Genomic DNA, 57471 nt, shown 5'->3' with positions numbered 1-57471 from the left:
TCGCGCGCGGCCCGCGCGCACTCCAGCACCGCCGAGAACTGGGGGCGGCCCACCGCGGTCATCATCCGCGTGGTGCACATCGCACCCGGCCCCACACCGACCTTGACGATGTCGGCGCCCGCCTCGATGAGGTCGCGGGTGCCCTGGGCGGTGACGATGTTGCCCGCCACGATCGGCACCGACGGGGACAGCCCCCGCACCTTGCCGATCGCGGTGACCATCTTCTCCTGGTGGCCGTGCGCGGTGTCGATGACCAGGGTGTCCACCCCGGCGGCCAGCAGCTCGGCGGCCCGGCCCGCGACGTCGCCGTTGATGCCCACGGCCGCGGCCACCCGCAGGCGGCCCGCCGTGTCCACGGCCGGCCGGTACAGGGTGGAGCGCAGCGCCCCGGTCCGGGTGAGCACGCCCACCAGGGAGCCCCGACCGTCCACCACCGGGGCCAGCCGGTGCCGGGAGTCGTGCAGCACCGCGAACGCCGCCTCCGGGTCGGTGTCGGCCGGGATGGTCACCAGCTCTGTGGACATGACGTCGCGCAGCTGGGAGAACCGGTCGACCCCCGCGCAGTCGGCGTCGGTGACCACGCCGACCGGGCGGCGCTCCTCGTCGACGACGATCACGGCGTTGTGGGCCCGCTTGGGCAGCAGGTTGAGGGCGTCGCCCACGGTGCTGCCCGGGTTCAGGGTGATGGCGGTGTCGTGCACCAGGTGGCGCCGCTTGGTCCAGGAGACGACGTCGGCGACCACGTCCAGCGGGATGTCCTGCGGGATGACCGCGACACCTCCGCGCCGGGCCACGGTCTCGGCCATCCTGCGGCCGGCCACCGCCGTCATGTTGGCCACCACGAGCGGAACGGTCGTCCCGGTGCCGTCCTGGGAGGACAGGTCCACGCTGAGCCGCGAGCCCACGGCGCTGCGGTTCGGGACCATGAAGACGTCGCTGTACGTCAGGTCCTGCTGGGGTGCCTGGTCATGGAGAAAACGCAATGCCCCTACCTCGGTCGAGACCGAAGGGGGTGGACCATCCGGTGCCAGCGCACACGGCCGCCTGTTGATCCCCCTCTTACCGGTCAAGTATGCCGTCACCGATTGGCTCGGACGACCCCCGATCTGCCATGATGACTCGATTCCCGCTGACACGGCCCCTCCCCCCGGCCCCGGCAGACCGATGTCGCAGGGCGCGGGCGCAGGCTGTCGCTTCCCTGGAGACACACGCATGCCGCGTTTCACGTTCGCACAGGTGAAGGAAGAGACCTACAAGGCGAAAGACGCCTGGTGGACCGTCTTCCTGGTCGATCCGCTCGCCGGACGACTGGTGGTGTGGACCGCCAACCGCACCGACATCACCCCCAACCAGCTGACCCTGGGCGCGGGGGTCCTCGGCCTGCTGTCGGCCGTGTCCTTCCTCATGCCGGCGACGGGGACCGGCGCGGACTGGGCCTGGCTGGTGGCCGGCGCCCTGCTGTTCCACCTCAGCTTCGTGCTGGACTGCATGGACGGCAAGATCGCCCGGCTCAAGGGCACCGGGACCGTCTTCGGCAGCTGGGTCGACTTCGTGTTCGACCGCATCCGGTTCTTCGGCTGTGTCATGGCGCTGCTGGTCGGCCAGTGGATGGTGACCGGCCACGCCGTCTACCTGCTCGCCGCCCCGGTCATCGTCTTCTTCGACCTGCTGCGCTACCTCAACGGCTCCCAGATCGCCAAGACCCGCCGCGGGATGCGCCGGACCCTGGCCGAGCTGGCCGGCGACACCGACCGACTGCGCGCCGACGCCGCCTCCGCGGTCCTGGACGACGCCAGCCCCGAGGACGACTCGGTGGCCGAGCCCCGGGCCGACGCGCCCGCGCCGAGCGGCGTCTACGGCCGGGTCCGCGACTTCCTGCTGACCCACCGCGTGCGGCCGCACCTGTTCAGCGGCATCGAGTACGAGATGTTCCTGTGCGTGGTCGCCCCGGTCACGGTGCTGGTCTCCCTCTTCACCCCGCTGAACAGCCTCATCATCCCGATCGCCGTGTTCTCCGTACTGGCCCTGGGCTTCTTCGAGGTCGTCCTCGTGGGCAGGCTGTGGAAGGACACCCGCCGCTTCGAGGTGCGCCGCCGCGAGCTGATCGCCGCCGGTGCCGTCGCGCAGGGGGCCCCGGCCGGCGGCAGCTGAGCCGCCGGGGGAGCGGAAGGGGCGGTGCGCCGAACGCGCACCGCCCCTTCGCCTTCGTGTCGTGACCGGGGGTCAGACCCCCGCTGCCGTCTTCTCCCTGGTGCCGCCCCCGTCGGGGCCGCCCTCGGCCGCCGGGGGCTCCTCGCGCTTGAGGAACCAGGACATCTGCGGCTCCACCGCCCAGCGCATCGCCGCCCGCACCCACGGGGAGCACAGCAGCAGCGTGGTCGCCAGGGCCACCGCGACGGTGGCGACGGCGCCGAGCGGGGTGTCCATGACGTCGTACCAGGGCGACGCCTTGAAGAGGATGAACACCACCGAGTGCCCCAGGTACACGTACAGCGTGTAGAGCCCCAGGGACGTGAACCAGGTCCGCCGCTTGGGGGTCAGGGCCAGGAAGGCGAAGGTCATCGCCAGGGCCAGGCCCATGAACGCCAGGCGGATGCCCAGGCTGGGGATCAGCGGGTCGATGTCCCGGTCGGTCAGGCTGTCCCGCCAGAACAGCCAGTCGCGGCTGAGGCGGTCGGAGATGGGCACCGCCAGCACAGCGGTGGTGCCCAGCACGGCCAGCGAGACCAGGCGCACCCACAGCTTGTCCAGCCACGCGAAGTGCTCGCGGCGCAGGCTCAGGCCCAGCACGAAGAAGGGCAGGAAGCTGACCACGCGGCCCAGCGACAGCGTGTCGCTGAGGCTGGTGGTGGCGGCGAACAGCGAGATGGCGAAGGCGATGAGGACCGGCGCGCGCAGCCGCTTCCACACCGGGACGCTCAGCCTCCACAGGAACAGCGCGACGAGGAACCACAGGGTCCAGGTCGGCTTGAGGAGCGACAGGGAGTCGCCCAGCCCGCCGCGCTCGACGGTGTAGATGGACTGGTGGATCGTCCAGAAGATCAGGTACGGGACCGCGACGGTCAGGACCAGCTTCTCCACCCGGTTGGACGACCCGTCGAAGGACCTCGACAGATACCCGCTGATCATGATGAACGCGGGCATGTGGAAGAAGTAGATCCAGTAGTACAGGGCGCTGACGGCCGTGATGTCGCGCAGCGGCTCGATCGCGTGGCCGACGACGACGAGGACGATCAGGAGGAACTTGGCGTTGTCCAGGCGGGCGTCGCGGTACGGGGCCTTGGCGGCCGCCCCGGCCGCCGCGCCGTGCTCCGCCGGTGCGGGGGAGCCGGGCCCGGGCTGCGCACGGTCGGTTTCCGGTCTGGTCATGGATGAGGCCACGAGTGGACTCCGGGATCGGTGGACGTCTCAGGACTGTGGGTGTTCCCCCCATGGCTCCGGGTAATCGAAAGAATCCGGTCGCCGTGGTTTTTCTGGGGGTCGGTGCCGCGTGGCGCGCGAGGGGGAGGCACCGGGAGGTCGGATGAATCTCTTGTGCTGCGTTACCTTACTGTGATGTAAGGGAGTGTGCCAGCGGTTCACGGCATTAGGCGGAAACTTCTCCCGAATCTTCCCGGCACCGCGGTGCGGTGGGGGAGTGGGGGGACCCGTGTGGCGTGTGAGCACGTTTCGGGTGTGGGGACGCCGTTCCGTGTGCAGACCTTAACCCATCCGCGTCGCCGCGCCGCACCCCGGGAGCACGGCGGTGGTGCGGACCGGCGCGAACATGTCAGTGTGGGGGCGTGGCGGTCGCGCCGATAGGCTGTGCCGTCAGGTGGCGCCCGCCGGGCGCGACAAGCCCGGTCGAGCAACAAGAAGGCGGTGGAATGCCGTGCCGCACGCGGTGGACCCGAACCGTGCAGCCCAGCACGGGGGCGTGGTCATGCGACTCCTCGACGAGCTCTTCCCTCTCGTGGAGGGGTTCTACGTCGATCTCCACAAGAACCCGGAACTCTCCCACGCGGAGTACCGCACCGCCAGCGGCGTCGCCGAGTGGCTGACCCGCACCGGCTACGAGGTCCACAAGGGCGTCGGCGGCACCGGGGTCGTGGGCGTCTTGCGCAACGGCCCCGGCCCCACGGTCATGCTCCGCGCCGACATGGACGCGCTCCCCGTGGAGGAGAAGACCGGGCTGCCCTACGCCAGCACCTCCCGCACCACCGACGGCGACGGGGCGGACGTGCCCGTCATGCACGCCTGCGGCCACGACGCCCACACGGCCTGCCTGGTCGGCGCCGCCGACCTCCTGTCGGAGACCCGCGAGGAGTGGTCCGGCACCGTGATGATCGTCGCCCAACCGGGTGAGGAGACCCTCGACGGCGCGCAGAAGATGCTCGCCGACGGGCTCTTCGAGCGTTTCGGCCGCCCCGACGTCGTACTGGGCCAGCACCTGGGCCCCCAGCCCGCCGGGCTCATCTCCCACCGCGCCGGGGTCATCCTCGGCTCCTCCGCCTCCTACCGGGTCCGGGTCCACGGCGAGGGCGGGCACGCCTCCCAGCCCCACACCGCGGTCGACCCGGTGCTCATCGCGGCCAACATCGTCACGCGCCTCCAGGGCGTGGTCTCCCGCGAGGTCAGCCCCAGCGAGATGGCCGTCCTCACCGTCGGCCGCATCCACGCCGGGACCAAGGCCAACATCATCCCCGACGAGGCCTACCTGGAGATCAACACCCGCTCCCTCAACGACGCCGTCGCCACCCGGCTCGAAGAGTCCATCGAGCGCATCGTGCGCGCCGAGGCCGCGGCCTCCGGCGCCGTCCGCGAGCCCGAGATCGAGCGGTTCCAGGGCGCCGGCGTCACCCGCAACGACCCCGACACCGTCTCCGCGGTCGCCTCCGCCCACCGCGCCTACTTCGGCGACCAGTACGTCATCCACCTGCCCGACCCGTCCCCGTCCACCGAGGACTTCGGGTACTTCGGGCTGCCCGACGACCCGCGGCCCATCCCGTACGTGTTCTGGTTCGTCGGGGCCACCCCGCACGACGTGTGGGACGCCGCCCCCGGCGACACGCCCTACGAGAAGCTCGGGAACGTCCCCAGCAACCACTCCCCGTTCTTCGCGCCCGCCCGCGAGCCCGCCCTGCGGGCCGGGCTGGCCGCCCTCACCGTCGCGGCCCTGTCCTACCTGGGCAGCGACCGGGAGGGTGCGCCCGCGCCGTCCGGCTCGGTCTTCCCCGGGCCCGCCCCGGAGGACGTCCCGGCGCCCGCGGACGCGGGCGGCGCCCACGACGCGCCCGCCGCCGACCCGCCCTCCGGGCCCCAGGACGCCGGCGACTACAACGACGCCTACGACAGCGCCTTCCTGGCGTCGGGCTGGGACGCGCCCAAGGCGGCCGACTCCACCCACGACGCCGACATGGGCGCCGTGTTCAACTCCCAGGACGAGGAGCTGCGCGAGGAGTGGCGCAGCGAGAAGGTCGAGGAGTCGACCCTCTCGGCGGACATGGCCGCGTTCCTGGACGAGGAGGACGAGCCCCGGCGGCCCCCGGCCGGACCCGCGTTCGGAGGTCCGCCGCCGCAGGGCAGCGCCCACCACGCGCCGCCCCCCGGGCCCGACGAGGACCGGCCCGGCTCCGAGTACCGCTGATCTCCGGTGGGGGTGCTCCCCCGCCGCTGGGGGGACCCCGGGACCGTCCGCTCGCTGCGGCACCCCCGGGAGGTCCCGCTGCTGGCGATGTGCGTCGGGGTGACCCTGTTCGCGGTGGTGGGCGCGGTCAGCCGCGCCTACTCCGGCGATCCCAACGAACCGCTGCTGCTCCTGAGCATCCCCGCCCTGGTGTACTTCGTCCGCGGCCAGCTGTACGCGCGCCAGCGTGTCAACGGGGTGCGCATCACCGAGGCGCAGTTCCCCGAGGTGCACCGGATGGTGGCCGACGCGGCGCGGGCGTTCGGGATGCGGCGGGTCCCCGAGGCCTACGTCGTGCTCGGCAACGGGGTGATCAACGCCTTCGCGTCCGGGCACGGGTCGCGTCGCTACGTCGCCCTCAACAGCGACCTGTTCGAGGTGGGGGTGCGGTCGGGGGACCACGACGCGCTGCGGTTCTTCATCGGCCACGAGGTCGGGCACATCGCCGCCGGGCACACGTCGTTCTGGCGGCAGTTCGGGATCTCCGTCGCCAACGTCATCCCCGGGGTGGGCAGCACCCTGGGGCGGGCCCAGGAGTACACCGCCGACAACCACGCGTACGCGTTCTGCCCCGAGGGGATGCAGGGCTTCCGGGTCATGGCGGCGGGCAAGTACCTGTACCCCGCCGTCGACTTCCAGGACATCGCCGACCGGGCCCGCACCGACACCGGGTTCTTCGTGCTCCTGGTCAACCTCCTGTCCAGCCACCCCGTGAACACGTTCCGCTTCGCCGCCCTGGCCGACCGGGGGCGGCCCGGGCGGATCCTGTGAGCCTCAGGCCCCGCCGCGCTGCCGGGGCAGTCCGGCCGCCATCCTCGGCGGCAGCGGCTCGTGGCGCAGGTAGCGGCGGGTGAACGCGCCCGTTCCGTGCGACAGCGAGCGCAGCTCCACGGCGTAGCGGGTGATCTCCAGCTCCGGGACCTCCGCCCGGATCACGGCCCGCCCGCCGGGGGAGGGCTCGGAGCCCACCACCCGGCCGCGCCGCGCCGACAGGTCGCTCATGACCGTTCCCAGCAGCTCGCCGTCGACCTCGACCTCCACCGCGTCCACCGGCTCCAGCACCGCCAGCTCCGCGGTGGCGGCCGCGTCCCGCAGCGCGAGCCGGGCCGCCTTCTGGAACGCCATGTCGGAGGAGTCCACCGAGTGCGCCTTGCCGTCGTAGAGCGTCACCCGGATGTCCACCAGGGGATGGCCGGTGTCGACGCCGTCGGCCATCTGGGCGCGCACGCCCTTCTCCACGGACGGGATGAACTGACGCGGTACCGCCCCGCCCACGATCCCGTCCACGAACTCCAGGCCGGCCCCCGACTCCAGGGGCTCCACCCTGATGCGGCAGATGCCGAACTCGCCGTGCCCGCCGCTCTGCTTGACGTTGCGGCCCAGCCCCTCGGCCGGGCAGGAGAAGGTGGCGCGCAGCGGGACCCGCACCTCGGAGGTCTCCACCCGCACGCCGAACCGGTGCTCCAGCCGGTCCAGGGCCGCGTCCAGGTGCGCCTCGCCCAGCGTCCACAGCACCATCTGGCGGGTCTCCGCGTTGACCTCGACCCGCAGCGACGGGTCCTCGGCCACGAGCCCGGCCACCGCGTGGGACAGCTTGTCCTCGTCGGAGGAGGTCGCGGCGGCGATGGCCACGGGCAGCAGCGGTTCGGGGAAGCGCCACGGCGCCACCCGCAGCGGGCGCTCCGGCGAGGAGACCGTGTCGCCGGTACGGGCGTCCGGCAGCCTGGCCACCAGGCAGACGTCGCCGGCGCCCACCGCGCCCACGGGGCGGCCGCCCCGGCCCACCGGCACCGACAGGGCGCCCGCGCGGCCGTCGCGCCCGGAGGTGTCCGGCTCGTCCGATCCGGTCGGCCCCGACGGGACGCCGTGGCCGTGCAGGTGGACCACCGAGTCCGGGGACAGCGTCCCCGAGAACACCCGGACCAGGCCGGTGCGGCCCACGTACGGGTCGCCGGCCGTCGCCAGCACCTCGGCCACCAGCGGGCCGTCCGGGTCGCAGGACAGGCCGCGCACCGGCCGGGTCTGCGGGTCCACCACCTCGGGGAAGGGGCGGCGGGTGGGGTCGGGGCAGGACACCGGGAGCTCGCGCAGCAGTTCGCGCACCCCCACCCCCGTGGTGGTGCCGATCGCCAGCACCGGGTGGAAGCCGCCCGCGGCCACGGCCTTCTGGAGGTCGGCGATGAGCAGGTCCGGGTCGAGCACCCCGCCCTCCGTGTAGCGCTCCATGAGGACCTCGTCCTCGCTCTCGGTGATGACCTCCTCCACGAGGATCTCGCGCAGGGCCGCGGCCCGGTCGCTCAGGTTCTCCGGCGGGGTGTGCCCCTCGCGCGAGTCGTAGTCGTGGTAGCGCTCGGAGACCAGGCCCCACAGCCCGGTCACCCGCCGGTCCTCGCCCGACCCCTCGAAGGCCGGGAGGTAGGCGGCGTGGACGCCGTCGCCGAAGGCCGCGCGGCACTGGGCGACCACGTCCTCGAAGTCGGCGCGGGGGTGGTCGACCTTGGTGACCGCCACCGCCCGCGGCATGCCCACCGCCGCGCACTCCTCCCACAGCGCGCGGGTGCGCCCGTCCACGCCCTCCAGAGCGGAGACGACGAACAGGGCGGCGTCGGCGCCGCGGAGCCCGGCCCGCAGGGCGCCGATGAAGTCCGCGTAGCCCGGGGTGTCCAGCAGGTTCACCTTCACGTCGCCGACCATGACCGGGTTGAGGGTCAGGTGCACCGAGCGCTTCTGGCGGATCTCGACCTCGTCGCGGTCGCTGACGGTGGTGCCCTCCTCCACGCTGCCGGTGCGGTGGAGCGCGCCGGCGGCGTGGAGGAGGGCCTCGACCAGGCTTGTCTTCCCGGCCCCCGCCGGGCCCACCAGCGCGATGTTGCGGATGTGCGCGGGCCCTGCGGCCCTCGGTACGGCTACGGTTCGATCGACCATCCCCACTGCCCTGCCCTTCGGGATCCGTTCGGGGCCACGTCGGGGCGGCGGTCACCGACCTCGGTGTGACCTGTGACACTCACTACGGTCGCTCGTGATCGGGACGACCACAAGGGGTCGGGGGATTCCGGTATCCGGCATGTGCTCTATGACTGGTTTCGGGCCCCTACTATTGCCCCGTGCCATGGTCCGAGACACTTCCTCAGTTCAGCCTCGCGGGGACCCTGCTGACGGTCCTGCTGCTCTTCTTCGCGGCGTTCGGCGAGCCACTCCTCGGCAGGCGGACCTTCGCCTGGCTGTCCCGGCGTCGCGACACCGACGCGAACGCGCTGGTCAGGGTGCACGCCGTGACCATGGGCGTGCACGTGCTGTGGGGCGTGCTGGTGGCGGTCGTGCTGCTCGCCTCCCCGGACCTGGGGGCCTCCGACCTCGGGCTCCGGCTGCCGGACGCCCTGGGGCCGGTGCTGGGCGGAGCGCTGGGCGGGCTGATCGCCCTGGCCGTGCTGTGGGTGCTGGTCAACGGGATGCCGTCGTGGCTCACGTCCCGGCTGCCCCGGCGCGCGCCCCGCAAGCGGGGACGCGGCGGGCGCCGCGCGGCCGCGGACCGGCCTGCGTCCCTGCCCGAGCCCGAACGGGACCGGTGGCTGCTGATCCCCTACACGCGCAACGAGCGCCTGGCCGCGGTGGGGGTCGCCGTCACCGGCGGGCTGTGCGCGGAACTGCTCTACCGGGGACTGTTCATCGGCCTGGTGGCGGGCATGGGCGTCCCGCTGTGGGCGGGTGCGGTCCTGTCGGTGCTGCTCTTCGCGGTGGCCTACCTGTACCAGGGCTGGTGGGGGCTGGTCAGCGCCGGGGCGTCGGGCACGCTGTTCGTGGTGCTGTACCTGGGGACGGGCAGCCTGTGGGTCCCGGTCCTGGTGCACGTGGCGCTGAACCTGCGGTCGCTGGCGTTCCCGCCGGCACGGCTGCGCGAGGAGTCGTACGCCTACGACGACCACGACGCCTACGACGACCATGACGACCACGACGGGGACGACCACGGGGCGGCGGACGGGGGAGCCGGCCCCGGGGACCCCGCTCCCGCCGTCCCCGCGACCCCGCCCCAGGGCCTCCCGGCCCTCGCCGCCGCGCCGACGCACGCCTCCCCGGCCGTGCCGCCGAGCGCTCCCCGAACCGCGGACTCCGCCCCGCCCGCGCCCGGTGCCCCGGTCTCCGCGGAGCCGTTGGGCGGTCTCCGACAGGATGCCGCCGCCTGGAACCCCCCTGCGGGCGCCCCGCCCGCGCCCGGTGCCCCGGTCTCCGCGGAGCCGTTGGGCGGTCCCCGACAGGATGCCGCCGCCTGGGGTTCCCCGGCGGGCGGCCCGCAGGCCCGCGGCGGCGCCCCCTTCGCCCCCGGGCCGGCCGCGGGGCCGTCCCCGTACGGCGGTACGGACCCCTACGGCGGTACGGACCCCGCCCCGTCCCGTCCCGCCGAGCCGCAGGGCCGGGAGGCCTCCCCCTGGGGTCCCGCGGCGGGCGGCCCGCCCGCCCGGCCGCCCGTGGAACCGCCGCCGTGGTCCGACGCCCAGGGGCTCGACGGGCGCCCTCCCGCATCCGCGCGGGGCGCCGAAGCCCCCGGCGGCCCGCGGCCCGGCCCGGGGATCCCTCCGGGGGAACCCCCGTACGGCGGGCCGGACCCCTACCGCCGGGCGGGACCCGCGCCGTGGTCCCCCGAGCAGCGGCCGGGCCCGCGGGCCGGGGCCGCCCCCTGGGGCGACGGCCCGGCACAGGGACCGCCCGCCTCACCGTCCCCCGGGCAGCCCCCGTGGCCCGGCGCCCAGGGGTTCGGTGCGCGGCCTCCCGCGCCCGTGCGGGGCGCGGACTCCTACGGCGGTCCGGAAGCCGGCCGGGGGACCCCGGCCCCGGGGCCGTCCCCGTACGGCGGGCCGGACCCGTACCGCGACGCGGGGCCCGCCCCGTGGTCCTCCGAACCCCGACAGGGGACCGGCCCCTACGGCGCTCCGGCGGACGGCCCTCCCGCCCACGGCGCCGCTTCCTCCGGCCCGCCGCCCCGGGAGGCCGACCCCTACTCCGGGGCCCACGGCCCCGGGCCGCGGGCGGCCCCCCACCCGGACGGGACGGGGTACCCCGGCGGCGCCCACCGGCCGGACGCCCCCGTCTGGGGCCCGCCCGCCCCGGAACCGCGGCGGCAGGGCCCGGAACGGGGCCGCCACGCCACCGGCGGGCCCGACAGCGGCGGTGACCTCCTCGGCGGCGCACCGGAGGAGGACGGGGGCCGCCGGCTCTACCCCGACGAGTGGATCGACCGGCGCTACGGCGAGGACTGACCTCCCCGCGCGACGCCTCCGACCGCGGGCGCGGCGCCTCCGTCGCGCGCGGTCGTGTCCGACACCCCCGGGGAGGGTTTCCGGACGGGGGAGGATCGGGCACGATGGAGGTGTGTCCGATGCCCTTGACCACCCGCAGCTCACGTCGCACCGCTACCGGCTCACCACCGCCGACGGTGTCGGCATCGACTCCGTGCTGCTGCGCGGCGCCCCCGGGCGGACCGCGGCGGTCGTGCTCGCCAACGGCTTCACCGGCAGCCACCGCAGCCCCCACATCCGGGCCATCGCCGAGTCGTTCGGCTCCATCGCCGACGTCATGACCTTCGACTTCCGCGGGCACCACGGCTCCGGGGGCCACAGCACCGTCGGCAACGCCGAGATCCACGACCTGGAGGCCGTGGTCTCCCACCTGCGAGGACTCGGCTACACCTCGATCGCCGCCGTCGGCTTCTCCATGGGGGCCGCCGTCGTCGTGCGCCACGCCGCGGTCTACGGGGGCGTGGCCGCCGCGGTCTCCATCAGCGCGCCCAGCCGCTGGTACTACCGCGGCACCCGCCGCATGCGGCTGATCCACCTGGGGGTGGGCCGCACCGCGGGCCGCTTCTTCCTGCGCAGCTTCCGCAAGGTCCGTGTCACCGACCACAGCTGGCAGGACCGCCCGGCCGAGCCCCGGGAGATCGCCGGGGAGGTCTCTCCCACGCCCCTGCTGGTGGTCCACGGCGAGGCCGACACCTACTTCCCCACCTCACACGCCACCGCCATCTATGAGGCCGCCGCCGAACCCAGGGAACTGTGGCTCGTCCCCGGGATGGGCCACGCGGAGCGGGCCGTCTCCCCGGAGCTGGCGCTGCGGCTGCGCTCGTGGCTGCGGGAGCGCCTCCCCCTCGATTGACGCCATGGGTTAGAAAGAGAGGATGATCCCCTCTCATCCCGTCGGTGCGCCCCCCGGCCTCCGGGGCCGCGGCTTCGCCCTGCTCATCGCCGCCACCGCCGTCGGCCTGTGCGGCTTCGCCGCGGTCCTGCCCCTGGTGCCGCTGTGGGCGGTCCGGGGAGGGGCGGGCGAGTTCGGCGCCGGGACCACCACCGCGGCGTTCATGCTCACCACGGTCCTCACCCAGCTGGCGATGCCCCGGATGCTGGAGCGCGGGGGCTACCGCTGGGCCTTCCCGGTGGGCGCGCTCATCATGGGCCTGCCCGCCCCGCTGTTCGCCCTCAGCTCCGACCTGGCGCCCCTCATCGCGGTCTCCGCGGTGCGCGGGGTGGGCTTCGGCATGGTCAGCGTCGCGGGGACGGCGATGGCCGCACGGCTGGTCCCGCCCGAGCAGGTGGGCCGGGCCACCGGCTACTACGGGCTGGCGGTGGGCCTGCCCCAGGTCGTCATCCTGCCGGGCGGCGTCGCCCTGGCGCTCGACATCGGCTTCGACGCGGCGTTCTGGATCACCGGGCTGTGCTCGCTGGCGGGCGCCGCCCTGTCCCTGGGCGTCCGGTTCGCCGACGGAGGCCGCAACCGGCCGCTGCTGGACGCCCCGCCGCGGGCCGCCCCCGGCGCCGGACGCGGGCCCTCGCTGGCCGCCCCGCTGGTGCTGATGCTGCTCACCGCCTCGTCGGCCGGCGCCGTCGTCACCTTCGTCGCGGTGCCCCTGGCGGACACCCCCTGGCTGGTGGGCGCCTCGCTGGCCGCCTACGCGGCGCTGGTGGTGGTCGGCCGGTGGAGCGCCGGGTTCTCCTACGACCGCCACGGCCGGACGCTGCTGCTGGTCCCAGGAATGGCCGCCGCGGTCGGCGGTACCGCTCTGATCGCGGCGGGCCTGTGGGGGCCGACCGCCTGCGTGCCGCTCGGGGCCGCCCTGTTCGGCCTGGGGTTCGGCGCGGTCCAGAACGAGACCGTCACCCTCATGCTGAACCGCGCCGGCCCGGCCGGTCAGGGCCGCGCCAGCGCGGTGTGGAACATCGGCTACGACGCCGGGGCCGGCGCGGGCGCGATGCTGCTGGGCCTGCTCATCCAGATCCTGGGCTACGGCCCGGCCTTCGCGGTGCTGGCCGCCGCGCTGGCGGCGGTCCTGCCCCTGGCGCGTGTCAGTAGGCGGTGACGTGCACGTGGTCGTAGTGGTTCTGGGTGACGTCGCCCCGGTCGTTCATGAACCGCCACTGGCGGTTGGCCGAGTGCCAGATCTGCTGCTCCCAGATCACGTACTCCACGCCGAGCCGGTCGGCGTTGCCGATCGCGTAGTCGGCGATCCGCTGCCCCCAGGCCTTGTTGTCCGCGGAGGGGTGGGTCCCGTAGCTGACCATGAAGTCGCAGGCCCGGCCCTCGCCGTGGTCGTCGGCGCTGCTGCGCCAGCAGCCCACGGGCAGCGGGACGCCGACGTTGCGGATGATCTCGTCGCGGACCGCGGCCATGCGCGGGGTGGTCTGCTCCCACCCGCTGCCGACGGCGCTCTGGGGGATGTCGCCGGTGCCTCCGCCGCCCTCGGGGGCCTCGGGCACCTGCTCCTCCTCGTACTTCTCGATCTTGGCCTCGACTTCTTCCTTCTTCTCCTCGAGCTCCTCGATGAGGTCCTCGGCGTCCTCCAGCTCGCCCTGGAGCTCGTCGCGGACCTCCTGGGCCTCGTCGCGGGTCTCCAGCAGGCCGGAGATCTGCCCGGCCTGGGTCTCACCGAGGTAGTTCAGGGCGGCGGCGTCGCCGTACACGTCCTCGGGGTCGCTGGAGAAGATCACGGAGAACGCCGGATCGAACCCGTTGCTGCTGGTCTTGTACTGGGTGGACACGATGGCCGACACCCCCGAGCGTGAGCCCTCCAGCCGCTCCTCGATCTCCGCGAGGTCCTCCTCGGCCTTCTCGACGCGCTCCTTGACCTCGGTGAACTGCAGGAGCTCACCCTGGTAGGTCTCCTCCAGCTCCTCGGCGCGGCTCTCCAACTCGTCGATGTCCACCTCGTCGTCGTCCGGCTCCGCCAGGGCGGTTCCGGGGAGGGCGACGGCGAGGGCGGCGACGGCGGCGGCGAGGGCCAGCGCGGCGCGCCTACCGCGCCGTGGACGGGGCGTGGATGTCATGTCTGCTCCGAGAGGGTCAGGGGGGCATCCGGACGGGGGCACCGTGGCGGAGGATGCTCAGCCGACCCTATGAGATCGCGGCGTTACATGCCTAGTGCGTGTACTCACGGGACTGTGGGGGAGTGCGCGGGGATGTGTCCGAAGATACCCGCACCCGAGGACCGGAGTGACCCGCTTTGGGGTGAGTTCAGCCGATCCCGCCGAAGGCGCTCGGCAGCGGGCTCGCGGGCGCGGCCTCGGCCTGCGGCATGAACCAGTCGGAGCGCCGGATGTCGCGCAGCGCCTGCTTGCGCAGCTCGGGGGTGAGGCGGTCGATGTACAGCACCCCGTCCAGGTGCTCGGTCTCGTGCTGGAGGGCGCGCGCCATGAGGCCCTCGCCGGACACGGTGACGGGCTCGTTGCGCAGGTCCACGCCGGTCACGACGGCGCGCTCCGCGCGCACCGTGGGGTACCAGAGCCGGGGGATGGACAGGCAGCCCTCCTCGCCGTCCTGGGTCCCGCCGGAGAGCTCCGCCAGTTCGGGGTTGACGACGTAGCCGATGCGCCCCTCGACGTTGTAGCTGAACACCCGCATGCCGACCCCGATCTGGGTGGCGGCCACGCCGGCGCGGCCGGGGGCGTCGACGGTGTCCAGCAGATCCTTGACCAGTGCCTCGGTGTGCCGGTCGAACCTGGTGACGGGCGTGGTCGGGGTGACGAGGACGGGATCGCCGAAGCGGACGATGGGGCGCAGGGTCATGCGTTCAGGGTAGTCGGTGCCCCGCGCGGCCGTTCCGGAGGCGTCAGGCGGTGGCCAGGCCGGGGCGCAGGGCGTCGTCGAGGACCATCTCGATGTAGTCGAGGGCGGCCCGGCGGCGGGCCAGCGCGCTCTCGTACAGGGAGGGGGCGGCGCCGCCGCGGCGGACGCGCAGGCACTCGTTGACGATGCGCTGCCAGCGCTCGGGGAAGGCGTGCAGGGCGTAGGCGCCCGCGCTGGACTTGGAGGTGATCTCCCCGGTCTTGAGGGTGAAGTGCAGGCGGCTGACGCTGAGCACGCTCCAGGACGGGGCGAGGGACCCCAGGGCGGCCAGGCCGCGCGGGGTGACGAGGCGGCCGGCCTTCTCGCGCCAGCGCCGCCACTGCTCGTCGAGGGAGCCCAGGGACCAGGTGCGCAGGCTCTCCCGCTCGTCCCACACGTCGAGTTCGAGCGGGTGGGGGCCGCGCACGGTGACGCCGTGGCGGGCGAGGGTGTGCCAGGTGACCGGGTTGACGTCGCCGCCGGACCGGACGCGGAACCGGCCGCCGGTGACCGAGGGGACGGGGCCGCAGGCGGCGGGGTCGCGGGTGAGGTCGTCCCACGTCACGTGGATCCCGTCGAACTGGGGCCGGGGGGTCTCCGCGCGGGTGCGGGCGTGCGCCTGGCGGAGCAGGTCGTTCTCCCGCGTGCCGGTGCGCCGGGAGGTGACGACGACGAAGTCGACGTCGCTGGCGTGCGGGCGGAAGTCGCCCAGCGCCACGGAACCGGTCAGGTAGAGGCCTTCGACCAGGCCGGGAGAGGTCCGGTCGGCGTGTGCGAGGAAGGTCTGCGCGAGTGTCCGTACCCGAGGGTGGACGGCCATGCTCACTCCAGTCTGGACGATTCGGTGCCGTGCGCGGGACCACGCGGTCCGGGGTGGGGGCCCGGGAGCGATGTGCCTGGAGGGTCTGTTGTGACCCCTGTTGCTGTAGTGGCATTCGTGTCCCACTTCCCAGTGTGAGTCCCCTTTCGGACCGATGGCAAGTGAGGGCGCGGCACTCGCACCCTGCCCCCACGGGACGAGTGGTGTGCGGTCCAGGGTGAAAAAGGGGGCCCTGCACCCTTGACACAGGGCCTCTGTGTGTGGCAAGGGATTCGTGCGGAATAGGCCGCTTTCGCCATTTTTCCGCCGTCCGGCGGCAGGGCGGTACCCGGTGCCGTTTTCGGTGTCACGTCAGGCAGGGAACCCGCGCACATTCTGCGGCACGTGCATCCGCACCGTGCGCATGCATGGGAATTCTTTTGCCGGGAATTTCTCCAGAGAAGCCGCGTGCAAATGACGGTCTTCCCCCGGTGGCGTTCCCCGCACGTGTCCCCGGTCATGTCGCTCCGGTCCGCGGTTCCACGGGGAGGTCGCCCGTGCGGCGTCGGCCCAGGTGGTGTGCGGTACAGGTGCAGAATATCCGACAAACCCGGAAGGGGCGGGGGTTCGATGAGGTGTAGACCACTGCTCGGACATATGGACACGCCCCCGTTTTTCGGCGATTGTTATGGTGCACCAAGAGATGTTCTGGTGATGACCATCACAGCCATTGTCCGCTGTTTTCCTGTGTGTAACACGAGGCCACTCCCCTGAAACTGTGCCTCTTTAGGCTCGCAGAGAACGGCAGCGATCCGAAAACGACGAAGGAGCCGCGCATGGTCCCGACGATGGTCCTCGTAGCCGACGACTCGCGTGACGCCCAGCGGCGCGAGGCCCTGCACGGTCTGGCCGAAGCGGTGGCGGACCGGGGCGAGGTCCCCGTCGAGGCCGCCTTCGGCAGCCCCGACCAGGTGGCCGCCGCGCTCCGCTCCGTCCGCGGTCCCAAGGTGGTCGTCCCGGCGTTCGTCGCCGGAGGGGACGTCGCCAGCGCCCACCTCCTCTCGCGCCTCGACCTCGGCGGGATGGAGAACTCCTGCCACACCACGCCCCTGGGCGCGGTGCCCTCGATCGTCGCGGACCTGGCCGCGCGCCTCGCCGACTCCGGGTGGAGCAGCAGGGACGGCGTCGTCCTGGCCGCCGACGGCACCACCGGCACCGAGGAGCGCCAGGTGGTCATGGACGTGGCCCGCATGCTCAGCCGCCGCCTCTCCTCCCCGGTGCAGGTCGGCTACCTGCGCACGTGGGCGCCGTCGGTGTTCGACGCGGTCGACCGGCTGCGCCGCGACGGCCACGAGAACGTGGCGGTCGCCGCCTGGCGGCTCGTCGACGGGCCCGACTTCGAGCTCCTGCGCGGGCTCGACGCCACCGCCATCACCGCGCCGCTGTGGCCGTCGGAACTGGTGGTGGACACGCTTCTGGCCCACCACCGGGCGGCCAAGGGCCGGCTCGTCTGAGATGTCCGGGAACAACCGCGCGAACCCGCTCCGGGTGACGTGACGCGCCCCGAGGCCGGCGACGGGCCGGCCGTGCGCGTACGGCCCGGCTCCGGGGCGGCGCCGGCCCGTTACCCGCGCGGCCGGTCTGGGTATGTGCCCCTAAGGCGGGAACTCCCCGCACCCCGGGCACGGACCCGCCGCGTGCCGGTGCCCGCGGTGCGCGCGACCGCCCGCACGCGTCCCCTCCCCGACCGCGCGGCCGGGACGCGCGAACACGCGCACCCCCGGGATCCGGTCGGACCCCGGCCACGCCGGGGCGCCGGCGGCCCGGACCCGGCGGAGACCGACGTGAGCCGACCGAAGGTGGATGTATGAACGACATCACGGCGCAGTTCGTCGACGACCGGCAGCGCCGCCGCCTGGAACGGCGCTTCGGCGTGCACGTGGGCGATTGGCTGGCCGAGCTGCCCGCCGCCGTCGACCGGCTCGCCTCCGAATGGGGGCTGACCGTGGAGGGGCCCGCGCCCCACGGCCGCACCTCCGTGGTCCTGCACGCCGTGGACGCCGACGGCCGCAGGGGCGTGCTCAAGCTCTCCCCGGACAGCGGCCTGGCGGTCGCCGAGGCCGGTCTGCTGCGCCTGTGGGAGCCCACCGGACGGGTCCCGCGGGTCTGGGGGGTGAGCCCCCGCCACGGAGCCGTGTTCATGGAGCGCGTCGAGGGCGACACCGTCGCCGCCGGGGGGCGGCCCGCAGACCTGGAGGCCGTCGGCGCCCTCATCCTCGACCTGCACGCCGTCGAAGCGCCGCGCGCCCGGCTCCGGGAGCTGCCGCCGCTGACCTCCCGGGTGCAGTTCGTCTTCGACCTGTGGGAGCGCGAGCGCGTCGAGGGCCCGGCCGCCGACGTGGTGCCCGCCCCGGTGATGCACCGCGCCTTCGCCCGCGCCCGCGACCTCGCCAACGGCCGCGAGGGCGGAGTCCCCCTGCACGGCGACCTCCACCCCGGCAACGTCATCGACGGGGGAGAGCGCGGCCTGGTCGCCCTGGACCCGCGCGGCTGCCTGGGAGACGGCGCCGTGGACGCGGTGGAGTGGGTGCTGTGGAAGGCCGGCGACCGCGCCGAGGTCGGGCGCCGGGTGGCCGCCCTGTCCCGCGCGGCGGACGTGGACGGCGACCGGGTGATGGAGTGGGTGCGCGCCTTCGCGCCCTGCGCGGCCGTCTCCAAGGTCAACCGGGGCCAGGTCGGCACCGACGAGTTCGACCTGCTCATGGAGCTGGCCGCGGGGGACCCCGCGCCCGCCCGCTGACCGCTCCGCGCCGCTCCGCCCGGCCCGGCTCAGGAGGTGTTCTCGAACCGGTAGCCCCGGCCCGCCTCCGTGATGAGGTACCGGGGCCGCCCCGGGTCGGGCTCCAGCTTGCGCCGCAGCTGCGCCATGTACACCCGCAGGTAGTTCGTCTCGCTCTGGTAGGCGGGGCCCCACACGTCGTGCAGCAGGCGGCGCTGGCTCACCAGCTGCCCGGCGTTGCGGGCCAGGATCTCCAGGATGTGCCACTCGGTGGGGGTGAGCCTCACCTCCTCGCCGCCGCGCACCACCCGCTTCGCGCCCAGGTCGACGGTGAAGGACTCGGTGCGCACCAGCGGCGCCTCCTCCGTGTGCGCCGACCGCCGCTCGGCCGCCCGCATCCGGGCCAGCAGCTCGTCCATCCCGAACGGCTTGGTCACGTAGTCGTCGGCGCCCGAGTCCAGGCAGCGCACCTTCTCCCCGGCCGAGTGCCGCGCCGAGAGCACGATGATCGGCACCTGCGACCAGCCCCGCAGCCGCCGGATGACCTCCAGGCCCTCCATGTCCGGCAGGCCCAGGTCCAGCAGGACCACGTCCGGGGGCCGCTCGGCGGCCAGCCGCAGCGCGCAGGCGCCGTCGGCCGCGGTGTCCACGTCGTGCCCGCGCGCCCGCAGGTTGATCGTCATGGCCCGGATGATCTGGATGTCGTCGTCAACGACCAGGACCCGCATCGGCCCCCCTCGCACTCTCGTCGTCCGCGCCGTCGGCGGCGCCCGTGCCGCCCGGTTCCGCCGCCTTCAGGGTGAACACCATCGTCAGCCCCCCGCCGGGTGTGTCCTCCGGGGCGAGGGTCCCGTGCATCGCCTCGACGAAGCCGCGCGCCACCGCCAGCCCCAGTCCCACGCCCGTGCCCTGGGGGGCGTCCCCCAGGCGCTGGAACGCCTCGAACATCCGCTGCTTGCCCTCGTCGGAGACCCCCGGGCCGCGGTCCACCACCCGCAGCTGCACGCTGGCGCCGTGCGCGCTGGCCGCCACCAGCACCGGGACGCGCGGGTCCGGGTTGTGGCGCACCGCGTTGGCGACGACGTTGGCGACCGCCCGCTCCAGCAGGCCGGCGTCGGCCACCACCCGGGGCAGGCCGTCGGGCACGTCCACGGTGACCGCGTCGTGGGGCAGGCCGAGCAGCGTGATCGGGACGACCTCCTCCAGGCCGACCGGGCACAGCTTGGGGTGCACGCTGTCGGTGTGCACCCGGCTCATGTCGAGCAGGTTGTCGATGAGGCGGTTGAGCCGGTCGGTCGACTCCTCCACGGTCTCCAGCAGCGCCTCCCGGTCCTCCCCGGTCAGCGTGATGTCGGTGGCCCGCAGGCTCGACAGACTCGCCTTGATCGAGGTGAGCGGGGTACGCAGGTCGTGCGAGACCGCGGCCAGCAGAGCGGTGCGGATCCGGTTGCCCGCGGCCTGGCGCCGGGCCTCGGCCGCATCCCACTCCAGCCGCTGGTGCTCCAGGGCGATCCCGATGTGCGCCGCGAACGCCCGCAGCACCCCCCGGTCCGCGGCGGGCAGCACCCGGCCGCGCAGCGCCAGCGCCAGGGTGTCGGAGATCGACACCAGCACGTCCGCCTCCTCGGGGGAGTCGGCGGCCGGGGTGCCCACGCGGTGCACCGGCCGCCAGCGCTCCCCGTCCAGCGGCCCGCCCTCGTCCTCGCCGCCCCCGCCCTCCGGGGAGGAGTCCACCCGCTCCAGCAGGGTCGCCGACCGCTGCCCGAAGGTCTCGCGGATACGCCGCAGCAGCGCGTGCAGGGGCTCGTGGCCGGACAGGACGCTGCCGGCCAGCAGTGTCACCGCGTCGGCCTCCGCCCGGGCCCGCGCCGCCTGCGCCGACCGGCGGGCCGCCATCTCCACGACGATCGCCACCAGCGTTCCGACCAGCGTGAACGCCACCAGCGCCAGCGTGTTGTCCACCGACACCGAGGGCCGCCCGTGCAGCGGCGAGAGCAGGGCGGTGAGCAGGGCCGCGCTCCACAGCGCCGACACCAGCGCCGGGCGCAGGCCGCCGACCGCCGCGGTGGACACGGTGATGAGCAGCAGGAGCATGGCGTCGGAGGCGGGGCCGCTGTCGGTGAACGGCGGCAGCGCCAGCACCAGGGACATCAGGGTGGGGGCCAGCAGCGCCAGCGTCCAGCCCGCCAGGCGGCGGTGCTCGCCCAGCCCCCGGCCCGGCGGCGGCAGCGGCCAGCGCCCGCTGCCCACCTCCTCGTGGGTGACGATGTGCACGTCGATGTCGCCGGACTCGCGGGCGACGATCGCGCCCACCCCCGGCCCGAACATGTACTGCCAGGCGCGCCGCCGCGAGGAGCCGAGCACGATCTGGGTGGCGTGCACCCCCCGGGCGAACTCCAGCAGCCCCGACGGCACGTCGTTGGCGACCACCTGGTGGTAGGTGCCGCCGAGTTCGGCGAGCAGCCGGCGCTGGCGCAGCAGGTCGTCCCCCTGGGGCCGGGCGATCCCCTGCGCCGGGACCACGTGCACGGCCAGCAGGTGGCTGGGCTGGGGGTGCCCGCCCCGGGAGCGGGCCGCCACCCGGGCCGCCCGGCGGATGAGCGTCTCGCCCTCGGGGCCGCCGGTCAGCGCCACCACGACCCGCTCGCGCGCCTCCCAGGTACGGCGGATCTCGTGCTCGCCCCGGTACCGGGCCAGCCCCGCCTCCACCTGGTCCGCGGTCCACAGCAGGGCCAGCTCGCGCAGCGCGGCCAGGTTGCCCTCGCGGTAGTAGTCGGCCAGCGCGGCGTCCACGCGCTCGGCGGGGTGGATGTCGCCGTGCGCCATCCGGCGGCGCAGCTCCTGGGGGGTGATGTCGACCAGTTCCACCTCGGCGGCCCGGCGCACCACGTCGTCGGGGACGGTGCGGTCGGGGCGGACCCCGGTGATCTGGTGGACCACGTCGTTGAGCGACTCCAGGTGGTGGACGCCGACCGTGGACAGGACGTCGATCCCGGCCTCCAGCAGCTCCTCCACGTCCTGCCAGCGGGTCGTGTTGGGGGAGCCGGGCGGGTTGGGCCGCGCCAGGTCGTCCACCACCGCCAGCCGGGGCGTGCGGGAGATCACGGCCGCGGTGTCGACCGAGCCCGACGGGTGCAGGGGCACGGCCTCCAGCCGCGACAGCAGCTCCGAGGTGCGCTCGCGCCGGTGCGTGTCCACCGCGGTGACGACCACGGGCACGCCGTCGGCCGCCCGGCGGCACGCTTCGGCCAGGGCGCTGTGCGTCGTGCCGACCCCGGGGGCCGAACCCAGGTAGATACGGAGTTTTCCTCGTCCCACGGCATCCATTGTCGCGCCGCGGAAACGCTCCGTGGCCGGTTCCGGCCGGAAAGGACGGCCCGGCGCGGCCGGGGCGGGCGGGCGATCCGTGAAAACCTGGACCGGTGTTCCGCGCCCCGCGCGCGGCGCCGCCTCCCCCCGAGGGCGCGTCCTCCGCGCGCCCGCTCCCCCGAACACCGTGCTTTGGAGTTCCTCCCGATGTCGGTTCAGCCGCCCCACGGCTTCCCGGACCCGAACCAGGGCCCCCGCACCCCCCAGGGCCCCCACGGCCACGGCCCCGTGCCGCCGGGGTACCCGCAGCAGCCGCCGCAGGGCGGGTTCCCGCCGCCCGCGGGCCCCGGGTACCCGGGCGGCCCCGGCTTCCCCGCCGGTCCGGGCCACCCCGCAGGACCCGGTCTCCCCGGGGGCCCGCAGGGCCCCTTCCCGCCCGGCGGACCCCACCCGCGGGGCGGGTACCCGGGCGCCCCGGCTCCCCGGCCCCGGCGCACAGGGATGATCGTCGGCGGGGCCGTCGCCGGAGCGGTGGTGCTCTTGGCCGGCGTGGGCGCGGCCGTCGTCCTGAACGCACCGCGGGAGTACGCGTCCTTCCCCGACTGCGACGAGGTCTTCGACGCGGTCGCCTTCGAGAACGCCGCGGAGATCACCGGCCTGTCGGTCGACGGGGAGTTCGAGGAGGGTGGGGACGGCGACCGCGGCTCCCTCCGGTGCGAGATCGCCCCCGACTCCGACGACGACTCCTCCGCGGCCTTCTCGGTCTTCGCCGAGGTGCTCGAACCCGGGGGCGAGGACTGGGAGGAGGGGGTCGACGAGATCGAGAAGATCCTCACGGAGGCCCCCGACGAGCTCTCCCAGGGCGACCGGGGCCCGCTCACCATCGACGGCGAGACGTCCCAGGACGCCGTGTGGCGGACCAGCTCCGCCGGCGACACCGGCATCGTGGTCGGGTTCGTCGAGGACGCGGACCTCTTCTCCTTCGCCATGGCCTCGAACATCTTCATCGCCGACAACCTGGAGGTGAGCGTCACCTACGCGTTCGAGGCCGGAGACCTCGAACTGGAGGACGCGGTGGACCTCGTGCGCTCCCTGGGCGGGGACGTCGAGACCGCGCTGCGCCGCGCGGGCGAGACCGCCTGACGCCGCGCGGGCCCGGGCCCGCCGCCCGGATCCGGTGCCCCGCGCCGGGGTCGGTCTCCGCCGGGGCGGGTATCCACCCGGGGGCGGCCCCGCCGCCGCGCGAACGACGCGACCCCGACGAGGAGGTGCGGCGCCGTCCCACCCCGGCGCCGCGGAACCCATGACGCATCCCCCGGACGACCGCTCCTTCCCCGGCCGCCCCGGCGGCCCCGCCTTCCCCGGCGCGCCCGGCACCCCGGCCCCTTCCGGGGCACCCGGCCCCCCGGCCGTCGCGGGCCCGCCGCCCGGTCCCGGGACCGGGCGCCCCGGCGGGCCGCACCCGCCCCGCCGCCCCGGCCGGGTCCGGGCGGTCGCCGCGGCCTCGACCGCCGCCGCGCTGGCGGCCGGGCTGCTGGGCTTCGCGGTGTGGGAGAACACGGCCGGCCGCCCCTACACCGCCCTGCCCCCCTGCCGCGACCTGCTGCCCTCCGAAGCGCTCGACACCGCCCCCGGGACCGACGCCGTCCCCGCCGGGGGAGGGTACGTCCCCGTGGAGGAGCAGGAGTGGCTCGCGCAGGACCCCGGGCTCGCCGGCACCGGCTACCTCGGCATGCTCTCCTGCTCGCTGAAGGACCCGGACACCGTCCTGGTCGTGGAGGTCTCCGTCTCCCTGTACGACCACGGGCTGTACCGGGAGTCCTTCGAGGAGGAGGCCGCGGACCTCGCCGGGCGGCTGGAGGACTGGGAGCAGGGGCGGGACACGGAGGCAGGGGACCGGGTCGTGTTCGAGCCCAGCGGTGTGGGCGACGCGGGTGCGACGGTCCTCTTCGCCGCCGACCCCGCCGTCCAGGTCCTGCCCCGGTCGGGCACCTCCGTCTTCCAGGACGTCAACACCCACACCCACATCGGGTTCTCGCTGCCCTCCGACTGGGAGGACGGCCGGACGGCGGAGTTCATGAACGAATTCGCCGACACCCTCCAGCGCCGACTGGCGCGGACCGCCGAGAGGCTGTGAGCCCGCCCGGGCGCGCGGGCGGTGCCCGCGCGCCCGGGTCCCGCTCGGTCCCGCGGTCAGGGGATGAGCTTGCCCGGGTTGAGCACGCCCTCCGGATCCAGCGCCGCCTTGACGGCCCGCAGCACCTCCACGCCCAGCGGTCCGATCTCCGCGGCCATCCACGGCCGGTGGTCGGTGCCCACCGCGTGGTGGTGGGTGATGGTCCCGCCGTGGGCGACGATCGCGTCGGAGGCCGCCCGCTTGGCGCGCTCCCAGCGCGCCAGCGGGTCCGCTCCGGCCGCCGCCGCCACCGTGAAGTACAGGGACGCCCCGGTGGGGTAGGTGTGCGACACGTGGCACATCACCAGGGCGCCGCCCTCGTCGCCCTCCAGCGCCCCGGTCAGGGCGCCGGCCACGGCGGAGTAGAGCGGCAGCAGGTCGGTCCAGCTCGCCGCCGTCTCCAGGGTCTCGGCGAGGACACCGGCCGACAGCAGGGTGTCGCGCAGGTAGGGGGCGGAGAACCGGTTCTCCCGCCAGTGGGCCACCGGCTCCGCGCCCAGCGGGGTGCCGCCCGCCCCGGCCAGCACCTCGCCGACCGCGGCGGCGCGGGCGGCGACCTCGGCGCCGGAGCCCTCGAACCCGAGGACGGCCTGGCAGCCCGGCCGCGCCTGCGAGCCGCCCAGGGCGGCGCCCACGAACGTCTCCGACTCGTCCAGGATCCGCGCCATGGTGGGCCGGGTGTCCGACTGGGCCAGCAGGCGCAGGGCGTCGACCCCGGTGGCGAAGTCGGGGAACGACCACGCCTCGTCCCGCACCTCCCGCGGGACCGGCCGCACCCGGACGCCCACCTCGGTGATCACGCCCAGGGTGCCCTCGGAGCCGAGCAGCAGCCTGCGCAGGTCGGGTCCGGCCGCCGACGCCGGGACCCCGCCCGCCTCCAGGGTCCCGCGCGGGGTGGCCGCCCGCAGTGAGACCACCATGTCCTCGAAGCGGCCGTACCCGGAGGACGCCTGCCCGCTGGAACGGGTCGCGGCGTACCCGCCGATAGTGGCGTACTCGTGGCTCTGCGGCAGGTGGCCGAGCATGAGGCCGTGCTCTGCCAGCAGCGCCTCGGCCGCCGGGCCGCGCACACCCGCGCCCAGGACGGCGGTCATCGACGCGGTGTCCAGGGAGACCAGCCGGTCCAGGCGGCGCAGGTCCAGGGCGACGACGGCGCCGAAGCCGCCGCGCAGCGGGGTCAGCCCGCCCACCACGCTGGTGCCGCCGCCGAAGGGCACCACCGCGACGCGTTCGGCCGAGCACACCTCCAGCAGCCGCTGCACCTCGTCGTGGTCGGCGGGGTACAGGACGGCGTCGGGCGCGGGGTCCGCCCCGCCGGCCCGGCGCCGCAGCAGGTCGGGGGTGCTCTTGCCGCCCGCGTGCCGCAGCCTGGCGGCGTCGTCGGTGCGCACGTGCGCTTCGCCCGTGACGGCGGCCAGCGCTGCCCGGACCCGCTCGGAGAGGGCGGAGGGGGGCGGTTCCACCGCCTCCTCGGGGACGGGGGGACGCGCGGTGAGCCGGGTGCGCAGCACCTGGGCGATGAGGTCGCGCAGTCCCGGGTCCAGCTCCCGGGCCCGGGCGGGGTCGCCCCAGGCGAACCAGCTCATCTCGGGGGTACCGCGGGGTGTGGTTTCGTCAGCCATGCTCTACAGTTTTACATATGGCGTCAAAACGTAATGTTGAAGACAGCATTCTCGACGCGGCGCGCGCCTGCGTCGTGGACTTCGGGGTGCGCCGCACCACGCTGACCGACGTCGCCCGCCGCGCCGGGGTCAGCCGGCCGACCGTCTACCGGCGCTGGCCCGACGTCACCGCACTGGTCGCCGACCTGCTCACCCGGGAGCTGCGGGGCATCCTCCTCGACGAGGAGGCGGCGGCCGGGCACGGCCCCGCCGGGGAGGGCGTCCGCGCCCGCCTCGTCCTGCACGCCGCCGGGGTGGCGCGCGCGATGCTGCACCACCCGCTCTTCACGCGCATCGTCGACACCGAGCCCGAGCTCATGACCACCTACACGTTCCAGCGCCTGGGCGAGAGCCACCGGGCCGCCCTGGAGGTCCTCGGGCCCGTGGTCGCCCAAGGCCAGGCCGAGGGGTCGATCCGCGCCGGGGACCCGGCGGTGCTGGCACGCCTGGTCATGGTCACCGTGCAGAACACCGTGACCTCCCGCCGCCTGTTCGCCGACCTCCTCGACGAGGAGTCCCTCGTCGGCGAGCTGGCCGCCCTCATCGACGGCTACCTGGCCCCCTGACCCGCGCGTCCGCCGTCCACATCCCCCGGAAAGGACCGCTCCCATGAGCAGCAGCACCTCCCTGAACGCCGCCCGCCGGGCCGCCGACCTCACCGCCCTGGAGGCCGACCCGAACATCGACGTCCTCGTCGTCGGCGGCGGGGTGACGGGTGCGGGCGTCGCCCTGGACGCCGTCTCCCGGGGACTGTCCACCGTGCTCGTCGAACGCCGGGACCTGGCCTTCGGCACCAGCCGGTGGAGCTCCAAGCTGGTCCACGGCGGCCTGCGCTACCTCGCCCGGGGGAGGGGCGGCATCGCCTACGAGAGCGCCCGCGAACGCGACGTCCTCATGCGGACCACCGCACCCCACCTCGTGCGCCCGCTGCCGATGGTCGTCCCCGTCCACCGCGACCTGGGCGGGCTGCCGGGCGGACTGCTCGCCCGCGCCGGGATGGGCATGGGCGACGTCCTGCGCCGCCTGGCCGGGACACCCGCCTCGGTGCTGCCCCGCCCCCGCCTGCTGGACGCCGCCCGCACCCGGCGGCTGCTGCCCGGTGTGGCGGCGGAGGGGCTGCTCGGCGGGGTGCTGTCCTTCGACGGCCAGCTCGTCGACGACGCCCGGCTGGTGGTGGGCCTGGCCCGCACCGCCGCGGGCCTGGGGGCCCGCGTCATCACCCGCTGCTCGGCCGAGACCGTCACCGCGGACGGCGCGGTCCTGCGCGACGAGGAGACGGGGGTCCCGCTGCCGGTGCGCCCGCGCGCCGTCGTCAACGCCACCGGTGTCCACGCCGACCGGCTCGACCCCGGGATCCGGCTGAGCCCGAGCCGGGGCAGCCACCTCGTGCTCGACGGCGCCGTGCTGGGGCACCCCCGGGTGGCGCTCACCGTCCCCGTCGAGGGGGCCCCGGGCCGGTTCGTGTTCGCCCTGCCCCAGCCCGACGGCCGGATCTTCCTCGGGCTCACCGACGAACCCGTGGCGGGCCCCGCCCCGGAGGTCCCCGAGGTCCCCGAGGAGGACGTCGACTTCCTGCTGCGCCAGGCCAACCGGGCGCTGCGCACGCCGATCCGCCGGGGCGACGTCCTGGGCTCGTTCGCCGGGCTGCGCCCGCTGCTGCACGGGGACGGAGACAGCTCCGACCTGTCCCGCGACCACGCGGTGACGGTCGCCCCCAACGGGACGGTCACCGTGGTCGGCGGCAAGCTCACCACCTACCGGGCCATGGCGGAGGAGGCCGTGGACGCCGCGGTGGCCCGGCACCGGCTGCCCGCCGGGCCCTGCCGCACCCGCACCCTGCCGCTGGTGGGCGCGGCCTCCCGGGAGGAGCTGGACGCGCTGGACGCCCCGCGCCGCCTGGTCGCCCGCTACGGGGCCGAGGCGCCCGCCGTGCTGGCCGGGGCCGCGGACGACCCCGCGCTGCTGGAGCCGGTCGCCGCGGGGGTCACCGGGGCGGAGCTGCGGTTCGGGGTGCGCCACGAGGGGGCCCTGGACGTGGAGGACCTGCTGGAGCGGCGCACCCGGATCGCGCTGGTGGACGCCGACCGGGAGGCCGCGCGGGAGGCGGCGCGGCGGGCGCTGGCCGCACACGCCTGAGGAGGGCGGGCCCCGGGCGCGGTGGGCGGTCCCTCCCCCGGGGCGCGTGCGCGAGGAAGAAGCGGGGCCGTCGCGCGGGCGGCCGAGGGGCCGGGCCCCAGGCGTGTGCGCGGGTCCGGCGGGGGAGCGCGGGGCGGGCGGCGGAACCGCCGGTTCCCGGCCGCGGGAGGGCGCGCCACACCGACATCCCCTGTCCCAGGAGAGCCGGATCGCGTATGGTCATACCGGTCCCGCGCCGCCCGTCCCCCGCGGTGTCCCGGACACTCCCGCAGCCGCCCCCTCCCTCGGTTCGCATGCCCACTGAACCGCCCGCCCAAGGAGTCAGCCATGCCCTCCCTCGTTTCCGTGCCCGCCCTGGCCGAGACCGCGGACACCGCCCTCGCCGGTGTCCCGGACGAGTACCGGCACTACTTCAACGGCCGCCCGCTGCCCTTCGTCAAACGCCACTGGGAGTTTCCGGGACTGGCCGCGAGCATCCCCCTGGCACGCGCCTTCCTGGACACCTGTGCGGCGGCCCGCGACAGCGACTTCCGCTACCTGTTCGCCCTGCTCGGAACGGAGTTGTCGACCAACGCGATCAAGCACAGCAGGTCGGGGGAAGAGGGCCAGACCTTCGTGCTGCGGGCGACGCGCACCCCCACCGGCCTCACCCTCGTCTGCCGTGACAACGGAGCCCCCCACGACGGTCCGCCGGTCCCGCTGGCGCCCGGCGCCGAACGCCTGGCGGCGGAGAGCGGCCGCGGGCTGGCACTGGTCGACAGCTTCGCCACCACGTGGGGCGACAACGGCCACCCCAGCATCCGCAAGGTCTGGTTCCACCTCGCCTACGACATGACCGGCTCCTCCTGGCCCGCCGCCTGACCCCCGCCCCTCCCCGTACCGCGACCCCGGCACCGACCGGGGTCTTGTCTTTTCCGGCGGCGACATGGGAACATACCGGCCAGTACGTCGGATGTGATGCACATCACCGGAAGGCGCGATTCCGGGTGTCCGTCGGACGCCGTGCCGTCACCGAACGCGGTCCGTGAGCCCCCCGTCCACCGAGCCGCGCCCCCGGCGGCCCGACCACGAGGAGCCCCCGTGGACTCCACCATCGCCACGATCGCGCTGCCCGCCGCGCTCGCCGTCATCATGCTGGGACTGGGACTGAGCCTGACCGTCCCCGACTTCACCCGGCTGGCCCGGATCCCCGGCACGGTGGCCCTCATCCTGGGCTGCCAGATCGTCCTGCTGCCGCTGGTCTGCTTCGGCCTGGTCCTGCTGTTCCGGCCGCCGCCCGCCCTCGCGGTCGGCATGATGCTGCTGGCCGCCTCGCCCGGCGGCACCACCGCCAGCCTGTTCAGCCACCTGTTCCGCGGCAACGTCGCCCTCAACATCTCGCTGACCGCGCTCAACTCCCTCACCGCGCTGTTCACGCTGCCGCTCATCACCAACCTGTCGCTGGCCTACTTCATGAGCGACGGCGACACCCTGGGCCTGCAGTTCGACAAGATCCTCCAGGTCTTCGCGATCATCCTCATCCCCGTCGGCATCGGCATGCTCGTGCGGGCCAAGGCCGAGCCGGTCGCGCGGGCCCTGGAGAAGCCGGTCAAGATCGCCTCGGTGTTCGTGCTGCTGGGCGTCGTCTCCGTGGCCATCTACCAGGAGCGGGAGAACATCGCCGACTACATCGTCGCGGTGGGGCTCATGGTGCTGCTGTTCAACATCGCCAGCCTGACCATCGGCTACTGGGCGCCCCGCCTGGTGGGCACCGGCCGCTCCGAGTCCATCGCCTCCTGCATGGAGATCGGCCTGCACAACACCACGCTCTCCCTGGCCATCGCCCTCAGCCCGGCGCTGCTGAACAGCAGCGAGATCGCCGTCCCCTCGGCCGTCTACGGGGTGCTGATGTTCTTCACCGCCGCCGTCACCGGCGTCCTGCTGGCCCGGCGCTCGGCCCGCGAGGGCGCCGCGGAGGCGGAGCGGACCCCGACCTGACGCGTGTACGGAGGGCGCCCCCGCCGCCCTCCGCGCACGGTCGGCGCGTCCGTTTCGGCGGACCGCCGGGGCCGGGCGCCGACGGCCCCTTCCGGGTGCCCGCTGTAGTGTCCGGTGTGCTCCGCATGCCCCAGACTGTCGGATGTACGACGGTGCTGACGAAGGAGGACGGAGCATGGGCGCGACCTGGGCGGCCATCGGGAGGTCGGCCGGATACCTGGTGGCCTCCCTGGGGGCGGGGCTCGTCTCACTGGTCCTGCTGCCGCTGACCGCCGCCGTGGTGGTGGCCGCCCCGGTCGGGGGAGCGGTACTGCTGCCCGGCTGGGTGCGCCTGGTCGACCGGTGGGCCCGGTGGCACCGGACGCGGGCCGCCCGGCTGCTGGGCGCCCCGGTGCCGGAGATGCCCGCTCCCGAGACGGGGCTCCGCGGACTCCTGCGCGCCCGGTCCACCCGGCGGCTGGTCCGCTGGCTCCCGTTCGCCGCCGTGGCCGGGACCGCGGCCGGGCTGCTCGGCCTGCTCGCCGTGCTGATGCCGCCCGCTGCGCTACAGTTCCCGTTCTGGTGGGCGCTGCCCGGGGACACCGTGTTCCTGTGGCTGCGGGTCGCCGACCCGTTCACCGCCGCCTGTGCCACCGCCGGGCAGGTGACCGCCGGTCTGGTCCTGCTGCGCTGGGCGGTGGTCCCCGCCGCCCGCGTCCACGCCCGGCTCACCCTGACCCGGCTGACCCCGTCCCACGCCGAACTCCTGGCCGCACGCGTCGACGAGCTGAGCCGCACCCGCGCCGACGTGGTGGACTCCCACGGCGCGGAGCTGCGCCGCATCGAACGCGACCTGCACGACGGCACACAGGCCCGCCTGGTGTCCATCGCCCTGCAACTGGGCGTCGCCAAGGAGGCGCTGGCCGGCCACCCCGACGCCGTCGCCATCATCGAGCGGGCCCACGAGGGCACCGAGGAGGCGATGGCCGAGCTGCGCGAGCTGATCCGCGGCATCCACCCGCCGGTGCTCGCCGACCGGGGCCTGGTCGGCGCGCTGGAGTCCCTGGCCGGGCGCACCCAGGTCCCGGTGCGCCTCGACGCCGCCGACCCCGGCCGCCTTCCGGAGGCCGTGGAGACCGCCGCCTACTTCGTGGTCACCGAGGCGGTGACCAACGCCGTCCGCCACGGCTCGCCGACCGCCGTCGACGTCTCGCTGGCGCGGGACGGCGGCGTGCTCCGGCTGCGGGTGTCCGACGACGGCTCCGGCGGGGTGGACGAGGCGCGCGGGACGGGCGTCCGGGGCATCCGGCACCGGGCGGCGGCCCTGGACGGGACCGTCGCGGTGTCGAGCCCCGCCGGCGGTCCGACGGTGATCACCGTGGAGCTGCCGTGCGGATCGTGATCGCCGAGGACAACGTCCTGCTGTCGGCCGGGCTGGAGGCGCTGCTGGGCGCCCGCGGGTTCGAGGTCGCCGAGGTGGCGGCCGACGCCGGCGCCCTGGTGGACGCCGTGGACCGGCACCGCCCCGGTCTGGCCCTGGTGGACGTGCGCCTGCCCCCGGACTTTCGCGACGAGGGCCTGCGGGCGGCGGTCTCCCTGCGCGCCCGCCACCGGGACCTGGCGGTGCTGGTGCTGTCGCAGTACGTGGAGCGCCGGTACGCGGGCGAGCTGCTGGCCGACGGCCGGGGCGGGGTGGGCTACCTGCTCAAGGACCGGGTGGGCCGGGTCGGGGAGTTTGTGGACGCGCTGAAGCGGGTGGCGGCCGGGGGCACCGTGATGGACCCCGAGGTGGTCTCCCAGCTCCTGGCCCGCCGCGACGGCGACCCCGTGGACGCGCTCACCCGCCGCGAGCGCGAGGTGCTGGCGCTGATGGCCGAGGGGGCGGACAACCGGGAGATCGCCGCGCGGCTCGTGGTCGGCGACAACGCCGTGCACAAGCACATCGGCAACATCTTCGCCAAGCTGGGCCTGGCCCCGGCCGACCCCGGGCACCGGCGGGTCCGCGCCGTGCTCGCCTACCTCGACGGCGGGGGCGCCCCGCGGTGACCGGTTGCGGCCCCGGCCGACCGGCTGCGGACCGAAAACGCGGACACAAGAGCACGGAGGGGTATCTTCGGTCCTTTCAGTGGGAAAGAGGACTTCATCCGAGTCGTCCCGCACGCCGGAAGGAGAGGTCGAGTGCCCTCCCGGAACCGCCTGCCCCTGATGCGCCCCATCCCCGGCGTCTACGTGCGCAGTGTCCGCCACAGCTGCGCGGGCGGCCACTTCGCCGCGGCCTGGGCCGAGGCCGAACCGCTGCCCGCCGGGACGCCCGACGGCTTCGCGTTCGTCGACGCGGTGCCGCCGCGCGGCCCGCGCGGCGCGCGGATGCCCGCGGAGCTGGCCCGCGCCTTCGCCGAGGGCGTCCGGCTGGCCTGGACGCCCTGCGAGGACGACGACGGCGGGGCGTCCCCGCCGCCGCTGGCCGCGCTGGTGCGCCTGGTGGACGCCCGCTGGCACGAGGAGGACTCCACCCAGCGCGCCTTCCGGACGGCGGGTGCCATGGCCGCCCGGGAGATCTCGCGCTGCGCCCGGGAGGGAGGCCTCCCGAGACCGGTGCTGCGCAGCCGCCGCGAGCCCTTCCTGCCCTGGGAACGGGGCCTGGTCGTGTCGGTCGGCGACTGAACGCCGGGCCCGCCCCGGGCCCGCCGCGGTGCGCTCGCCCCGTGCCGCGGACCCCGTCGGCGGTCGCCGCGGGCGGACCGCGGCGGCGCGTCCCGGGCGGCCGGGCCCGCCCCGCCGGCCCGGCCGGGGCTCACGCGTCCCCGTCGTCCTTCTTCTCGTCCTTGTCGTCGTCGGTGAGGGCGGCCACCGCGACCGCCACGCTGAGCGCCATCACCGGGTCACCCCCGAGGTCGGAGCGGTGGGTGTTGACGTCCACGCCGTAGGTGTCGCGGATGCGCAGGTACTTGCGGGAGATGTGCGCGATGGTGCCGTGCTCGTCGGAGACCACGTACTCCTTGCCCAGGAAGTCGCCGGTCACCTCCCAGTCCGGGCCGTCCTCGATCTCCACCACGAGCTTCTCCTTGAGCGGGTCGAAGAGCCGCTCGCGGACGGTGGCCACGGTCTTGCCGTCGCGCTCGATGCGCATCTGGTCGCGCACCTTGAAGAGCTTGCGGCGGATGGTGGTGAGGACGTTGCCGTCGGGGTCCTCCAGGTGGAAGGTCGTGCGGATGCGCAGGGCCTTGCCGTCGACGTGGTAGGCCTTCGTGCCGTCCTCGGTGGTCACCCAGAAGTCGTCGCCGATGTCGAAGAAGCGTTCGCGTACCAGGAATTTCATGCCCCCAACCTAGAGGGCGCGGTCCCGGCGCACCAGGGGGAGCGTCCGCCCTGTGGACAACGGGGCCCGCGGGCCCCGGATCACGGCAGCGGGCGGGGCTCCAGCCCGCGCAGGGCGCCCACCAGCGGTGCCAGCTCCGGGGTCCCCCCGGCCTCGGCCAGCGCCTCGCGCAGCACCCGGTCGTGGGTGGGCCGGGCCCGCTCCAGCAGTTCCAGCCCGGCCGGGGCGAGCTCGGTGTAGATGCCCCGGCGGTCGTCCGCGCACAGCACCCGGGTGAGCAGGCCGCGGTCCTCCAGGCGTGTGACCAGCCTGGTGGCGGCGCTGTTGGAGAGCGCGGCGGCGCGGGCCAGCCGGCGCATCCGCATGTGCCGGCCGTCCTGCCGGGCGAGGGCGTCCAGGACGGTGTACTCGACGACCGAGAGCCCGTGCTCGCCCTGCAGGACCCGCTCCAGGGCGTTCTCGATGAGGGCGTGCAGGGCCGCGAGGGTCCGCCAGCCGTGGGCCCGGATCTCGACGGCGTCGTCGGCGATGCCCATGTCAGGCCTCCCGGTGTCATGCGCCTGCGCTCGTTGCACACGCAACGGAAAATCGTCTCTCCGGACAGTACCCCCCATGCCGCCCGCCCTCCACGCCCCGGGTGCTTCGGCACGGGCCCCGCCGAATGCGTGAGCACGGGCCCGCCGCCCACTGCCGGTCCCGGCCACGCCCCGCCGCCGGGGCGGCCGCCGCCCGGCCGCCCCGGGGAGGACACGCCCGCCGGACGGCCCGGCCGGGCGCCGAACGTCCCCGCGAGGGGGCACGATAGGACCGCACCCCCGAACGGAAGGGCACACATGAGCTGGCACACCCGCCCCATGGCCGCGCTGGACTTCGAGTCCACCGGGCTGGACGTCTCCAGCGACCGGATCGTCACCGCGGCGCTGTGGCGTATCGACCCGGCCGCCGGCAGCAAGGAGAAGCTCTCCTGGCTGGCCGACCCGGGTGTGGAGATCCCCGCCGAGGCGTCCGCCATCCACGGCATCACCACGGAGCACGCCCGCCAGAACGGGCGACCCGCGGTCGAGGTGGTCACCGAGATCGCCGCCGCCCTGGAGAAGGCCGCCGCCGACGGGCTGCCGGTGGTCGTGTACAACGCGCCCTACGACCTGGGGCTGCTCCACGCCGAGCTGGAGCGCCACGGCCTGGCCTCCGGGTTCCTCCGGGACCTGCGGGTGATCGACCCCCTGGTGCTCGACAAGCACACCGACCCCTACCGGCGGGGCGGCCGCAAGCTCACCGACGTGTGCGCCCACCACGGGGTGCCCCTGGACGAGAGCCAGGCGCACGGGGCGGCGGCCGACGCGCTGGCCGCCGCGCGGCTGGCCTGGCGGCTGGGCGTCGCGCACGAGGAGCTCGCGTCCCTAGACCTGGACGGGCTGCACGCCGCCCAGGTGGGGTGGAAGGCCGAGCAGGCCGCGTCCTTCCAGGCGTACCTGCGGCGCGGGCGCGACCCGGAGGCGGTCATCGACGGGAGCTGGCCCCTGGCCGGGGTCTGAACGCCCGTCCGGCGGCGGGCCCGCGGCGGCCCGCCGCCCTCAGCCCTCGCCGGTGCGGAACCCCGGCAGGCTCGTGTACGCGTAGCGGATGTGCTCCTCCACCAGGTCGGCCGCCAGCTCGCCCCGGCGGGCCTCCACGGCCTCCATCACGCCCCGGTGGTGGGCGCGCAGCACCGCCGACGTCGCCGCCCAGTCGGGGGCGCTGCGAAAGCCCGCCAGCACCCGGTGCCTCATGGACTCGCGGATGGCGATGGTCATGTCCGCCACCAGCCGGTTCCCGGCCGCCTCGGCCAGGGCCACGTGGAAGCGGGTGTCGAACTCGTTGAACCGCTCGCGGTCCAGTGCCGGGTCGTCCATGGCGTCCACGAGGGAGCGCATCGGCTCCAGGTCCTCGGGGGAGGCCTCGCGTGCCGCGAGGGAGGCGCTGGTGCGTTCCAGCATCACCCGCGCCTCGATGACGTCGTCCATCGGGAAGCTCGTCAGCGCCACGTGCAGCCGCAGCATCCGGGTGAGCGCGCCGCTCGTCAGCGCGGTGACCACGGTGCCCGCGCCCTTGCCGGAACCGACCGAGGAGCTGACCACCCCGTGGGCCTCCAGGGTCCGGATCGCCTCGCGCACGGCGGCGCGGCTCACCTCCAGCCAGGAGGCGAGTTCGCGTTCGGGGGGCAGGTGGTCGCCGACCCGCAGGGCCCCGGCGACGATCTGCTCCTCGATGCGATCCACCACGAGCTCGTAGGCCCGGCTGCGGGGCACCGGCCGCCAGGCCGGCTCCGCCCGGGGCGCACCGCCCGTACTCGCCTCGTTCACGGCAGGGGCCCTCCGCTTTTCCTCGTCGCGTCGCGGTGCCGTCATCCTATGTTCGGCGTCCCGGTGGCATGCCACCGGGACGCCCCGCGTCCGTGGCGTGGAGCACCCGGCCCCGTGTACGGCGGACCCTCAGCCGGCGGCCCGGTCGGCCACCCGCCGCACGGCCTCGACGGCGAGGTCGGGCTCGTCCACGTGGATGTAGTGGCCGCTCCCGGACGCGGTGCTCAGCTCGGCGGATTCGGAGACCGCCAGCCACTTCTCCTGGCCCTCGGACCACACGCGCTCCAGCTCGTCGCCGTACTCGGGGATCTCACCGAGGTAGCGGACCCCGTGCTGGAGGACCTCCACCGGGATGTCCCCGGCCGAGCGGACCTCGGGGTCGCTCTCGATGACGATGCCCTCCGGGTTCTCGCCTTGGAAGACCGCGAGGTTCTGCGCCCGCACCTCGGCGCCGTCGCCCGTGGCCGACTCGGGGATCACACCGGTGATGTCGTCGATCATCGTCGGCGACGTGGCGTCCAGCAGGACCAGCCCGCCGACCCGGTCCCGGTGGTCGGGGGCGTAGCGGGCGGCGATCAGCCCGCCCAGGGAGTGGCCGACCAGGACGACCGGGCCGTCGCCCGCGACGTCGTCCAGGACGGCGGTCAGGACCTCCCCGCTGTCGGCGATGCTCTGGGTGCCCTGCGGCGCGTCGCTGGCGCCCTCTCCGAGGCGGTCGTAGGAGCAGACCCGGTCCGAGGCGGCCAGGGTCTCCTGGAAGTCGGCCAGCGTGTCGAGCCCGTCGCCCATCCCGGCCATCAGGACGATGACCGGCCGGTCGTCCGCGGGGGCGCCGGAGCAGGAGACGTGCACGGACGCGCCGTCGACGTCGAGCGTCTTGGACCCGGTGAACAGCTCCCCGTCGGTCATGACCTCGTCCGCGGCCGACTCCAGGTCGGCCCGCACCTCGCCCATCCCCTCACCCACGTCGGAGGCCACGGAGCAGCCGGTGAGGGCCGTGCAGCCCAGTGCGGTCGATGCGGCAATCCGGACGATGCGGGACACGGTGGCCTCCGGTAAGGGGAAGGAAGGGAAGGAAGGGGGCGGGGCGCCGGCGGACCGGGAGACCGGCCGGGGGGCCGTGGCGCCGCCCCGCGCCGCGGACGGAAGGGCCGCGACCGGGGAACACGCTACGGAACCGGCGGGCCCGGGTCATCACCGTCCAGAGGGCACCCGCGTGTCGCTCGCACGGGGGACGGACGCCGGTCCGGGTACACCGTCGGGCGCTGGGTCACGGCGCCACTACACTGCTGCGGTGACCGGTCTTTGGCGCATCCCGCACCTGTGGCAGCGGCTCGACGTCACTCTCAGGGACCTGCCCCTGGGCCTCCTGCTGCTGGCCCTCTCCCTCGTCCCCGCGTTCCACGGCCACGGAACCCAGATCGGCGGTGTCGCGGACCGCCCCTTCGACTCCCTGGGCCTGCTCGCGGCCGTCCTCCAGTGCCTGCCGCTGGCCCTGCGGCGGCGTTGGCCCGCCCTCTCCCTCGCCCTGGTGGCGAGCGGCTTCGCCCTGGACCAGCTGTCCGGCTACCACCTGTACGCGGGCACCGCGATGCCCATCGCGCTGATGAGCGCCGGCGCGCACCTGCACCGGCACCGGATCGCCGCGGTCCTGGCGGCGTCGGCCGCCTACGTGGCGCTCGCCTTCGCGCTGTCCCGGGTCGGGACGGGCGAGACCCCGGCCGAGTGGGTGATGTTCTACGCGGCGCTCGGCCTCGCCTGGGGGATCGGGGCGTGGCTGCGCTCCACCCGGGCGCGGGAGGCCGAGTACCGCCGCCGCGTCGCCGAGGACACCCGCAGGGCCGAGCGCACCCGCATCGCCCGGGAACTCCACGACGTCGTGACCCACCACGTCACCGCGATGGTGGTCCAGACCGAGGCGGCCCGCCACCTCACCGCCCGGCCCGACCTGCTCGACGAGACCCTGGGCACGGTCACCGACACCGGGCGGCGGGCCATGGGCGACCTGCGCCACCTGCTCGACGTGCTCGACCCCGGGCACACGGCCCCCTCCTCCGCCGAGGGGCTGCGAGTCCTGGTGGAGCGGACCCGCCGGGCCGGTCAGCCGGTGGAGTTCACCGAGGAGGGCGAGCCGGCCGCCCCGCGCGGCGGCGCCCACCTCGTCGCCCACCGGGTCGTGCAGGAGGCCCTCACCAACGCCCTCAAACACGCGCGCGGCAGCCGCACCACCGTCCACGTCGGACACCGGCCCGGGGAGATCACCGTGGACGTCGGCACCGACCGCTCCGCAGCGCCGGGCGCCCCGCCCGGCGGGGGCCGGGGCCTGGCCGGACTGCGCGAGCGCGTGGAGTCCCTGGGCGGCGACTTCGCGGCGGGGGCGCGCGGAGACGGCGGGTTCGCCGTCCGCGCCCGCATCCCCGCCGGCGCCCCGGCCGGCGGGCCGGGATGAGCGCCCCGCTCCGCGTCCTGGTCTGCGACGACCAGGTGCTGATCCGCACCGGGCTGGCCACCATCATCGGCGCCCAGCCCGACATGGAGGTCGCCGGGGAGTGCGGTGACGGCGCCACCGCCGTCGGACTCGCCGGGGAGCTGCGCCCCGACGTCGTGGTGATGGACGTGCGCATGCCCGTGCTCGACGGTATCGAGGCCACCCGGCGGCTGGCCGGGGCCGGGGTGGAGCACCCCGTCAAGGTCCTCGTGGTCACGACCTTCAACCTCGACGAGTACGTCTACGAGGCGCTGCGCGCGGGCGCCAGCGGCTTCCTGCTCAAGGACGCGCCCCCGGCCCAGCTGCTCCACGGCATCCGAACGGTGGCCGACGGAGCCGCGCTGCTGGACCCCGAGGTCACCCGCCGCCTGGTCGGCGAGTACGCCGACCGCATCCGGCCCTCGCGGATCGCGGCGGCCGACTCCCCGCTGACCCCCCGCGAGCTGGAGGTCCTGCGCCTGCTCGCCGAAGGGCTGTCCAACGGCGAGATCGCCGCCGCGCTGTTCATCAGCCAGGAGACCGTCAAGACGTTCGTCTCGCGCATCCTGGCCAAACTCGGCCTGCGCGACCGCGTCCAGGCCGTGGTCCACGCCTACCGGCACGGGCTGGTGAGCTGACCCGCTCCCGCACCCTCACCCGCGGGTCCGCTGCGGCCCGGCCCGGCCGAAGCGGTCGCGGACGGGGACGCCGCCGCGCCCGGCGGCCGGGGGCCGCGGCGGCGTGGGCGCGCGAGCCGACCCCGGAGACGCCGGTCGGTCCCGGGCGGCGGATACCGCCCGCGGTCCTGCCGGACACACCCGGGGCCCGCCGTGTTCCCCCTCGCCGCGCGGGCGGCTGCGAAGATGCCGGCCCCGGCCACGAGCACCTTTCCGCCTCGGCGCCTGCCCGACCCCGGTGGCGGTACCCCCGCCACCGTGTCCACCGCCCGACCTCCCGAGCAGGCCGCGGCCGGTCCCGGTCCGGGTCCGTCTCCGATGCGCACCGGTGGACCGCCCGCGGACCACGGGGGAAGGGGAACAGGCGCGGGGCGACCCGCGCCCGAAAACACGAAAGGCGTCCCGAAGGACGCCGTCTCGCCTGCTCAGCGGGGTGAAACCGCTGTTCCGTCTTGTGTGCCCCCTGCAGGATTCGAACCTGCGCACACGGCTCCGGAGGCCGTTGCTCTATCCCCTGAGCTAAGGGGGCTGGCTTGCGTGAACAACTCTAGCAGGGGCGTCGCGCGCTTCGTCCACCCGTTTGCCGGGTGCGGCGGATCCCCCGTTCCGGTGGTGCCGCGCGCCCCGGCGGCGGTAGTGTCACGCCGTGAACGCCTTGCCCGCACGGGTTCTCGTCGTCGAGGACGACGACGTCATCCGCGAACTGATCCGCCTGAACCTCGAACTCGAAGGGTTCGAGGTGTTCACCGCCGTGGACGGGCAGGACTGCCTCGACCGGATCGGGTACATCGATCCGCACGTGGTCACCCTCGACGTGATGATGCCCCGGCTGGACGGCTGGACGACCGCGGAGCGGCTGCGCGCCCAGGAGTGGACGCGGACCCTGCCCATCGTCCTGGTCACCGCGCGCACCCAGGAGGAGGACGTCCGGCGGGGCGAGCGGATCGGCGTCGACGCCTACGTCACCAAGCCGTTCGACCCCGACGCGCTCATCGACGTCGTCCGCGCGCTGCTCGGGGGGCGCGGGTGACCCCGGCCGATCTGGAGGCGGTCGTGCGATCGGCCGCCGCCGACGCCTTCGACCTGCCCGCCGACCGGATCCCTTTCGTGTGGCCGCGCGGCGACCACGCCGACGGCGGCGCCGACGCCGCGACCGCGCTGGCGCCGCGCCTGGCGGGCCTGGTGGGGGACCGCCTGCCCGCCGGGGCCGGGCGCCCGCACCTGCGGGTGGCCGGGCGCATCGCCGCCCGGATGGCGGAGCTGCGCGACCGGGGCCGCCTCTCCTACGCCCGGCTGCACGCCGACGACCGGGGCTTCCTCAACGTCACCCTGGGCGCCCGCCAGCGCGACGACCTGCTGCGCGAGGCCGCCGCCGACGGCGCCCGCTTCCTCACCGGCCGGGTGTGGGGCGGCGCGGGGGAGTGGCCCCGCACCGGCCTGCACGCGGCCGGGCCGGTGGCGCAGGCCCGGCGGTGGGCGCGGGCGGACGCCCGCGCCCGCATCGCCCTGGCCGCGGCGGACGGGACGCCCGCGCCGCCCGCCGCGGGGGAGGTCTCCTGGCGGGACCCCTACCTGGACGGCGACCGCGACGCGCTGTTCACCCCCGCGGCCCGGGCGCTGGGGGCGGTCGGCGAGGACAGCGCGCGCATCGCGTTCTGCCGGTCCGTCCCGGAGCGCCCGCGCGAGACGGAGACCACCGGCCGGGACCTGCCGGTGCTGCCGTCGGCGGAGTACCCGGGGGCGTGGGCGCGCCTGACCGACGCCAACCCCGCGTTCCGGCTGCGCTACGCCCACGCCCACGCGGTGTCCCGGGCGCGGTGGGTGGCCGAGGGGGCGCCCCGGATCACGGCGTGCGAGCGGCACACCGCGCCGGTGCGGCGCGCCCTGGTGGACGGGCCCAGCGCCCTCGACGGCGCAGCGCGCCGAGAGGAACCCCATATCCTGGTCCGATACCTGGAAACGCTGGCCGGTGCCTACGATGAGTGGCGGACATGTCCCTCCGCGGCCACCGCGCCGGCGGAGTACACCACCGCCGACCCGGCGCTGCCGTCCGCCGTCGCCGGGGTTCTCCGCACCGGACTGTTCCTGCTCGGGGTATCCGCGCCCACAAGGCTGTGACCCCGCCGCGCACGGTGGGCGACACCCGCCCCCTGCGTTCCGATCGGAGAAGTGGACAATGGGGGAGGGGTGCCGTCCCTCCCGTCACGCCGTTCCAGTCGAAAGCCCGTTATGAGCCGCTACGCCCACCCCGCCGGATCCCGCCACGCGGAGATCCTCCCCGAGGACAACCCGCCGCTGCCGCCCGAGGACCTGAACTCCCTGGATCCCCGCGTGTGGCCCGCCACCGCCCGCCGTGAGGACGGCGAGCTGGTCGTGGGCGGCGTCGGCGTGCGCGAGCTGGCCGACGCCCACCGGACGCCGCTCTTCGTCATGGACGAGGAGGACTTCCGGGCGCGCGCCCGCGACTACGCGACCGCGTTCGCCGGGTCCGACGTCTACTACGCGGGCAAGGCCCTGCTCACCAAGGCGGTGGCCCGCTGGGTCATCGAGGAGGGCCTCAAGCTCGACGTCTGCTCGGGTGGCGAGCTGGCGGTGGCCCTGGCCGCGGGGGTGCCCGCCGAGCGCATCGGCATGCACGGCAACAACAAGTCGGAGCGCGAGCTGCGCCGCGCGGCCGAGGCCGGGGTCGGCCGGATCATCATCGACTCGCTGGACGAGATCGAGCGCCTGGAGGCCGTCGCCGCCGACCTGGACCGGACCTGCGCGGTCCTGATCCGCGTCACCACCGGCGTCGAGGCCCACACCCACGAGTTCGTGGCCACCGCCCACGACGACCAGAAGTTCGGCTTCGCGCTCAGCACCGGCGCCGCGGCCGAGGCGGTCCGCCGGGTGCTGGCCGCCCCGCACCTGGACCTGGTGGGCCTGCACTCGCACATCGGCTCGCAGATCTTCGACACCTCCGGCTTCGAGGTGGCCGCCCGGCGCGTCACCCGGTTCCTCGCCGACGTCCACACCGACCTGGGCGTCACCCTGGCGGAGCTGGACCTGGGCGGCGGACTCGGCATCGCCTACGTCTCCGACGACGCCCCGCTGGACCCCAAGACCATCGCCGACAGCCTCACCTCCATCGTGCGGCGCGAGTGCGAGGAGGCGGGCCTGCCGGTGCCGCGCCTGGCGGTCGAGCCGGGCCGCGCCATCGCGGGTCCCCCCGGGATCACCGTCTACGAGGTCGGCACGGTCAAGGACGTCGAGGGCATCCGCACCTACGTCAGCGTCGACGGCGGCATGAGCGACAACATCCGCACCGCCCTGTACGGGGCCCAGTACACCGGCCGCCTCGTCTCGCGCGAGAGCGACGCCGGGCCGATGCTGTCCCGCCTGGTGGGCAAGCACTGCGAGAGCGGCGACATCATCGTGCACGACCTGCACCTGCCCGCCGACCTGCGCCCGGGCGACCTCGTCGCGGTCGCGGCCACCGGCGCCTACTGCCTCTCCATGGCGAGCAACTACAACCACCTGCCCCGGCCCGCGATGGTCGCGGTCCGGGACGGTGCCGCCCGCGTGATCGTGCGCAGGGAGACCGAGGAGGACCTCCTCCGCCTGGACGTCGGCTGACCGGTCCGCGCGAAGACGGTCAGAGGATCACGAGAGAACTGGGAGTCACGCCCAAATGGCCATGAAGGTGGCGCTGCTCGGATGCGGCGTTGTGGGTTCGCAAGTCGTCCGCCTGATCGAGGAGCAGTCCGAGGAGCTGGCCGCACGGGTCGGCACGCCCATCGAGGTCGCCGGGATCGCCGTGCGGCGCATCGACCGCGCCCGCGGTGTTGCGCCCGAGCTGCTGACCACCGACGCCATGGCCCTGGCCACGCGGCCCGACATCGACGTCGTGGTCGAGGTGATCGGCGGGATCGAGCCGGCCCGCTCGCTGATCCTCGCGGCGATCGGGGCCGGCAAGTCCGTGGTCACGGCCAACAAGGCGCTGCTGGCGGAGGACGGCCAGACGCTGCACGCCGCCGCCCGCGAGGCCGGGGTGGACCTCTACTACGAGGCGTCGGTGGCGGGTGCGATCCCGCTGCTGCGCCCGCTGCGCGACTCGCTGGCCGGCGACCGCGTCAACCGGGTCCTGGGCATCGTCAACGGCACCACCAACTACATCCTGGACCGGATGGACTCCCTGGGCGCCGGGTTCACGGAGTCCCTGGAGGAGGCGCAGGCGCTGGGCTACGCCGAGGCCGACCCCACGGCCGACGTGGAGGGCTTCGACGCCGCGGCCAAGGCCGCGATCCTGGCCCGGCTGGCGTTCCACACCCAGCGGGTGACCGCCGCGGACGTGCACCGCGAGGGCATCACCGGGGTGACCGCCGCCGACATCGCGAGCGCCCGCGCGATGGGCTGCGTGGTCAAACTCCTGGCGATCTGCCAGCGCTCGGAGGACGACAAGTCGGTGGGCGTGCGCGTCCACCCGGTGATGCTGCCGGTCGACCACCCGCTGGCGAGCGTCAAGGAGGCCTACAACGCGGTGTTCGTGGAGGCCGAGTCGGCGGGCCGGCTGATGTTCTACGGCGCCGGCGCGGGCGGCACCCCCACGGCCAGCGCGGTGCTGGGCGACGTGGTGGCCGTGGCGCGCAACCGCCGGGCGGGGACCTCCGTCGCCGAGGGCGGGCACGACACCGGCCTGGCGGTCCACGACATGGGCGAGACCATCACCAGCTACCACGTGTCGCTGGACGTGGCCGACCGTCCGGGCGTGCTGTCCAGGGTCGCCGACATCTTCGCCCGCCACCAGGTGTCGATCAAGAACGTGCGCCAGGAGGGGCGCGGCGACGACGCGCAGCTGGTGCTGGTCAGCCACCCGGCGCCGGACGCCGCGCTCCGCCGCACCGTCGAGGACCTGCGCGGCCACGACATGGTCCGCGAGGTCGCCAGCGTGATGCGCGTGGAGACCTTCGCGGAGTGAACCCGGCCGGGGACGGGGGCCGGGCGCTGCGCCCGCCCCCCGGTCCCGCGCGGGCCGTCTCGGCATACGGACAAGTGCGACCGCGATTCGAGATGATTCCGGCCGGGCCGTAGACTCGTGGCAGGTGGGGGCCGCGACGCGGCCCCGCCCAGGGGCGGTCCGCCCCGCCTTTCCACCGCGCGTCGAGCGGAAACCGCATCCACCCGAAAGGGAAACCGTCGTGAGCATGGCACGGGCCTGGCGAGGCATCGTCGAGGAGTACCGCGACCGCCTCCCCGTCAACGAGAGCACCCCGGTCGTCACCCTCCAGGAGGGCGGCACGCCCCTGCTGCCCGCCACGCGCGTGTCCGAGCTCACCGGCTGCGAGGTCTTCCTCAAGGTGGAGGGGCTCAACCCCACCGGCTCCTTCAAGGACCGGGGCATGACGATGGCCATCACCAAGGCCGCCGAGGACGGCGCCAAGGCCGTCATCTGCGCCTCCACCGGCAACACCAGCGCCAGCGCCGCTGCCTACGCCATCCGCGCCGGGATGACCTGCGCCGTCCTGGTGCCCCAGGGCAAGATCGCCATGGGCAAGCTGGCCCAGGCACTCGTCCACGGCGCCCGCCTGCTCCAGGTCGACGGCAACTTCGACGACTGCCTCGAACTCGCCCGCAAGCTCAGCGTCGACTACCCGGTCGCCCTGGTGAACTCGGTCAACCCCTACCGCCTCCAGGGCCAGAAGACCGCCGCCTTCGAGATCGTCGACGCCCTGGGCGACGCCCCCGACATCCACTGCATCCCCGTCGGCAACGCCGGGAACATCTCCGCGTACTGGATGGGCTACACCGAGTACGCCCGCGACGGGGTCTCCACCCGCAGCCCGCGCATGTTCGGCTTCCAGGCCAGCGGCGCGGCGCCGATCGTCAACGGCGCCCCGGTGACCAGCCCGAGCACCATCGCCACCGCCATCCGCATCGGCAACCCGGCCTCCTGGAGCCTGGCCGAGCAGGCGCGCGACGAGTCCGGCGGGATCATCGACAAGGTCACCGACCGCCAGATCATGGCCGCCTACCGGCTGCTGGCCGCCGAGGAGGGCGTGTTCGTCGAACTCGCCTCCGCCGCCTCCGTCGCCGGCCTCCTCCAGGCCGTCGGCGCCGGTCTCGTCGAGCGCGGCAGCCGGATCGTCTGCACGGTCACCGGCAACGGCCTCAAGGACCCCGACTGGGCCCTGGCCGGAGCCTCCTCGGCCACCACCGTCCCGGTCGACGCCCTGGCCGCGGCCCGGGCCCTGGACCTGGCCTGACCGCCCTCCCGCGGGGCCGCGCCGACGCGGCCCCGCGGGAGCCGGCCCGCCGTGAACACGGAAGATGAGAAACCCCGCCATGACCCCACCGCGCCCCGCCCGGGTGTCCGTCCGCGCCCCGGCCACCAGCGCCAACCTGGGCCCGGGCTTCGACGCCCTGGGCCTCGCGCTGACCCTGTACAACGACTTCGAGGCGGTACCGCGCGACGACGGCGAACTCCGGGTGGAGGTGCGCGGCGAGGGGGCGGACGAGGTTCCCACCGACCACCGCCACCTCGTCGTGCGCGCCATGGCCGAGGCGTTCGACCGTGCCGGTGAGAAGCTCCCCGGACTCACGCTGACCTGCGTCAACCGCATCCCGCACGCGCGCGGCCTGGGCTCGTCGTCCTCGGCGATCGTCGGGGGCGTCGCCGCGGCCGCCGCACTGCTCGGGCGCGCCGGCCCCGACGGCGGCCCCGACCGCGACTGGATCTACCAGGTCGCCGCCGACCTGGAGGGCCACCCGGACAACGTCGCCCCGTGCGTCTTCGGCGGCTACACCGTCGCCTACCGCGAGGGCGACCGCTGGGGCGCCGTCTCCCTGGAGCCCGACCCGCGCCTGATGCCGGTGCTGTGCGTCCCGCAGTGGCGGCTGTCCACCGAGCGCGCCCGCGGGCTGCTGCCCGGGAGCGTCCCCCACGCCGACGCGGCCTTCAACGCGGGCCGCGCGGCGCTCATGACGGCGGCCGTTTGTGGCCATCCCGAAACCCTGTACGCGGCCACCCGGGATCGGCTACACGAGGAGTACCGGGCGCCCGCCATGCCGCGCACCCTCGACCTCGTCCGCGACCTGCGTGACCAGCGGGGACTGCCCGCCGTGGTCTCCGGGGCGGGGCCCACGGTGCTGGTGCTGTGCTCCGTGGCGGAGGGGGCCGCCGGGGTCGATTCGCCGGAAATCACCGAAGTGCTTGATTCAATCCGTCGGAGTGCGGGTAATGATTGGGACATACGCCCCCTGCCGGTCGAGCAGGCGGGGGTGCGGTCCCCATCTCCCCATCCGTAGCACCATGTGTCGAGGAATAGCCGTGGCCTCTGGTGATGTTAGGCTAGGTGAAGCACCAGATGCCCCGTTGAGGGGCGAGTGCTCATCCGCCACAGCGGCCTCCGCATCCCATACTCCGGTGGTCCGGTCCCACGACCGTCCGGAGGCGGTGGCCGGTGTGTCGATTCCGCGGTGTCCCCGCGACTGTGTCGACGTCTCCGCTGCCTGCTCCTCCTCCCCGGATGAGCGCTCCGCCGCGGTCGATCGGCAGCACCACCGAGCCATCCGCCCCGACGTCCGGCTGTACCCAGAGCCCGCCGCGATCGGGTAGGGGACCGTCTTCTCGCCGGTTTCCGAACATCCACGTGGGGCACGCCCTACCCGGCCCAGCCGGTTCGCACCACCGGGCCGGCCGCTCCAGCACCCGCTGACGGCCGAAGCCCGCTCCTTGGGAAGGACCCTTAGTGAGCGACACCACCGAACTCCGAACGGACGCGGCGGTCGACAGCAAGAACAGCGCCGACGCCTCCGGAGCGGAGGCCGGCGACGCTGCGGCCACGACGTCGCCGAGCAGGTCCCGCGCCGCGGCGCGCGGCACCGGTCTCGCCGCCCTGAAGCTCCCCGAGTTGCAGAAGCTCGCGTCGAGCCTGGGCATCACCGGCACGGGGCGCATGCGCAAGAGCGACGTCATCGCCGCGATCGAGGCCAAGCAGGGCGGTCCCGTGGGAGCACCGGCCAAGGCCAAATCGCCGAAGAAGGCCGAGACCGAGCCCGAGGCCGGTAAGGTCGAGGCAACCGACAGCCGGTTCCAGGAGCCGTCGGGCTCGGACGAGGCGCGCACGCGCGCCGACCGGTCGTCGGACCAGGCCGTGACCGACTCCCAGGGGCGGGGCGAGAAGGCGCCCCGCAGCCGCCGCTCCTCCCGCAGGCGCGGGGACGAGGGCGGCGACCAGACCCGATCGGTGGACGGCACCGACTCCTCTACCTCCGCGAGCAGCGTGACCAAGACATCCAGCACCCCCCAGAAGACCGGCTCCGACAGCTCCGAGGACCGCGAAGGCCGGTCCGGACAGGGTCGTGAGCGCCAGCGCAACCGCCGCAACCGCAACCGCGGCGGCGACGACCAGGGCGCCGGAAACGCCCAGCAGGGCGGCGGCCCGCAGGGCGGTGGCCAGGGCGGCAGCCCGCAGGGACGCGGCGGCGGCAACGCCGACGACGACGAGTTCGGCGGTCGCCGCCGGGGTCGCCGCCGGGACCGCAGGGACCGCCGCGGCGGCCGGGGCGGCCAGGAGCCGGAACCGGTGATCGGCGAGGACGACGTCCTGCTGCCGGTCGCGGGCATCCTCGACATCCTCGACAACTACGCCTTCGTCCGCACCACCGGCTACCTGCCCGGGTCCAGCGACGTCTACGTCTCCCTGGCCCAGGTGCGCAAGCACGGCCTGCGCAAGGGCGACCACATCATCGGCGCGGTCCGCCAGCCCCGCGACGGCGAGCGCAAGGAGAAGTTCAACGCCCTGGTGCGCCTGGACTCGGTCAACGGCATGTCGCCGGAGCAGGCCAGGCACCGCCAGGAGTTCTCCAAGCTCGTCCCCCTGTACCCGCAGGAGCGGCTCCGCCTGGAGACCGAGCCGGGCGTGCTGACCACGCGCATCATCGACCTGGTCGCGCCGATCGGCAAGGGCCAGCGCGGCCTGATCGTCTCCCCGCCCAAGGCGGGCAAGACGATGGTGATGCAGGCGATCGCCAACGCCATCACCGAGAACAACCCGGAGTGCTACCTCATGGTGATCCTCGTGGACGAACGTCCCGAGGAGGTCACCGACATGCAGCGCACGGTCAAGGGCGAGGTCATCCACTCGACCTTCGACCGTCCGGCCGAGGACCACACGGTCGTCGCCGACCTGGCCATCGAGCGGGCCAAGCGCCTGGTCGAGATGGGCATGGACGTCGTCGTCCTGCTGGACTCCATCACCCGCCTGGGCCGCGCCTACAACCTGGCCGCCCCGGCCAGCGGGCGCATCATGTCCGGCGGTGTGGACTCCACGGCGCTGTACCCGCCCAAGCGCTTCTTCGGCGCCGCCCGCAACATCGAGGGCGGCGGGTCGCTCACCATCCTGGCCACCGCGCTGGTGGAGACCGGCTCGCGCGCCGACGAGGTGATCTTCGAGGAGTTCAAGGGCACCGGCAACATGGAGCTCAAGCTCAGCCGCTCCCTGGCCGACAAGCGCATCTTCCCCGCGGTCGACGTGGACGCCTCCAGCACCCGCAAGGAGGAGATCCTCATGTCGCAGGAGGAGCTCGCCGTCGTCTGGAAGCTGCGCCGTGTCCTGCACGCGCTCGACTCCCAGCAGGCCATCGAGCTGCTCCTGGACAGGATGAAGGACTCCAAGAGCAACGCCGAGTTCCTGCTCCAGGTGCAGAAGAGCACCTGACCGCGGTACCCGTGGCACCCGCGGCGGCCCTCCCCACCGGGGGAGGGCCGCCGTTCGTCGTCGGCGTCCCCGGAGGTCCCGCTCGCCCCCGGGCCTGTTGTGGGAAACCAGGGCCGGCCCGAGTCGCGCCTCCACGGAACCGGCCCGCCCCGCTGTGAGCGGGTGTCGACCAGGGGAGCCGAGGCCCCTTCCCCACCCGGGGGAGGGGCCGCCTGGTTTCAGGATGCGGAAAACCCGGGCTGTCAGGCGAAAAAGATCACCGATGTGTTGCAGGTCACTCCGGGGGTCTGTCGTCGCCGCGGAGAACGTTTTAGGGTCGGCCCGGCCGAGTACCCCAGCCGGACCAGGGAGCCGTCCACATGGACAACCCCGCCCTGCTCAGCCTTCTCGCACTCACGCCGATCCTGCTCGTCGGAGTCCTGCTCGTCGGGTTCCGCGTCCCCGCCATGTACGCCATGCCCGTCGGCTACGCGGTGGTCGTCCTCATCGCCGTCACCGCCTGGAACACCGAGTGGGTGGCGATCGCGGCCTCCACCGTCCAGGGCCTGATCCTCGCCATCGGCCTGCTCTACATCATCTTCGGAGCCCTGCTCCTGCTGGCGACCCTCACCAAGAGCGGCGCCATCGCCACCATCCGGGCCACGTTCACCGACATCAGCCCGGACCGGCGGGTCCAGGCCATCATCATCGGATGGCTCTTCGGGAGCTTCATCGAGGGCGCCTCCGGGTTCGGCACCCCCGCCGCGGTCGTCGCGCCCCTGCTGTTCGCCCTGGGCTTCCCCGCCATGGCCGCCGTCATGGTCGGCCTGGTCATCCAGAGCACCCCCGTCAGCTTCGGGGCGGTGGGCACCCCCATCCTGGTCGGGGTCGCCGGCGGGCTGGAGGGCTCGCCCGACGTCGCCGAGCGCGCCTCGGCGCTGGGGCTGACGCTGCCCGAGTTCGTCTCCCACATCGGGTTCCAGACCGTCCTGCTGCACGCCGCGGCCGGCACCCTCGTCCCGCTCTTCATCAGCTGCATGCTCTGCGGTTTCTACGGCGGGCGGCGGCGGTTCTCCGACGGGTTCGGGGTGTGGAGGTTCGCCCTCTTCTCGGCCTTCGCCATGACCGTCCCCTCCGTCCTGTACAACCACTTCCTCGGCGTGGAGTTCACCAGCCTCCTCGGCGCCCTCACCGGCCTGGTCATCGTCGTCCTCACCGCCCGCAAGGGCTTCCTCATGCCCCGGGAAACCTGGGACTTCCCGCCCCGGGAGGACTGGCTCGCCCGGTGGAGCGGCAGGCTCGCCCACGGCAACGGGGACGACGGGCCCGCCGCCGAGCGGCGCATGGGCCTGCTCCGCGCCTGGTCCCCCTACCTCCTGGTGGCCGCGCTCCTGGTCGCCACCCGCACCATCGAGCCCGTCAAGGCCTGGCTGACCGGCATCACCGTCGGGGCCGCCGACATCTTCGGCACCTCCGTGGCCCAGGTCGTCGAGCCCCTCTACTCGCCGGGCGCCACCTTCATCCTGGTCTGCCTCGTCACCTACGGCCTGCACCGCATGAAGGGCGGGGAGATCCTCGCCTCCTGGGGGATGGCGGGCTCCCAGCTCGCCGGGGCGGCCGTCGCCCTGCTCTTCGCCGTCCCCCTGGTGCGGGTGTTCATCAACACCGGCTCCGACTTCGGCGAGACCGCGCTCGCGAGCATGCCCCTGACCCTCGCCGCCGGAGCGGCCGAGCTCGGCGGCACGGCCTGGCCCCTCCACGCCCCCTGGATCGGGGCCCTGGGCGCCTTCGTCGCCGGGTCCAACACCGTGTCCAACCTGATGTTCTCCCTCTTCCAGTTCTCCACCGCCGAACGCATCGGCGTGCCCCCCGAGACGGTGGTCGCCGCCCAGGCGGCCGGCGGCGCCGCGGGCAACATGATCACCGTGCACAACGTGGTCGCGGCCTCCGCCGTGGTCGGCCTCGTCGGCCGAGAGGGGGACCTGATCCGCCAGACGGTGATCCCGATGGTCTACTACGTCCTGGCCGCCGGCGCCCTGGCCCACATCTTCATCCACGGGGTCGGGTTCAACGCCGGGACCGCGGTCCTGGCGGCCCTGCTGCTCCTGCTCGCCGGCCTGGCCGCGTACCTGCGGCGGTCCGACGCGCGCCGCGCCGCCGACCGTCCGGGCCGCTGAGGGAAGGGGGCCGGCGGCCGTCGCGGCCGGGTCCGGGGCCGGGCGCCGGACCCGGCCGGCCCGCCGGTCCACCGCCGGCACGGTGCGGGCCGGGGGCACCCGGCCCGCGCCCTCCGGGCGCGGATGTCCGGGACGCCGGTGCCCGGCCGCGGAACCGGCGACGGAATAGACACCGGTCACGGCACGGTTGTGGTTCTGGCAAACTGGTAGCCGGGGATACGGTCGGCCCTCCTCCACGGGAGCCCGCCGCCCCTTACCTGGATCGCCGCGACACCGGTTCGCGCATGACCTCGACGACGCCCCACCCGCGCGGTGGTGCGTCAGGCGTGCGTCCGGCGGTCGCGCATGAACAAGGAGACACACGATGAAGGCCGACATCCACCCCGAGTACGTCGCCACCGAGGTGACCTGCACCTGCGGTGCCCACTTCGTGACCCACAGCACGGTGGCCGAAGGCAAGATCCGCGCCGAGGTGTGCTCCGAGTGCCACCCGTTCTACACGGGCAAGCAGAAGATCCTCGACACCGGTGGCCGGGTCGCCCGCTTCGAGAAGCGCTTCGGCAAGCGCACCAAGTAGCGCCGCCCGCTCCGCCCGTGGCGCCGGACCCCCGGCGCCGCGGGACCCACGGCCCCCGCGGGGGCGACACGGCAGGCGAGGCACGCGAATCAAGACGGGGTGGCACAAGTGAAGCTGGACGACCTCCTGGGGGAGTACTACGAGCTGGAGCAGCAGCTCGCGGACCCGGAGGTGCACGCCGACCAGGGCCGGGCGCGCACGCTGGGCAAGCGCTACGCGCAGCTCACCCCCATCATCGAGACCTACCGCGCGCTCAAGGCGACCGAGAGCGACATCGAGGCCGCCCGCGAACTCGCCGCCGAGGACTCCTCCTTCGCCGAGGAGGCCGAGCGCCTGGCCGCCGACGCCGAGCGCCTCACCGAGCGGCTGCGCGTCCTCCTCGTCCCCCGCGACCCCGCCGACGACAAGAACCTCATCATGGAGGTCAAGGCCGGCGAGGGCGGCGAGGAGTCCGCCCTGTTCGCCTCCGACCTGGTCCGCATGTACCTGCGCTACGCCGAGCGCCAGGGCTGGAAGACCGAGGTCATCGACACCACGCTTTCCGACCTGGGCGGGTACAAGGACATCACGATCGCCTTCAAGAACAAGGGCACCCCCGAGCCGGGGTCCGGCGTCTGGCCGATGCTCAAGTTCGAGGGCGGCGTGCACCGCGTGCAGCGCGTCCCCGTCACGGAGTCGCAGGGCCGCATCCACACCTCCGCCGCCGGCGTGCTGGTGGTCCCCGAGGCCGAGGACATCGAGGTCGAGATCCACGAGAAGGATCTGCGCATCGACGTCTACCGCTCCTCCGGGCCCGGCGGCCAGAGCGTCAACACCACCGACTCCGCGGTGCGCATCACCCACCTGCCCACCGGCATCGTGGCCTCCTGCCAGAACGAGAAGAGCCAGCTCCAGAACAAGGAGCAGGCCATGCGCATCCTGCGCGCCCGCATCTTCGCCGAGGCCCAGGCCAGCGCCGACGCCGAGGCCGCCGCGGAGCGCAAGAGCCAGGTTCGCACCGTGGACCGCTCCGAGCGCGTGCGCACCTACAATTTCCCGGAGAACCGCATCTCCGACCACCGGGTCGGCTACAAGGCCTACAACCTCGACCAGGTCCTCGACGGGGAACTGGACGGCGTCGTCAAGGCCCTCGTGGACGCGGACACCAAGGAGAGGCTCGAAGCGGCCCAGGGATCATGAACCTTCTTCTCGACGAGGTCGCCCGCGCGACACTGAGGCTCGCGGACGCGGGCGTCGCATCGCCTCGCACGGACGCCGAGGAACTCGCGGCGTTCGTGCACGGTGTCCGTCGAGGGGAACTGCACACGGTCGCCGACACCGACTTCGACGCCCGCTACTGGGAGTGCGTCGCCCGCCGCGAGGCCCGCGAGCCCCTCCAGCACATCACCGGGCGCGCCTACTTCCGCTACCTCGAACTCCGGGTCGGACCGGGGGTGTTCGTCCCCCGCCCCGAGACCGAGATCATGGTCGACTGGGCCATCGAGACGCTGCGCTCCATGGACGTCGCCGACCCCCTGGTCGTGGACCTGGGGGCCGGATCGGGCGCCATCGCCATCTCCATCGCCCAGGAGGTCCCGCGCTCGCGGGTGCACACCGTGGAGATCGACCCGGTCGCCCTGGGGTGGACCCGGCGCAACATCGACGCCTGCGGCCACGCCGACCGGGTGACCCTGCACCACGGCGACATGCGCACCGCGCTGCCCGAGCTCGACGGCCGGGTGGACCTGCTCATCAGCAACCCGCCGTACGTGCCCACGCGGGAGGCCGACGGCATCCCCCCCGAGGTGCGCAACTTCGACCCTTCCCCCGCCCTGTGGTCGGGCGAGGACGGCCTGGACATGATCCGCGACCTGGAGGCGGTCGGCCGCAGGCTCCTGCGCCCCGGCGGAGCCATGGCCGTGGAGCACCACGACGGCCAGGGCATCGACATCCCCTGGCTGTTCCCCGAGGACCGGGGCTGGCGCGACGTCCTCAACCGCAAGGATTTGGCCAGGCGTGACCGCTTCGTGGTCATGCGCCGGGCCGACCACGAGAACTGACCCCGGTCGTCCCTACCCCGCCCCGGACCGGCACCGCCCGGTCCGCCCGTTCGAGAACGAGGTGAACGCAGGTGAGCCGCATCTACGACTGCGCGGACGAGACCGCCCGCAAGGACGGCATCGCCGACGCCGCGTCCGCGGTCCGCCGAGGCGAGCTGGTCGTGCTGCCCACGGACACCGTGTACGGCATCGGCGCCGACGCCTTCAACCCCAAGGCCGTGGCGGGCCTGCTGGCGGCCAAGGGCCGGGGCCGCGAGATGCCCCCGCCCGTGCTGGTCGGCTCGACCCGCGCGGCGATGGCCCTCGTGGACGACCTCGGCCGGTTCGGCCGCGACCTCATGGACGAGTTCTGGCCCGGCCCGCTCACCCTCGTGTGCGCCGCCACCCCCAGCCTGTCCTGGGACCTGGGCGACACCAAGGGCACCGTCGCGGTGCGCATGCCCATGGACCAGGTCGCCCTGGACCTGCTCCGGGAGACGGGCCCGATGGCGGTCAGCAGCGCCAACAAGTCGGGCAGCCCGGCGGCGACCGAGGCCGCCGACGCCGTCGCGCAGCTGGGCGAGGAGGACATCGCCGTCTACCTCGACGGCGGGGCGACGGAGTCGTCGGTGCCCTCCACGATCGTCGACCTGACCTACGCGGTGCCGCGGGTGCTGCGCAGCGGTGCCATCTCCATCGAGCGGCTGCGCGAGGTGTGCGGCACCGTCATCGGCGAGCTGCGCAAGGGCCCGGCCCGGCCCAAGGCCGGCACCGCGCCCGCCGGGGGCTCCGCCCCGGCGGGGGAGTCCCCGACCGCGGACACCGCTGCGGACACCGCCCCGGCCGCCGAGGCGCCCGCCCCCGCGGGTGAGGCCCCCGTCCCCGACCCGGACCGGCCCGTCGACGGTGCGCCCGCCGAGGGCGCCGCTCCGGCGGAGGCCCCCGCCACCGACCCGGCCACCGGCGCACCTGCGCCCGGCGCGGCCGACGGGGCGGACACGGCCGCGGACGCCGCACCCGCCGACAAGGCCCCCGCCGACGACGGCGCGCGGACCTCCGAGGCACCCGACCGCGACTGACCGGTCCCCGGCAGCCCCCCGCTCAGAGACAGAAGGGCCAGGCAGTGCGGGAGTACGCGCTCACCTTCATCATCGCCGCCGCGGTGACGTACCTGCTCGTTCCGCTGGTGCGCAAGTTCGCGATCGCCTTCGGCGCCACCCCGCCGGTGCGCGACCGCGACGTGCACACCGAACCCATCCCCCGGCTGGGCGGACTCGCCATCTACGGCGGGTTCGCGGTCGCCCTGCTGCTCTCGGCCCAGCTGCCGCACCTGCAGAACGTGTTCGTCGCCGACACCTGGATCGGCCTGCTGCTGGCGGGCGGCCTCATCACGGTCATCGGCGTCATCGACGACCGTTGGGGGATGGGCCCGGTCAGCAAGCTCGCCGGCCAGGTCGCCGCGGCGGGCATCCTCGTCGCCAAGGGCGTGCAGCTGCTCTGGCTGCCGCTGCCCGGCACCCAGCTCTCGCTCGGCCCCTGGCTGGGCGCGCTGGTCTCGGTGCTGCTCATCGTGGTGACCATCAACGCGGTCAACTTCGCCGACGGCCTGGACGGCCTGGCCGCGGGCATCGTCGGCATCTCGGCCCTGGCCTTCTTCGCCTACTACTACGTGGTGGCGGTGGAACAGGGGTTCGTCCGCCAGTCGTACCCGGCGATGATCGCGATCATCCTCGCCGGCGCCTGCGTCGGGTTCCTCTGCCACAACTTCCACCCCGCCAAGGTGTTCATGGGCGACACCGGCTCCATGCTGCTGGGCCTGCTGCTCACCTCCATCACCATCACGGTGACCGGCCAGTTCGACGCCAACACCGCCCGCGAGGAGTTCAACTCCGGACTGGTGGTGTTCCTGCCCATCGCGCTGCCGCTGCTCGTCATCGCCCTGCCGCTGGCCGACCTGGTCCTGGCGGTACTGCGCCGCACCCTGGCCGGGAAGTCCCCGTTCGCCCCGGACCGCGGCCACCTGCACCACCGGCTGCTCGACATGGGCCACAGCCACGTGCGCGCCGTCCTGCTGATGTACCTGTGGGCGGGGATCGTGGCCTTCGCCGCGGTGGCCCTGTCGGTGTTCGACTCCGCGTTCGTGGTGCTGACGGTGACGGCCCTGGTGGCCGTCTGCGCGGTCGGCCTCATCGCCCTGCCCCGGCTGCGCCGGCGCGGCCTGCTGCCCTGGGACCGGCCGCTCGGCGCCCGTTCCGCGGACGATGTGAAACGGTGAGGGGACTGTGACCTCGGAGAGGGGTCCAAGGGCCTTTTCGGTGCGGGGCGCCCGGGGCCCCGGTGCTGGCCGTGAAGGGTGTGGCCAAGGTGACACAAGGCCTGAAAAACGGGCGGAGCGGGTGTTTCCCAAGGCGTTAAGGTCGCGTTAAGGAACCCCCGGATTCAGCACCGAAAACCTTGTGATAGCTTTCACGAGCAGGCCCGACCCACTGATTCCCACGGAGCTTCGTCATGCAGGAACACGACGCCCGGATCCTCCGCGGCGCCGCGCTTCCCAGCGCCGCGTGCGGAGCCCTGGCCATCGCGGTGTCCGCACTGTTCGCCGGTACGGCGGGTGCGCTGAGCTCGGCCCTCGGGGTCGCCATCGTCCTCGCCTGCTTCGGCCTGGGGCAGTGGGCCGTCCTCCTCGTCACGCGTCGCAACCCCGACCTGTTCCTCGCCGCCAGCCTGGGCGGGTTCGTCGTCAAGACGGCCGTGCTCGGAGTGCTGCTGGTGACGCTGGGACGCAGCCCCCTGATGGCGGGCCTGAACAGCGACGCCTTCGTGTACAGCTCGCTCGCCGTGGTCGTGGTCTGGCTGGGCGGGCAGGTCCACGCGACCTCCAAAGCGAAGATCCTGCACGTGGACCCCTCCGAGGAGTCGGAGAGCACGTGATGAGGCACCCTCGCGAAGCCCTGCCGGCCGGGGGCACTAGACTTGAACCCGGTAGGCGGGTGAACAGACCCCCGAAACCTTCCCCACGTCGCACCCCGGAGCGAGATGAGCGTCGAGCCGAGCAAGCAGGCCAGCGGAGGCGCCGGCATGCCCAGCGAATCCGACGGCTGGAAGCTCTTCTCCACCCTCATCGCGGGTGTCCTGGTGTGGGGAGGGATCGGCTGGGGCCTGGACGAGCTTTTAGGCTTTCGGGCGCTCTTCCTGCCCATCGGATCGGTGCTCGGCGTGGCCGGTGCCGTGTACCTGATCGTCGTCAAGACACGTCAGGTCTGAACTCTTCCGCAAGGGTGACGTCGCTGCGGTCCCCCGCCCGGCCGACCCCTGTCACAACCATCAACGAGGCTTTCTTGCGTCACGACGAAAGGATTCGCCGTGAGTGCTGACGTGCGCATTCTCGCGGCCGAAGAGGGTTGCCACCTCTTCGGAGACAACGGTTGCGGGTTCGAGGCTCCCACCGTCGGGATGTTCTTCCCCGAGCCGTGGTATGGCGGCATTCCCGGCAGTGCGGGCATCGACCTGTACATGGTCCTGCTGCTCATCGCGGTCGGCGCCACCCTGCTCCTGTGGTCGTGGTTCAGCAAGAAGCTGAGCCTCGTCCCCGGGCGCAGGCAGAGCGTCGGAGAGATGCTCGTGCTCTTCATCCGGGACCAGATCTCCCGCCCGATCATGGGTGCCAAGGGCGACCGCTTCCTCCCGTTCTTGACGGCGATCTTCTCCTTCATCCTGCTGATGAACTTCACGGGCCTGATCCCGGGCCTGCTCCCGGTGAACAGCAACCTGGCCTTCCCCGCCATGCTCTCCCTGGTCATCTACCTGATGACCCTGGTGGTCGGCATGAAGCACCAGGGCGGCTGGGGCTACGTGAAGAACCAGATCTTCCCGCCCGGCATGCCCAAGCCGATCTACGTGCTGGTCACGCCGATCGAGTTCCTCTCGGTCTTCATCATCCGCCCGGTGACGCACGCCCTGCGTCTGTTCGCGACGATGTTCGCGGGCAGCCTGCTGCTGGCCGTGTTCGCCTACGGCGGCTGGTACATGCTCAATCTGACCGCGGGACCGGTGCTCTCCACCGTGTCCGTGCTCTTCTCGGGCGCCGCGCTGGTCGGATACCTCGTCTTCTTCGTCTTCGAGATCCTGATCATGGTGGTCCAGGCGTTCATCTTCACGCTCCTGGCCAGCCTGTACCTCAACCAGTCCCTCGAAGCAGCCCACTAAGGACTCCTCGTTCCTCCCCTCCCCCTCCCTGAGGAACGGGGACGGTTTCGAGGCGTGCAGACCCGTAAACCCCGGCGCACCGATCCAACGCCATAACGTGACGCCGGACGTCGAGTAAGGAAACAGCATGGACATCGCCGCTCTCACCGGCAGCATCAACACCGTTGGTTACGGCATCAGCGTCATCGGCGCCGGCATCGGCGTGGGCCTCGTGTTCGGTATGGGCATGCAGGCGATCGCCCGCCAGCCCGAGGCCCGCGGCCCGCTGCAGATCAACATCTACCTCGGTTTCGCGCTCATCGAGGCCCTCGCCATTCTGGGCTTCGTTCTCGCGTTCGCCGTCTGACCAGTTCCTGTCAACCGTATTGATGGCGACTGACGCGAAGGAGGGCTGACCATGTTGGTGGAGTTGGCAGCCGAGTACAACATTCTGCGGATCGACCCGG

The 57471-nt window shown here is 74.1% G+C and carries 50 protein-coding genes, 1 tRNA gene and 1 pseudogene (2 of these 52 only partly in view); 38 read left to right on the top strand and 14 right to left on the bottom strand.

The genetic code is table 11. The features are described from left to right. Positions 1 to 983, bottom strand: partial view of a GuaB1 family IMP dehydrogenase-related protein gene (locus BUE45_RS13950; RefSeq protein ID WP_073379748.1) — the 5' portion only. Its footprint begins 457 nt before the window's first position; 983 of the gene's 1440 nt are visible here — the first part of the coding sequence; the start codon lies at positions 981 to 983; its stop codon lies off the left edge, out of view. 229 nt (positions 984 to 1212) lie between these two features. Between BUE45_RS13950 and BUE45_RS13945 the strand changes: the two genes are divergently transcribed. Then, the gene (locus tag BUE45_RS13945; RefSeq protein ID WP_073379747.1) at positions 1213 to 2151 is read left to right on the top strand and encodes a CDP-alcohol phosphatidyltransferase family protein; all 939 of its coding nucleotides are present in this window, start codon (positions 1213 to 1215) and stop codon (positions 2149 to 2151) included. Between the two features lie 72 nt (positions 2152 to 2223). Here BUE45_RS13945 and BUE45_RS13940 read toward each other — a convergent pair whose 3' ends face one another. Further along, a complete protein-coding gene (locus BUE45_RS13940; protein ID WP_073379746.1) occupies positions 2224 to 3369 on the bottom strand; it encodes an acyltransferase family protein in 1146 nt (381 codons plus the stop codon). Positions 3370 to 3922: 553 nt separating this feature from the next. Between BUE45_RS13940 and BUE45_RS13935 the strand changes: the two genes are divergently transcribed. Together BUE45_RS13935 and BUE45_RS13930 are read left to right on the top strand one after the other, a co-directional pair. Further along, a complete protein-coding gene (locus BUE45_RS13935; protein ID WP_073379874.1) occupies positions 3923 to 5626 on the top strand; it encodes an amidohydrolase in 1704 nt (567 codons plus the stop codon). An 87-nt stretch (positions 5627 to 5713) separates the two neighbouring features. Then, on the top strand, positions 5714 to 6436 hold the full coding sequence (locus BUE45_RS13930) for a M48 family metallopeptidase (RefSeq protein ID WP_073379873.1): 723 nt from the start codon (positions 5714 to 5716) through the stop codon (positions 6434 to 6436). Positions 6437 to 6439: 3 nt separating this feature from the next. Here BUE45_RS13930 and BUE45_RS13925 read toward each other — a convergent pair whose 3' ends face one another. Next, positions 6440 to 8590 (bottom strand): elongation factor G-like protein EF-G2, encoded by a 2151-nt coding sequence (locus BUE45_RS13925; protein WP_073379745.1) that lies wholly within the window; start codon positions 8588 to 8590, stop codon positions 6440 to 6442. Positions 8591 to 8769: 179 nt separating this feature from the next. On the opposite strand from BUE45_RS13925, the gene BUE45_RS33365 reads away from it, so the two are divergent. From BUE45_RS33365 to BUE45_RS13910, 3 genes are all read left to right on the top strand, one after another. Next, complete coding sequence (locus BUE45_RS33365; protein WP_073379744.1) at positions 8770 to 10917, top strand: CPBP family glutamic-type intramembrane protease; 2148 nt, start codon at positions 8770 to 8772, stop codon at positions 10915 to 10917. Positions 10918 to 11029: 112 nt separating this feature from the next. Further along, positions 11030 to 11809: an alpha/beta hydrolase gene (locus tag BUE45_RS13915; RefSeq protein ID WP_073379743.1), complete on the top strand. Its 780-nt coding sequence runs from the start codon at positions 11030 to 11032 to the stop codon at positions 11807 to 11809. A gap of 22 nt (positions 11810 to 11831) precedes the next feature. Then, positions 11832 to 13007: an MFS transporter gene (locus BUE45_RS13910; RefSeq protein ID WP_073379742.1), complete on the top strand. Its 1176-nt coding sequence runs from the start codon at positions 11832 to 11834 to the stop codon at positions 13005 to 13007. On the opposite strand, the gene BUE45_RS13905 is transcribed toward BUE45_RS13910, so the two are convergent. The 3 genes from BUE45_RS13905 to BUE45_RS13895 form a co-directional block, all read right to left on the bottom strand. Beyond that, entirely contained in the window at positions 12994 to 13971 is a 978-nt protein-coding gene (locus BUE45_RS13905) for a coiled-coil domain-containing protein (protein WP_073379741.1), read from the bottom strand. The two genes, BUE45_RS13910 and BUE45_RS13905, sit on opposite strands and share 14 nt — an antisense overlap. Before the next feature lie 187 nt (positions 13972 to 14158). Next, positions 14159 to 14710 (bottom strand): peptide deformylase, encoded by a 552-nt coding sequence (locus tag BUE45_RS13900; RefSeq protein WP_073379740.1) that lies wholly within the window; start codon positions 14708 to 14710, stop codon positions 14159 to 14161. Positions 14711 to 14753: 43 nt separating this feature from the next. Continuing rightward, entirely contained in the window at positions 14754 to 15569 is an 816-nt protein-coding gene (locus BUE45_RS13895) for an aminoglycoside adenylyltransferase domain-containing protein (RefSeq protein ID WP_073379739.1), read from the bottom strand. An 815-nt stretch (positions 15570 to 16384) separates the two neighbouring features. Between BUE45_RS13895 and BUE45_RS13890 the strand changes: the two genes are divergently transcribed. Together BUE45_RS13890 and BUE45_RS13885 are read left to right on the top strand one after the other, a co-directional pair. Next, positions 16385 to 17062, top strand: a complete 678-nt coding sequence (locus BUE45_RS13890) for a sirohydrochlorin chelatase (protein ID WP_073379738.1) — start codon at positions 16385 to 16387, stop codon at positions 17060 to 17062. A 353-nt stretch (positions 17063 to 17415) separates the two neighbouring features. After that, positions 17416 to 18348 carry an aminoglycoside phosphotransferase family protein gene (locus BUE45_RS13885; protein ID WP_073379737.1) on the top strand — a complete coding sequence of 311 codons (933 nt, stop codon included), beginning with the start codon at positions 17416 to 17418 and terminating at the stop codon, positions 18346 to 18348. 29 nt (positions 18349 to 18377) lie between these two features. Here the strand turns inward: BUE45_RS13885 and BUE45_RS13880 are convergent, their stop codons facing one another. Both BUE45_RS13880 and BUE45_RS13875 read right to left on the bottom strand, forming a co-directional pair. Continuing rightward, positions 18378 to 19055, bottom strand: a complete 678-nt coding sequence (locus BUE45_RS13880; RefSeq protein ID WP_073379736.1) for a response regulator — start codon at positions 19053 to 19055, stop codon at positions 18378 to 18380. After that, positions 19036 to 21654: an ATP-binding protein gene (locus BUE45_RS13875; protein ID WP_073379735.1), complete on the bottom strand. Its 2619-nt coding sequence runs from the start codon at positions 21652 to 21654 to the stop codon at positions 19036 to 19038. Before BUE45_RS13875 ends, BUE45_RS13880 begins: the two co-directional genes overlap by 20 nt. 483 nt (positions 21655 to 22137) lie before the next feature. Between BUE45_RS13875 and BUE45_RS13870 the strand changes: the two genes are divergently transcribed. Further along, a complete protein-coding gene (locus BUE45_RS13870; RefSeq protein ID WP_178378531.1) occupies positions 22138 to 22779 on the top strand; it encodes a hypothetical protein in 642 nt (213 codons plus the stop codon). 160 nt (positions 22780 to 22939) lie between these two features. Next, a complete protein-coding gene (locus BUE45_RS13865) occupies positions 22940 to 23773 on the top strand; it encodes a hypothetical protein (RefSeq protein WP_073379733.1) in 834 nt (277 codons plus the stop codon). A gap of 56 nt (positions 23774 to 23829) precedes the next feature. Here the strand turns inward: BUE45_RS13865 and BUE45_RS13860 are convergent, their stop codons facing one another. Next, entirely contained in the window at positions 23830 to 25434 is a 1605-nt protein-coding gene (locus tag BUE45_RS13860; RefSeq protein WP_178378530.1) for an FAD-binding oxidoreductase, read from the bottom strand. Between the two features lie 17 nt (positions 25435 to 25451). Between BUE45_RS13860 and BUE45_RS13855 the strand changes: the two genes are divergently transcribed. The 7 genes from BUE45_RS13855 (at position 25452) to BUE45_RS13825 (ending at position 32229) form a co-directional block, all read left to right on the top strand. Then, positions 25452 to 26039, top strand: a complete 588-nt coding sequence (locus BUE45_RS13855) for a TetR/AcrR family transcriptional regulator (RefSeq protein ID WP_073379731.1) — start codon at positions 25452 to 25454, stop codon at positions 26037 to 26039. Between the two features lie 43 nt (positions 26040 to 26082). After that, positions 26083 to 27609 (top strand): glycerol-3-phosphate dehydrogenase/oxidase, encoded by a 1527-nt coding sequence (locus tag BUE45_RS13850; RefSeq protein WP_073379730.1) that lies wholly within the window; start codon positions 26083 to 26085, stop codon positions 27607 to 27609. Between the two features lie 327 nt (positions 27610 to 27936). Continuing rightward, on the top strand, positions 27937 to 28470 hold the full coding sequence (locus tag BUE45_RS13845; RefSeq protein WP_073379729.1) for an ATP-binding protein: 534 nt from the start codon (positions 27937 to 27939) through the stop codon (positions 28468 to 28470). 219 nt (positions 28471 to 28689) lie between these two features. After that, a complete protein-coding gene (locus tag BUE45_RS13840; protein WP_073379728.1) occupies positions 28690 to 29586 on the top strand; it encodes a bile acid:sodium symporter family protein in 897 nt (298 codons plus the stop codon). A gap of 175 nt (positions 29587 to 29761) precedes the next feature. Next, positions 29762 to 30967: a sensor histidine kinase gene (locus tag BUE45_RS13835; protein WP_073379727.1), complete on the top strand. Its 1206-nt coding sequence runs from the start codon at positions 29762 to 29764 to the stop codon at positions 30965 to 30967. Then, positions 30955 to 31611: a LuxR C-terminal-related transcriptional regulator gene (locus BUE45_RS13830; RefSeq protein ID WP_073379726.1), complete on the top strand. Its 657-nt coding sequence runs from the start codon at positions 30955 to 30957 to the stop codon at positions 31609 to 31611. Before BUE45_RS13835 ends, BUE45_RS13830 begins: the two co-directional genes overlap by 13 nt. Positions 31612 to 31743: 132 nt before the next feature. After that, positions 31744 to 32229, top strand: a complete 486-nt coding sequence (locus BUE45_RS13825) for a hypothetical protein (protein ID WP_143173351.1) — start codon at positions 31744 to 31746, stop codon at positions 32227 to 32229. A gap of 130 nt (positions 32230 to 32359) precedes the next feature. Here the strand turns inward: BUE45_RS13825 and BUE45_RS13820 are convergent, their stop codons facing one another. Continuing rightward, positions 32360 to 32884 (bottom strand): LURP-one-related/scramblase family protein, encoded by a 525-nt coding sequence (locus tag BUE45_RS13820; RefSeq protein WP_073379725.1) that lies wholly within the window; start codon positions 32882 to 32884, stop codon positions 32360 to 32362. An 80-nt stretch (positions 32885 to 32964) separates the two neighbouring features. Continuing rightward, positions 32965 to 33420 (bottom strand): MarR family winged helix-turn-helix transcriptional regulator, encoded by a 456-nt coding sequence (locus tag BUE45_RS13815; RefSeq protein WP_073379724.1) that lies wholly within the window; start codon positions 33418 to 33420, stop codon positions 32965 to 32967. 297 nt (positions 33421 to 33717) lie between these two features. Here BUE45_RS13815 and BUE45_RS13810 point away from each other — a divergent pair, with 297 nt between their 5' ends. Further along, a complete protein-coding gene (locus tag BUE45_RS13810) occupies positions 33718 to 34419 on the top strand; it encodes an exonuclease domain-containing protein (RefSeq protein WP_073379723.1) in 702 nt (233 codons plus the stop codon). Positions 34420 to 34458: 39 nt separating this feature from the next. On the opposite strand, the gene BUE45_RS13805 is transcribed toward BUE45_RS13810, so the two are convergent. Then, the gene (locus tag BUE45_RS13805) at positions 34459 to 35226 is read right to left on the bottom strand and encodes a FadR/GntR family transcriptional regulator (protein ID WP_073379722.1); all 768 of its coding nucleotides are present in this window, start codon (positions 35224 to 35226) and stop codon (positions 34459 to 34461) included. A gap of 129 nt (positions 35227 to 35355) precedes the next feature. After that, entirely contained in the window at positions 35356 to 36270 is a 915-nt protein-coding gene (locus tag BUE45_RS13800) for an alpha/beta fold hydrolase (protein WP_073379721.1), read from the bottom strand. A 250-nt stretch (positions 36271 to 36520) separates the two neighbouring features. On the opposite strand from BUE45_RS13800, the gene BUE45_RS13795 reads away from it, so the two are divergent. Further along, entirely contained in the window at positions 36521 to 37675 is a 1155-nt protein-coding gene (locus tag BUE45_RS13795) for a sensor histidine kinase (RefSeq protein WP_073379720.1), read from the top strand. After that, on the top strand, positions 37672 to 38331 hold the full coding sequence (locus BUE45_RS13790; RefSeq protein ID WP_073379719.1) for a response regulator: 660 nt from the start codon (positions 37672 to 37674) through the stop codon (positions 38329 to 38331). The genes BUE45_RS13795 and BUE45_RS13790 overlap by 4 nt, the downstream gene beginning before the upstream one ends. 496 nt (positions 38332 to 38827) lie before the next feature. Here BUE45_RS13790 and BUE45_RS13785 read toward each other — a convergent pair. Continuing rightward, positions 38828 to 38899, bottom strand: a tRNA-Arg gene (locus BUE45_RS13785). Positions 38900 to 39016: 117 nt separating this feature from the next. Here BUE45_RS13785 and BUE45_RS13780 point away from each other — a divergent pair. The 18 genes and pseudogenes from BUE45_RS13780 to BUE45_RS13695 form a co-directional block, all read left to right on the top strand. Continuing rightward, entirely contained in the window at positions 39017 to 39400 is a 384-nt protein-coding gene (locus BUE45_RS13780; RefSeq protein ID WP_073379718.1) for a response regulator transcription factor, read from the top strand. Further along, positions 39397 to 40488 (top strand): DALR anticodon-binding domain-containing protein, encoded by a 1092-nt coding sequence (locus BUE45_RS13775; protein ID WP_073379717.1) that lies wholly within the window; start codon positions 39397 to 39399, stop codon positions 40486 to 40488. The genes BUE45_RS13780 and BUE45_RS13775 overlap by 4 nt, the downstream gene beginning before the upstream one ends. Positions 40489 to 40599: 111 nt before the next feature. Next, positions 40600 to 41985 carry a diaminopimelate decarboxylase gene (gene lysA, locus BUE45_RS13770; RefSeq protein WP_073379716.1) on the top strand — a complete coding sequence of 462 codons (1386 nt, stop codon included), beginning with the start codon at positions 40600 to 40602 and terminating at the stop codon, positions 41983 to 41985. 55 nt (positions 41986 to 42040) lie between these two features. Next, the gene (locus BUE45_RS13765; protein ID WP_073379715.1) at positions 42041 to 43327 is read left to right on the top strand and encodes a homoserine dehydrogenase; all 1287 of its coding nucleotides are present in this window, start codon (positions 42041 to 42043) and stop codon (positions 43325 to 43327) included. A 226-nt stretch (positions 43328 to 43553) separates the two neighbouring features. Continuing rightward, positions 43554 to 44612, top strand: a complete 1059-nt coding sequence (thrC, locus tag BUE45_RS13760; protein ID WP_178378544.1) for a threonine synthase — start codon at positions 43554 to 43556, stop codon at positions 44610 to 44612. 79 nt (positions 44613 to 44691) lie between these two features. Beyond that, a complete protein-coding gene (gene thrB, locus BUE45_RS13755; protein WP_073379713.1) occupies positions 44692 to 45654 on the top strand; it encodes a homoserine kinase in 963 nt (320 codons plus the stop codon). A 443-nt stretch (positions 45655 to 46097) separates the two neighbouring features. Then, on the top strand, positions 46098 to 48068 hold the full coding sequence (gene rho / locus BUE45_RS13750) for a transcription termination factor Rho (protein ID WP_073379712.1): 1971 nt from the start codon (positions 46098 to 46100) through the stop codon (positions 48066 to 48068). 359 nt (positions 48069 to 48427) lie between these two features. Beyond that, positions 48428 to 50224: an L-lactate permease gene (locus BUE45_RS13745; RefSeq protein WP_073379711.1), complete on the top strand. Its 1797-nt coding sequence runs from the start codon at positions 48428 to 48430 to the stop codon at positions 50222 to 50224. A gap of 364 nt (positions 50225 to 50588) precedes the next feature. After that, positions 50589 to 50801: a 50S ribosomal protein L31 gene (gene rpmE, locus BUE45_RS13740; RefSeq protein WP_073379710.1), complete on the top strand. Its 213-nt coding sequence runs from the start codon at positions 50589 to 50591 to the stop codon at positions 50799 to 50801. Positions 50802 to 50909: 108 nt separating this feature from the next. Beyond that, complete coding sequence (prfA, locus tag BUE45_RS13735; protein WP_073379709.1) at positions 50910 to 51980, top strand: peptide chain release factor 1; 1071 nt, start codon at positions 50910 to 50912, stop codon at positions 51978 to 51980. Then, positions 51977 to 52840, top strand: a complete 864-nt coding sequence (prmC, locus tag BUE45_RS13730; protein WP_073379708.1) for a peptide chain release factor N(5)-glutamine methyltransferase — start codon at positions 51977 to 51979, stop codon at positions 52838 to 52840. Before prfA ends, prmC begins: the two co-directional genes overlap by 4 nt. A 71-nt stretch (positions 52841 to 52911) precedes the next feature. Further along, positions 52912 to 53691, top strand: a pseudogene (locus tag BUE45_RS13725) (L-threonylcarbamoyladenylate synthase); the annotation flags it as partial. 251 nt (positions 53692 to 53942) lie between these two features. Next, complete coding sequence (locus tag BUE45_RS13720; protein ID WP_073379707.1) at positions 53943 to 55094, top strand: MraY family glycosyltransferase; 1152 nt, start codon at positions 53943 to 53945, stop codon at positions 55092 to 55094. A gap of 233 nt (positions 55095 to 55327) precedes the next feature. Then, positions 55328 to 55750 (top strand): Cg1360 family ATP-synthase-associated protein, encoded by a 423-nt coding sequence (locus BUE45_RS13715; RefSeq protein WP_073379706.1) that lies wholly within the window; start codon positions 55328 to 55330, stop codon positions 55748 to 55750. 105 nt (positions 55751 to 55855) lie between these two features. Continuing rightward, a complete protein-coding gene (locus tag BUE45_RS13710; protein WP_073379705.1) occupies positions 55856 to 56083 on the top strand; it encodes an AtpZ/AtpI family protein in 228 nt (75 codons plus the stop codon). Between the two features lie 111 nt (positions 56084 to 56194). Then, positions 56195 to 57025, top strand: coding sequence for a F0F1 ATP synthase subunit A (gene atpB, locus BUE45_RS13705; RefSeq protein ID WP_073379704.1), 831 nt, complete (start codon positions 56195 to 56197; stop codon positions 57023 to 57025). A 127-nt stretch (positions 57026 to 57152) separates the two neighbouring features. Continuing rightward, a complete protein-coding gene (gene atpE / locus BUE45_RS13700) occupies positions 57153 to 57371 on the top strand; it encodes an ATP synthase F0 subunit C (protein WP_073379703.1) in 219 nt (72 codons plus the stop codon). Positions 57372 to 57425: 54 nt separating this feature from the next. Then, positions 57426 to 57471, top strand: the beginning of a protein-coding gene (locus tag BUE45_RS13695) for a F0F1 ATP synthase subunit B (RefSeq protein WP_178378542.1). 497 nt of this gene lie beyond the right edge of the window; 46 of the gene's 543 nt are visible here — the first part of the coding sequence; the start codon lies at positions 57426 to 57428; the stop codon falls past the right edge of the window.

It is taken from the genome of Nocardiopsis flavescens (assembly GCF_900141985.1).
GTDB classification, from domain to species: domain Bacteria; phylum Actinomycetota; class Actinomycetes; order Streptosporangiales; family Streptosporangiaceae; genus Nocardiopsis; species Nocardiopsis flavescens.
Note: the sequence above shows the minus strand (reverse complement) of the source record. Positions and strands in the feature narration are given on the sequence as shown.

Coding starts and splice junctions, on each gene's coding strand:
- BUE45_RS13945 (WP_073379747.1), top strand. CDS start 1,213: ATGCCGCGTTTCACGTTCGCACAGGTGAAGGAAGAGACCTACAAGGCG.
- BUE45_RS13940 (WP_073379746.1), bottom strand. CDS start 3,369: ATGACCAGACCGGAAACCGACCGTGCGCAGCCCGGGCCCGGCTCCCCC.
- BUE45_RS13935 (WP_073379874.1), top strand. CDS start 3,923: ATGCGACTCCTCGACGAGCTCTTCCCTCTCGTGGAGGGGTTCTACGTC.
- BUE45_RS13930 (WP_073379873.1), top strand. CDS start 5,714: ATGTGCGTCGGGGTGACCCTGTTCGCGGTGGTGGGCGCGGTCAGCCGC.
- BUE45_RS13925 (WP_073379745.1), bottom strand. CDS start 8,590: ATGGTCGATCGAACCGTAGCCGTACCGAGGGCCGCAGGGCCCGCGCAC.
- BUE45_RS13910 (WP_073379742.1), top strand. CDS start 11,832: ATGATCCCCTCTCATCCCGTCGGTGCGCCCCCCGGCCTCCGGGGCCGC.
- BUE45_RS13905 (WP_073379741.1), bottom strand. CDS start 13,971: ATGACATCCACGCCCCGTCCACGGCGCGGTAGGCGCGCCGCGCTGGCC.
- BUE45_RS13900 (WP_073379740.1), bottom strand. CDS start 14,710: ATGACCCTGCGCCCCATCGTCCGCTTCGGCGATCCCGTCCTCGTCACC.
- BUE45_RS13895 (WP_073379739.1), bottom strand. CDS start 15,569: ATGGCCGTCCACCCTCGGGTACGGACACTCGCGCAGACCTTCCTCGCA.
- BUE45_RS13890 (WP_073379738.1), top strand. CDS start 16,385: ATGGTCCCGACGATGGTCCTCGTAGCCGACGACTCGCGTGACGCCCAG.
- BUE45_RS13885 (WP_073379737.1), top strand. CDS start 17,416: ATGAACGACATCACGGCGCAGTTCGTCGACGACCGGCAGCGCCGCCGC.
- BUE45_RS13880 (WP_073379736.1), bottom strand. CDS start 19,055: ATGCGGGTCCTGGTCGTTGACGACGACATCCAGATCATCCGGGCCATG.
- BUE45_RS13875 (WP_073379735.1), bottom strand. CDS start 21,654: ATGGATGCCGTGGGACGAGGAAAACTCCGTATCTACCTGGGTTCGGCC.
- BUE45_RS13870 (WP_178378531.1), top strand. CDS start 22,138: ATGATCGTCGGCGGGGCCGTCGCCGGAGCGGTGGTGCTCTTGGCCGGC.
- BUE45_RS13865 (WP_073379733.1), top strand. CDS start 22,940: ATGACGCATCCCCCGGACGACCGCTCCTTCCCCGGCCGCCCCGGCGGC.
- BUE45_RS13860 (WP_178378530.1), bottom strand. CDS start 25,434: ATGGCTGACGAAACCACACCCCGCGGTACCCCCGAGATGAGCTGGTTC.
- BUE45_RS13855 (WP_073379731.1), top strand. CDS start 25,452: ATGGCGTCAAAACGTAATGTTGAAGACAGCATTCTCGACGCGGCGCGC.
- BUE45_RS13850 (WP_073379730.1), top strand. CDS start 26,083: ATGAGCAGCAGCACCTCCCTGAACGCCGCCCGCCGGGCCGCCGACCTC.
- BUE45_RS13845 (WP_073379729.1), top strand. CDS start 27,937: ATGCCCTCCCTCGTTTCCGTGCCCGCCCTGGCCGAGACCGCGGACACC.
- BUE45_RS13835 (WP_073379727.1), top strand. CDS start 29,762: ATGGGCGCGACCTGGGCGGCCATCGGGAGGTCGGCCGGATACCTGGTG.
- BUE45_RS13820 (WP_073379725.1), bottom strand. CDS start 32,884: ATGAAATTCCTGGTACGCGAACGCTTCTTCGACATCGGCGACGACTTC.
- BUE45_RS13815 (WP_073379724.1), bottom strand. CDS start 33,420: ATGGGCATCGCCGACGACGCCGTCGAGATCCGGGCCCACGGCTGGCGG.
- BUE45_RS13810 (WP_073379723.1), top strand. CDS start 33,718: ATGAGCTGGCACACCCGCCCCATGGCCGCGCTGGACTTCGAGTCCACC.
- BUE45_RS13790 (WP_073379719.1), top strand. CDS start 37,672: ATGAGCGCCCCGCTCCGCGTCCTGGTCTGCGACGACCAGGTGCTGATC.
- lysA (WP_073379716.1), top strand. CDS start 40,600: ATGAGCCGCTACGCCCACCCCGCCGGATCCCGCCACGCGGAGATCCTC.
- BUE45_RS13765 (WP_073379715.1), top strand. CDS start 42,041: ATGGCCATGAAGGTGGCGCTGCTCGGATGCGGCGTTGTGGGTTCGCAA.
- thrC (WP_178378544.1), top strand. CDS start 43,554: ATGGCACGGGCCTGGCGAGGCATCGTCGAGGAGTACCGCGACCGCCTC.
- thrB (WP_073379713.1), top strand. CDS start 44,692: ATGACCCCACCGCGCCCCGCCCGGGTGTCCGTCCGCGCCCCGGCCACC.
- BUE45_RS13745 (WP_073379711.1), top strand. CDS start 48,428: ATGGACAACCCCGCCCTGCTCAGCCTTCTCGCACTCACGCCGATCCTG.
- rpmE (WP_073379710.1), top strand. CDS start 50,589: ATGAAGGCCGACATCCACCCCGAGTACGTCGCCACCGAGGTGACCTGC.
- prmC (WP_073379708.1), top strand. CDS start 51,977: ATGAACCTTCTTCTCGACGAGGTCGCCCGCGCGACACTGAGGCTCGCG.
- BUE45_RS13715 (WP_073379706.1), top strand. CDS start 55,328: ATGCAGGAACACGACGCCCGGATCCTCCGCGGCGCCGCGCTTCCCAGC.
- BUE45_RS13710 (WP_073379705.1), top strand. CDS start 55,856: ATGAGCGTCGAGCCGAGCAAGCAGGCCAGCGGAGGCGCCGGCATGCCC.
- atpE (WP_073379703.1), top strand. CDS start 57,153: ATGGACATCGCCGCTCTCACCGGCAGCATCAACACCGTTGGTTACGGC.